The sequence below is a fragment of the Enterobacter mori LMG 25706 genome (assembly GCF_000211415.1).
GTDB lineage: Bacteria > Pseudomonadota > Gammaproteobacteria > Enterobacterales > Enterobacteriaceae > Enterobacter > Enterobacter mori.
The window spans coordinates 1-57,671 of record NZ_GL890775.1; the positions used below are offsets into that span (position 1 = coordinate 1).

42 protein-coding genes (1 of these 42 running past the window's edge) are annotated in these 57,671 nt (G+C 54.2%); 33 read left to right on the plus strand and 9 right to left on the minus strand.

The window, feature by feature from the left end:
- The first annotated feature begins 19 nt into the window (after positions 1-19).
- Entirely contained in the window at positions 20-8,440 is an 8,421-nt protein-coding gene (locus ENTMO_RS23850; RefSeq protein ID WP_237702311.1) for an Ig-like domain-containing protein, read from the plus strand.
- Positions 8,441-8,602: 162 nt separating this feature from the next.
- Positions 8,603-9,472, plus strand: a complete 870-nt coding sequence (locus tag ENTMO_RS0105130) for an OmpA family protein (protein ID WP_272941835.1) — start codon at positions 8,603-8,605, stop codon at positions 9,470-9,472.
- Positions 9,473-9,563: 91 nt separating this feature from the next.
- On the opposite strand, the gene ENTMO_RS0105135 is transcribed toward ENTMO_RS0105130, so the two are convergent.
- Positions 9,564-10,259: a helix-turn-helix transcriptional regulator gene (locus ENTMO_RS0105135; protein WP_029484980.1), complete on the minus strand. Its 696-nt coding sequence runs from the start codon at positions 10,257-10,259 to the stop codon at positions 9,564-9,566.
- A 488-nt stretch (positions 10,260-10,747) separates the two neighbouring features.
- On the opposite strand from ENTMO_RS0105135, the gene ENTMO_RS0105140 reads away from it, so the two are divergent.
- The 21 genes from ENTMO_RS0105140 to ENTMO_RS0105235 all read left to right on the plus strand — a co-directional run bounded on the left by ENTMO_RS0105140 (position 10,748) and on the right by ENTMO_RS0105235 (position 35,226).
- The gene (locus ENTMO_RS0105140; RefSeq protein WP_010427829.1) at positions 10,748-11,887 is read left to right on the plus strand and encodes a polysaccharide export protein; all 1,140 of its coding nucleotides are present in this window, start codon (positions 10,748-10,750) and stop codon (positions 11,885-11,887) included.
- 2 nt (positions 11,888-11,889) lie between these two features.
- A complete protein-coding gene (locus ENTMO_RS0105145) occupies positions 11,890-12,339 on the plus strand; it encodes an arsenate reductase/protein-tyrosine-phosphatase family protein (protein ID WP_029484981.1) in 450 nt (149 codons plus the stop codon).
- 17 nt (positions 12,340-12,356) lie between these two features.
- On the plus strand, positions 12,357-14,504 hold the full coding sequence (locus ENTMO_RS0105150) for a polysaccharide biosynthesis tyrosine autokinase (RefSeq protein WP_010427834.1): 2,148 nt from the start codon (positions 12,357-12,359) through the stop codon (positions 14,502-14,504).
- A 283-nt stretch (positions 14,505-14,787) separates the two neighbouring features.
- Positions 14,788-18,660: a two-partner secretion domain-containing protein gene (locus ENTMO_RS0105155; RefSeq protein WP_010427836.1), complete on the plus strand. Its 3,873-nt coding sequence runs from the start codon at positions 14,788-14,790 to the stop codon at positions 18,658-18,660.
- A gap of 90 nt (positions 18,661-18,750) precedes the next feature.
- Positions 18,751-20,031 (plus strand): ShlB/FhaC/HecB family hemolysin secretion/activation protein, encoded by a 1,281-nt coding sequence (locus ENTMO_RS23855; protein ID WP_272941836.1) that lies wholly within the window; start codon positions 18,751-18,753, stop codon positions 20,029-20,031.
- Positions 20,032-20,050: 19 nt separating this feature from the next.
- The gene (locus ENTMO_RS26820; RefSeq protein ID WP_272941837.1) at positions 20,051-20,371 is read left to right on the plus strand and encodes a ShlB/FhaC/HecB family hemolysin secretion/activation protein; all 321 of its coding nucleotides are present in this window, start codon (positions 20,051-20,053) and stop codon (positions 20,369-20,371) included.
- Positions 20,372-20,388: 17 nt separating this feature from the next.
- A complete protein-coding gene (gene acpS, locus ENTMO_RS0105165; protein WP_010427837.1) occupies positions 20,389-20,757 on the plus strand; it encodes a holo-ACP synthase in 369 nt (122 codons plus the stop codon).
- A gap of 20 nt (positions 20,758-20,777) precedes the next feature.
- A complete protein-coding gene (locus tag ENTMO_RS0105170) occupies positions 20,778-21,533 on the plus strand; it encodes an SDR family oxidoreductase (protein WP_010427839.1) in 756 nt (251 codons plus the stop codon).
- Positions 21,534-21,536: 3 nt separating this feature from the next.
- Positions 21,537-22,085 carry a 3-hydroxyacyl-ACP dehydratase FabZ family protein gene (locus ENTMO_RS0105175; protein ID WP_010427841.1) on the plus strand — a complete coding sequence of 183 codons (549 nt, stop codon included), beginning with the start codon at positions 21,537-21,539 and terminating at the stop codon, positions 22,083-22,085.
- A 21-nt stretch (positions 22,086-22,106) separates the two neighbouring features.
- The gene (locus ENTMO_RS0105180; protein WP_029484982.1) at positions 22,107-22,388 is read left to right on the plus strand and encodes an acyl carrier protein; all 282 of its coding nucleotides are present in this window, start codon (positions 22,107-22,109) and stop codon (positions 22,386-22,388) included.
- 29 nt (positions 22,389-22,417) lie between these two features.
- On the plus strand, positions 22,418-23,578 hold the full coding sequence (locus tag ENTMO_RS0105185) for an aminomethyltransferase family protein (RefSeq protein WP_010427844.1): 1,161 nt from the start codon (positions 22,418-22,420) through the stop codon (positions 23,576-23,578).
- 100 nt (positions 23,579-23,678) lie between these two features.
- Entirely contained in the window at positions 23,679-26,237 is a 2,559-nt protein-coding gene (locus tag ENTMO_RS0105190; RefSeq protein ID WP_010427846.1) for a beta-ketoacyl-[acyl-carrier-protein] synthase family protein, read from the plus strand.
- 4 nt (positions 26,238-26,241) lie between these two features.
- Entirely contained in the window at positions 26,242-27,459 is a 1,218-nt protein-coding gene (locus ENTMO_RS0105195) for a beta-ketoacyl synthase (RefSeq protein ID WP_010427848.1), read from the plus strand.
- 18 nt (positions 27,460-27,477) lie between these two features.
- Positions 27,478-28,428, plus strand: coding sequence for a hypothetical protein (locus tag ENTMO_RS0105200; RefSeq protein ID WP_010427851.1), 951 nt, complete (start codon positions 27,478-27,480; stop codon positions 28,426-28,428).
- A 10-nt stretch (positions 28,429-28,438) separates the two neighbouring features.
- Positions 28,439-29,146, plus strand: coding sequence for an ABC transporter ATP-binding protein (locus ENTMO_RS0105205; RefSeq protein ID WP_010427853.1), 708 nt, complete (start codon positions 28,439-28,441; stop codon positions 29,144-29,146).
- On the plus strand, positions 29,130-29,777 hold the full coding sequence (locus ENTMO_RS0105210) for a hypothetical protein (RefSeq protein WP_010427855.1): 648 nt from the start codon (positions 29,130-29,132) through the stop codon (positions 29,775-29,777). Before ENTMO_RS0105205 ends, ENTMO_RS0105210 begins: the two co-directional genes overlap by 17 nt.
- Positions 29,778-31,088: an ABC transporter permease gene (locus ENTMO_RS0105215; RefSeq protein ID WP_010427857.1), complete on the plus strand. Its 1,311-nt coding sequence runs from the start codon at positions 29,778-29,780 to the stop codon at positions 31,086-31,088.
- Between the two features lie 24 nt (positions 31,089-31,112).
- A complete protein-coding gene (locus tag ENTMO_RS0105220) occupies positions 31,113-31,886 on the plus strand; it encodes an outer membrane lipoprotein-sorting protein (RefSeq protein WP_237702318.1) in 774 nt (257 codons plus the stop codon).
- On the plus strand, positions 31,883-33,271 hold the full coding sequence (locus ENTMO_RS0105225; RefSeq protein WP_010427861.1) for a hypothetical protein: 1,389 nt from the start codon (positions 31,883-31,885) through the stop codon (positions 33,269-33,271). The genes ENTMO_RS0105220 and ENTMO_RS0105225 overlap by 4 nt, the downstream gene beginning before the upstream one ends.
- A gap of 10 nt (positions 33,272-33,281) precedes the next feature.
- Positions 33,282-34,214, plus strand: a complete 933-nt coding sequence (locus ENTMO_RS0105230; RefSeq protein WP_010427862.1) for an ACP S-malonyltransferase — start codon at positions 33,282-33,284, stop codon at positions 34,212-34,214.
- A gap of 10 nt (positions 34,215-34,224) precedes the next feature.
- Entirely contained in the window at positions 34,225-35,226 is a 1,002-nt protein-coding gene (locus ENTMO_RS0105235) for a hypothetical protein (protein WP_010427863.1), read from the plus strand.
- 72 nt (positions 35,227-35,298) lie between these two features.
- Here ENTMO_RS0105235 and ENTMO_RS0105240 read toward each other — a convergent pair whose 3' ends face one another.
- The 5 genes from ENTMO_RS0105240 to ENTMO_RS0105260 all read right to left on the minus strand — a co-directional run bounded on the left by ENTMO_RS0105240 (position 35,299) and on the right by ENTMO_RS0105260 (position 42,381).
- On the minus strand, positions 35,299-37,047 hold the full coding sequence (locus ENTMO_RS0105240; RefSeq protein WP_029484985.1) for a TolC family protein: 1,749 nt from the start codon (positions 37,045-37,047) through the stop codon (positions 35,299-35,301).
- Between the two features lie 4 nt (positions 37,048-37,051).
- Positions 37,052-38,401 carry an HlyD family type I secretion periplasmic adaptor subunit gene (locus ENTMO_RS0105245; RefSeq protein WP_010427865.1) on the minus strand — a complete coding sequence of 450 codons (1,350 nt, stop codon included), beginning with the start codon at positions 38,399-38,401 and terminating at the stop codon, positions 37,052-37,054.
- Positions 38,398-40,647 (minus strand): type I secretion system permease/ATPase, encoded by a 2,250-nt coding sequence (locus tag ENTMO_RS0105250; protein WP_010427866.1) that lies wholly within the window; start codon positions 40,645-40,647, stop codon positions 38,398-38,400. Before ENTMO_RS0105250 ends, ENTMO_RS0105245 begins: the two co-directional genes overlap by 4 nt.
- Positions 40,648-40,898: 251 nt before the next feature.
- Entirely contained in the window at positions 40,899-41,525 is a 627-nt protein-coding gene (locus ENTMO_RS0105255; RefSeq protein WP_010427868.1) for a hypothetical protein, read from the minus strand.
- Positions 41,526-41,718: 193 nt separating this feature from the next.
- The gene (locus ENTMO_RS0105260; RefSeq protein ID WP_108415648.1) at positions 41,719-42,381 is read right to left on the minus strand and encodes a helix-turn-helix transcriptional regulator; all 663 of its coding nucleotides are present in this window, start codon (positions 42,379-42,381) and stop codon (positions 41,719-41,721) included.
- 966 nt (positions 42,382-43,347) lie between these two features.
- Here ENTMO_RS0105260 and ENTMO_RS0105265 point away from each other — a divergent pair.
- From ENTMO_RS0105265 to ENTMO_RS0105295, 7 genes are read left to right on the plus strand one after another with little or no spacing between them, the layout of a single operon-like run.
- A complete protein-coding gene (locus ENTMO_RS0105265) occupies positions 43,348-44,067 on the plus strand; it encodes a FadR/GntR family transcriptional regulator (protein WP_010427872.1) in 720 nt (239 codons plus the stop codon).
- Entirely contained in the window at positions 44,064-45,077 is a 1,014-nt protein-coding gene (locus ENTMO_RS0105270; RefSeq protein ID WP_010427874.1) for an ABC transporter ATP-binding protein, read from the plus strand. Before ENTMO_RS0105265 ends, ENTMO_RS0105270 begins: the two co-directional genes overlap by 4 nt.
- Positions 45,074-46,156: an ABC transporter ATP-binding protein gene (locus ENTMO_RS0105275; protein WP_010427876.1), complete on the plus strand. Its 1,083-nt coding sequence runs from the start codon at positions 45,074-45,076 to the stop codon at positions 46,154-46,156. The genes ENTMO_RS0105270 and ENTMO_RS0105275 overlap by 4 nt, the downstream gene beginning before the upstream one ends.
- A 2-nt stretch (positions 46,157-46,158) precedes the next feature.
- Positions 46,159-47,673: an ABC transporter substrate-binding protein gene (locus tag ENTMO_RS0105280; protein ID WP_010427878.1), complete on the plus strand. Its 1,515-nt coding sequence runs from the start codon at positions 46,159-46,161 to the stop codon at positions 47,671-47,673.
- Between the two features lie 18 nt (positions 47,674-47,691).
- Positions 47,692-48,633, plus strand: coding sequence for an ABC transporter permease (locus ENTMO_RS0105285; RefSeq protein ID WP_008500268.1), 942 nt, complete (start codon positions 47,692-47,694; stop codon positions 48,631-48,633).
- Positions 48,634-48,635: 2 nt separating this feature from the next.
- Positions 48,636-49,511 (plus strand): ABC transporter permease, encoded by an 876-nt coding sequence (locus ENTMO_RS0105290; RefSeq protein WP_010427880.1) that lies wholly within the window; start codon positions 48,636-48,638, stop codon positions 49,509-49,511.
- A gap of 9 nt (positions 49,512-49,520) precedes the next feature.
- Positions 49,521-51,122: a gamma-glutamyltransferase family protein gene (locus ENTMO_RS0105295; protein ID WP_010427881.1), complete on the plus strand. Its 1,602-nt coding sequence runs from the start codon at positions 49,521-49,523 to the stop codon at positions 51,120-51,122.
- A 487-nt stretch (positions 51,123-51,609) separates the two neighbouring features.
- Here the strand turns inward: ENTMO_RS0105295 and ENTMO_RS0105300 are convergent, their stop codons facing one another.
- Together ENTMO_RS0105300 and fadE are read right to left on the minus strand one after the other, a co-directional pair.
- Complete coding sequence (locus ENTMO_RS0105300; protein WP_010427882.1) at positions 51,610-52,380, minus strand: amidohydrolase; 771 nt, start codon at positions 52,378-52,380, stop codon at positions 51,610-51,612.
- Between the two features lie 108 nt (positions 52,381-52,488).
- A complete protein-coding gene (fadE, locus tag ENTMO_RS0105305; protein WP_010427883.1) occupies positions 52,489-54,933 on the minus strand; it encodes an acyl-CoA dehydrogenase FadE in 2,445 nt (814 codons plus the stop codon).
- 239 nt (positions 54,934-55,172) lie between these two features.
- Between fadE and lpcA the strand changes: the two genes are divergently transcribed.
- Entirely contained in the window at positions 55,173-55,751 is a 579-nt protein-coding gene (gene lpcA / locus ENTMO_RS0105310) for a D-sedoheptulose 7-phosphate isomerase (RefSeq protein ID WP_010427884.1), read from the plus strand.
- 48 nt (positions 55,752-55,799) lie between these two features.
- Positions 55,800-56,567 (plus strand): class II glutamine amidotransferase, encoded by a 768-nt coding sequence (locus ENTMO_RS0105315; RefSeq protein WP_010427885.1) that lies wholly within the window; start codon positions 55,800-55,802, stop codon positions 56,565-56,567.
- Here ENTMO_RS0105315 and dpaA read toward each other — a convergent pair.
- Positions 56,538-57,278, minus strand: coding sequence for a peptidoglycan meso-diaminopimelic acid protein amidase (gene dpaA / locus ENTMO_RS0105320; RefSeq protein WP_010427887.1), 741 nt, complete (start codon positions 57,276-57,278; stop codon positions 56,538-56,540). The genes ENTMO_RS0105315 and dpaA overlap by 30 nt on opposite strands.
- A 299-nt stretch (positions 57,279-57,577) precedes the next feature.
- On the opposite strand from dpaA, the gene ENTMO_RS0105325 reads away from it, so the two are divergent.
- A protein-coding gene (locus tag ENTMO_RS0105325) for a Na(+)-translocating NADH-quinone reductase subunit A (RefSeq protein ID WP_010427889.1) crosses the window boundary here: on the plus strand, positions 57,578-57,671 show its 5' end (the start). The gene runs 1,250 nt beyond the window's last position; 94 of the gene's 1,344 nt are visible here — the first part of the coding sequence; its start codon is at positions 57,578-57,580; its stop codon lies beyond the right edge, outside the window.

The window sequence follows — 57,671 nt, forward strand, 5'->3', positions numbered from 1 at the left end:
CGATGCGGCGCTGGACGACGTGGGCACCGTACAGGGCACCCTGTCTAACGGCAGCAGCACCGACGACCCGACGCCCACCCTGAGCGGCAAGGCGGAAGCGGGCAGCACCGTGAAGATCTACGATCTGAACGGCCTGCTGGGCGAAGTGACGGCGAAAGCTGACGGCACCTGGAGCTTCTCACCGTTTGCGAAACTGCCGGAAGGCGAGCACCGCTTCCACGTGACGGCGACGGACAAGGCGGGCAACACCAGTGCAGATTCAGACGACTTCGTCCTGACCCTGGACTACACCGCCCCGGATGCGAGCAAGCTGGCTATTACCGAAGTCTACGACGACGTGAAAGCGTCAGGCGTGGTGGCTTCCGGCGGGGAAACCGACGATAACCGTCCGCTGATCAAGGGTACCGGCGCAGAGCCAGGCAACACCATCACCGTGTACAACGGCGACAAGGTGATTGGCACCGCGAAGGTACAGGCAGACGGCACCTGGTCCCTCGAACCGACCACCCCGCTGCCGGACGGCAAATACACCCTGACGGCGAAAGAGACCGACAGCGTGGGCAACGTCTCCGGCCCGTCCGCGGAATACGTCATCAACGTGGCCACCGTGCCGCCGCAGGCGCCGACGCTGGACACCGTGTATGACGACGTGGCACCGCACGCCGACTACCTGCAGAAGGGCGACGTCACCAACGACACCACCCCGACCCTGAGCGGCAGCAGCGGCGTGATCGGCGGCACCATCAGCATCTACGATAACGGTCGCCTGATTGGCACCGCCACCGTGGGCAGCAACGGCAGCTGGAGCTTCACGCCGGATACGGCGCTGGCTGACGGCAATCACAGCTTCACCGCCCCCGTCACCGACGGCGTGGGACGCACCAGTGAGCCAACCGGCGGCTTCGGTATCGTGGTGGATACAAAAGCACCGGACGCGGCCTCTGACCTGCTGGTCACCGACAACGTCGGCGCCTACCAGGGCCCGGTCGTGAGCGGCGACACCACCGATGACAACACCCCGACCCTGAGCGGCAAGGCCGAGCCGGGCAGCACGGTGAACATCATCGACAACGGCCAGGTTATCGGCTCCACGAAGGTGAACCCGGACGGTACCTGGAGCTTCACCCCGGATCAGGCGCTCTCCAACGGCGAGCATGACCTGACCACCACCGTGACCGATCCGTCAGGCAACACCGGACCGGAAGGGTCGCACGTGGTCATCACCGTTGACGTGGTCCCGGGCAAGGTGGAAATCACCGGCGTGACCGACGCCCTCGGCAGCGTGACCGGCAGCCTGTCCCAGAACGCGGTCACCGACGATACCCGTCCGCAGATCAGCGGCACGGCGAAGGCGGGCAGCACCGTAACCATCATGGACGGCAGCAACGTGCTGGGCACCACCACCGCGGGCGCGGACGGCACCTGGAGCTTCACGCCGAGCGTGGATCTGGGTCGCGGCGAGCACAGCTTCACCGCCACGGCGAAGGATCCGATGGGCAACGAGTCAAGCAGCAGCAGCTGGACCGTGACCATCGATACCGATGCGCCGGTGAAACCGACCATCGACGCGGCGCTGGACGACGTGGGCACCGTGCAGGGTAACCTGGCGAACGGCGGCAGCACCGACGACCCGACGCCAACCCTGAGCGGCAAGGCGGAAGCGGGCAGCACCGTGAAGATCTACGATCAGAACGGCCTGCTGGGCGAAGTGACGGCGAAAGCCGACGGCACCTGGAGCTTCTCACCGGTCGCGAAACTGCCGGAAGGCGAGCACCGCTTCCACGTGACGGCGACGGACAAGGCGGGTAATACCAGCGCAGCGTCCGACGATTTCGTGCTGACCCTGGACTACACCGCACCGGATGCAAGCAAAGTGAGCATCACTGACGTGGTGGATGACTTTGGTTCTGTGACCGGCTCCGTGACGTCAGGCGGTAAGACTGACGATAACACGCCGCTGATCAAAGGCACCGGCGCGGAAGCGGGCAACACCATCACCGTGTACAACGGCGACAAGGTGATTGGCACCGCCAAAGTGCAGGCAGACGGCACCTGGGAACTGCAGGTCACCAAGGCGCTGCCTGACGGCACCTATAACCTGACGGTTAAAGAGACCGACAGCGTGGGTAACACCACGGCGGCTTCACCGGAATACATTATTCAGATCGATGCAGGCGGTCAGCCGCTGCCACCGACCCTGAGCAGTGTCGAAGATGACGTCGCGCCGCATACAGGTCCATTGCAGAAGGATGCGACAACCAACGACAACACCCTGCTTCTGACAGGTACTGCGGAAGCCAACGTGACGGTTCGCATTTACGGCGGCCCGAACGGCACCACCTTACTGGGTGAAACGCAGGCTGATGCCCAGGGTAAATGGAGCTTCAACACGCCGAAACTGGCAGACGGTATCCATACGTTTGTGGCGGAAGCCATTAACGACATCGGACAGGTGAGCCCGCAAACCGGCGGATTCCCGGTCACGGTGGATACCAGCGCGCCGGGCGAAGTCACTGGCTTCATCGTTAGCGATAACGAAGGCCCGAAGACTGGCGTATTGTCCAATGGCGACACCACTGACGATGCGACGCCGACCATCAGCGGTAAAGCAGAGCCTGGCAGCGTTGTTCACGTCTACGTGAACGGTCAGGAAAACGGCGCCGCGGTGGCAGATGCTAACGGTAACTGGACCTACACCACCGGTTCACTGGCGGATGGGGAATACACCTTCACCGCGCGCGCTGAGGATTCAGCGGGCAACCTGGGTGCAGAAAATGCTGGCGTCACCGTCACGCTTGATACCTCCAGCGTACCGGTCACTATCGTTCGCGTGATGGACGATAAAGGCACCGTAACTGGCGAACTGAAGGCCAATGACGTGACTGACGATGCCCGTCCGGACATTATCGGTAAGGCAAAAGCAGGCAGCATCGTGACCATCAAAGATGGCAGCGTGGTGCTGGGCACCGTGACGGCAGATGCCAGCGGTAACTGGACATTCACCCCAACCAGCGATCTGGGCGATGGCGTACATAACATTACGGCGACCGCTAAAGATCTGACCGGTAAAGAGGATACCTCCAGCACCTTCAGCTTCGAAATTGACAGTAAAGCACCGAATCGTCCGAGCATTGATTACGCGGAAGATCAGGTGGGTACCGTTAAGGACGACCTGACCAGCAACGACGTGACTGACGATCCGCAGCCAATCCTGCACGGTACGGCCGAAGCGAACAGCACCGTCAACATCTACTCCGTTGATGGCACGCTGTTGGGTTCAGTCACCGCGAACAGCAGCGGCGCGTGGAACTTCAAGCCGGGCAGTAAGTTGCCAGAAGGGAAAAACACCTTCTATGTGACGGCGACGGATAAAGCCGGAAACGTCAGCGACAAGTCTGCGGACTTCGTGCTGACCACCGACTACACCGCGCCGGATGCGAGCAAAGTGACCATTGATTCCGTCACGGATAACGTGGGTAACGTTCAGGGGATTGTGGCGGATGGCGGCGTTCTGGACGATTCACGTCCGGTGATCCGCGGCTCTGGTGCTGAAGTGGGCAACGTCATTACGGTCTACACCACCGATAAAGACGGCAACACGAAGGTACTGGGTACCACCACGGTTGATCAGAACGGCAAATGGGAACTGACGCCATCTGAGTCCCTGTACGGTGACTCCATCAACAAACTAACCGTGACGGAAACCGATCGGGTTGGCAACGTGGCGAAACCGGCTGACAGCTATGATGTCATTATGTCCGATACCCCGGATGCACCAGCGATCGTTAACGTTCTGGACGATACCGGCACAACCGTTATCAACCTGGCCAACAATGCGTTGACCAAAGACGATACGCCGACCCTGAACGGGACTGCGGACGGTGCTGCGGGCGATACGATCACCCTCTACAACGGCAGTCAGGTTGTAGGTAAAACAACGCTGAACAGCGATGGCACCTGGAGCTTCACGCCATCTCCGGCACTGGCTGACGGTAGCTACACCTTTACGGTGACCAATACCAACAGCGCGGGTCAGGAGAGCGATCGCAGCGGTTCGTTCACGGTAACCATTGATTCAACAGCACCGAATCCGGTTTCCGGCCTGCAGGTGTCTGACGATCAGGGTGCCTGGAAAGGTCAGTTGACCGAGGGCATGACCACGGACGACAACAAACCGACCTTCACCGGTAAAGCGGAGCAGGGCAGTACGGTCACTATCTATGATAATGGCCAGGCGATCGGTTCAGTCATCGTCACCAACCCTGACGGTAGCTGGCAGTTCACCCCGTCCACGCCGCTGGTTGATGGCGAACACCAGTTCGCGACTCAGGTAACGGATCCGGCGGGTAACAGCAGTGCGATCGTTGACGATATCACCGTTAACGTCTCCACGGGCGCAAGCTATCTGCAGCTGCTGCAGGTGGTGGATGATGTCCAGGAAGCGGGTGGTTCTCGCGTGCTTCGCGATGGTGAAGTCACGAACGATAGCCAGGTACAGCTGGTCGGTAAGGCGACGGCAGGCAGCACCATTATCATCACCGACGTCGGTGGCGTTCAGCTGGGTACCGTGAAAGCGGATGCCAATGGTAACTGGGAATTCACACCGATGAGTAGCCTGAGCGATGGCGCGCATACCCTGCGCATCACCGGGACCGATCCGTCGAATAACCCGCTCACGCCGATCGACTTCGATCTGGTTGTGGACACGGTTGCGCCTGTCGCACCGGTTATTACCAACGTGCTGGACGATGTGGATCCGGTTCAGGGTTCCGTTGTTCACGGCAAGCCGACCAACGACACCGCGCCGGAAATTACCGGTACGGCAGAGAAGGGCAGCACGGTGAATGTGTACCATCAGGTGGATGCGACAACCCGCATTCTGCTGGGTACCGCCGTGGCCGATAGCACAACGGGTCAATGGACGCTGCAAATCAGCGACGCGAACAAGCTGGCTGAAGGCACCTGGAATCTGGTTGCAACCTCCACGGATGCAGCAGGCAACGTCAGTGCGCCGAGCAACACCTGGACGATTGTTGTCGATACCACCGTGTCTGACGCGGTTATCAATATCAGCTCGATCTCGGAAGACCGTGGCGCTTCAGACGCTGACTTCATCACCAACGATAACACGCTGTTGATTAACGGTGAGCTGAACAAAGCCCTGCAGGCGGATGAGTGGGTTGAGATTAGCCTCGACAACGGTGCAACCTGGATGCGTGCCTCAACGGTAACCGGCACCTCCTGGACTGTGGATATGCAGAGCACGCCGCTGAACGATGGTGCGTACACCATTCAGGCTCGCGTGGTGGATAACGCCGGTAACGTCGGCAGCACCGATTCTCAGGCGCTGCAGGTGGCATCGGGCGGCAGTGACATGAACGGTCTGTCTACGACAACCAAAGTGACGACCGATACCAGCCATGGTCTGACGACAGGGGATCACTTCAGTCATGCCGCAACGGCGACTAACGGCGACATGGTCACCCGTGACCGTACCGTCACCCTTAGCGGTAACCTGAGCGCGGCGCTGCAGGCTGGCGAACATCTGCAGATCTCTCTGGATAACGGGAAGACCTGGAAAACGCTGGCACTCAACGGCCCGAGCTGGAGCTATGAACTGCCGGAAGTGACGGCAAGCACCACCCACAGCTTCAAGCTGCAGGTGATTGACGTCGCGGGTAACCCGGGTACGAACACGCAGTTTGCGGATAGCTACAATGTGGTCATCGATCTGGATTCGCCTGATGCCATCACGATGGCGCCGGATGTGCCTCAGCACACCAGCACGGGAGATTCGTTCACCTTCTCCAGCGGTCAGTATGGTCGCGTTGAAGCGGGTGCGATTGTCTCTCTGGTGAGCGACGTCAACAGCAACGGCACCTATCAGGAAGGCCTGGATCAGATCATCGGCTTCGCGAAAGCAAACGCCGACGGCTCCTGGAGCCTGAATACGACCCTGCCTGCGGGCGCGCATAACCTGGCCTTTGTGGTCTGGGACGAGGCGGGCAACCGCTCAAGCATGAGCGCAAGCACCAGCACGGGCGTCACCGAAGGTGGTGGTAGTACGCTGATTGAACAGACCTGGGGAGGTACAACCGATGCGGACAGCCGCGGCCTGAACGCCGCTGCGGTCACCATCAGCCAGGACGGTTTGTGGTCATTCTTCCAGAGTGCCCGCGGCACGTCAGGAAGCACAACAGCTAACGCCGGACGTGTCTATGACTCCGTCACGCGTGAAGACTACGATTCGACGTACCTTGCGCAGCCGTCCACCGGAAACGGTGCGGGCTATAACGTTGATGACCCGTCTTACAGTCGCTATATCAACTCGGCAGCCTTTGCGGACATTAACCGTGATGGCTATGCCGACGTGATGTCGCAGGTCAGTAGCTATGGTAACGCGGGTCGCACCGCCTACTGGTTGCAGAACGCCGATGGTAGTTACTCTGCGAAGGCACTGGATCAAGGCACTCTGAACCACCTCGGTGGCGTGATTTCCTATGACCGTGAAGGTGATGGTTATCTGGACTTTGTGCTGGGTGACTCGGAAGCGGACTCCATCTCGTTCATCAAGAATGAGCAGGGTACGCTGAGTTACGAGGACAACGCCGGCTTCTCTGACGGACACCCAGGCGGGGCATTGCCAACGGCGTTGAGCGTGCTGCACGAAGTGGGCGCTGTGGATATCGATAATAACGGTACCGTAGATATTACGGCACATATCGACTACAACGGCGCAGGCACCTTAGTCGGTAATACCTCACGTGGCTTGGGTATTTTGTACAACCAGATGACGGGATCATCGAAGACTAACTTCGGTGAAGTGGGCTACTACGCGAACGTGTTCCGTAACGACGGTCATGAGGACTACGGAAACCTGTCTATCTCCATGACCTATGCGGATTACAACAACGATGGTTGGCTGGATCTGTTCCTGAGCCGTGGTTCGAAGGGCAGTTCTAACAGCGACGAGAGCCGTATCTATCTTAACGATGGTACCGGCAAGCTCAATGCAACCGACAGTCAGGCGCAGTGGTTTGGCGATAACGTTGATGGCGGTACGTCGCTGGCAGTGGACTGGAACCACGACGGTAAGATGGACATCATCGAAGTGCCGCGCTCTGGCGTGACAGGCTCGCCAATGCTGTATACCAATACCGGCAGCAACAACTGGGGGACCAATAAGGTTAGCCTGACGGGGAGCACGACGTTCAACAACATGACCGGTGCCGTGGCGCTTGACTACGACTGGGACGGTTCGATGGACCTGGTGCTGTACCGTTCGGGTGCGGACGCTGATGTGGTGGCAAGAGACGATGCGGGACGCACGATGCTGGTGAAAAACACCAATATCGCGGCGGACGGCACCAGCCTGCAGATCCGTATTGTTGACGGTAACGGCATCAATACCTTCTACAGCAACACCGTGAAGCTCTATAACTCGGCGGGCGAGCTTGTCGCTACCCAGCTGATTAACCCGCAGTCCTCCGGCTCCAGCAACAGTATGGGTCTGGTGAGCTTCTTCGGACTGGATCCGAACGAAGTTTACTCCGTGCAGATGCTGCGTATTACCGACGGTAAAGCGGATCACGTTGGCGCAACGGGCAGCATTGGCGGTTACACCAACGGTACGGTGAATGAGAACTGGAGCGGCCTGACAACAGGTAAAGCCCACGACTCCTACGTGCTGACGGCGGAAAGCGGCAGTGCCACGAACAACACCACTGGCAACAGCGGGATCGTGGGTACGGGCTATAACGACACCTTCTTCGGTTCGGCGGGTAACGACACCTACAACGGTGGCGGCGGCTGGAACCAGATTGTGAGCGGCAAGCCGGTCTGGAGTGAAACTGCAGGTATGGACGTTGTTGACTACAGCCGTTCTACCAGTGCGGTTAACGCCAACCTGTGGACAGGTACTGCAACCGGTAACGGCACCGATAAGCTCCTCAGTATTGAGGGACTGGTCGGGTCAAACCAGCAGGATACCTTCACGGATAACTCCGCGAACAACCTGTTCGAAGGTCGTGGTGGCAATGATGCCTTCTACCTGGTCAACGGCGGTAACGATACGCTGATGTACAAGGTGCTGGCAGGAATGTCTAACGACGGTAGTGGCGGCAACGGCCACGACACGATCCACGGCTTCAAGGTGGGTAATCTGGTGAAAGACAGTGATGCAGATCTGCTCGATATGAGCGAACTGCTTGACTACAAGGGCTCTGTCTCCTTCTTCGAGGACGATGGAAAACTGGAGCTGGATTATTCCTCTCGCGGCGTGCTTGATTACGTCAAGGTGGAGGTTGTCGGAAGCGATACCGTGATCAGTATCGACCGTGACGGTCAGGGCGGACAACACGGCTTCACGCAGGTTGTCACACTGGCTGACGTTCAAACCGATCTGGTTACGCTGCTGCAGAATAACCAAATAATGATGTAACCCAGTAAAGCCCGCCATCTTCGGATGGCGGGCTTTCTGCGCATATCTGAAGTTATACGATCAATCACTGGGTGAATCAGGAATTTGAAAATGAAAATAACCCCTCGGAATTTTAAAAAAATAAACCTGGCGTTCTGTGTCGCTGCTGCATTAAGTGCATTTATGGCCAACCCTGCTTATTCTGCTGAAAAAGTGGAAAAGGCCATCGATTTACCGGTAGTGATCAAACCGACGCCAAAAAATACGGCACCGCAACCTTATCGTCCGGTGGCGGGCGTGACGCCTGAGCTGGCACAGGTTGTCGTCTATTACCCGCAGGGCACGGTTCCTGCAATGATCTATGTGGACCGCGAGCTGCAGTCCGTGTTGTTACCAGGACAGTTTACCGTCCTGTGTGCGGCACCGGGCGCGCACACGGTGGAGTCATTCTTCAACGATTACCCGACGTATCAGGGCAAGCAAAACCCTCAGCAGCAGTTGAGCACCGAAAGCGCGCAGACCTATTTTATTCAGGTTAATCCGGGCACCGCGGGCAATACAGCGGCGCTGGAGGAACGTTCGCGTGCGGAAACGCTTCTGAAAAATATGCACAAGCAGAGCAAAATTATTAACCGTGCATCTCAGGTCAAACCCTGTGATTACGTTAATAACACCGGCGTAGTGCTCATTCAGGAACAGGTGTTGTTCCGCTTTGCGGCGAGCAACTCGGCGGGAATTTTTGCAGAATCTCGTCGCAAGCTGGATGACGTGGTGAAGTTTATCCGTCAGGCGAATAACGTACGCGAGATCCAGGTTGTGGGCTATACCGATGCGATTGGCAGCCGTGAGGCCAACCAGCGTCTGTCTGAAGCACGTGCGAATACCGTTCGTTCGTTGCTGATCGAGAAAGGGATCAAGCCAGAGATGATCAACAACACCGTTGGCCAGGGCGTGGCGCAGAGCGCTGAAGGCTGCGGTACAAATGCCAACCAGCAGGCAGCAGGCTGTAACGTTAACAGCCGTCGTGTGGAAATTTTAGTGAAAAGCCACTAAGCCGCGTGTATGACTAAAATACGGATCGCAGAGATGCTATCCGTATTTTTTTAGTGGTATATCAAAGAGAAAGGTTCTGAAAAACGAGGTGTCATGCAAACTGTGGTTCGTGGGTTTTGATCTTCGCATTGGTGTACTGCTTTTTCTTTTCTCTGATTATCTCATGCTCAATTGACGCTTTAATGATCTCTCCGCAGGAGTATATTTTCTTTAAAGAGTTAAAGCCCAGCTGTTTCATTATGTTGTTGGTGTACGTATAGGTGGTTTTGGGCTTAATGTTGTGCACGATACTGATATCATCAATGGAATAACCCGCAATCATCAGCTTTAACACACAGAACTCCATATGCGTCAGTTCGATGTATTTCTTGATAATCTTGTTTTTGCTTGGGTGACGCTGAGTATGCATTTTTTTTATGATCTCATCGTTCGTGAGATTGTTGATATTCACCAGACGATGCTTGTAATGAGAGCAAATGCAGGAAAACAGCTCCGGAAAAATATCCGAGTGATAAGCAATAATGATTTCTGAAATGGCTGCATTATTTGTTTTTCTACGTAGGGAAATCAACCAGTGGAAATAAACAATATTGCTGTATATGGAATCAGGTAAAACCAGGTACAACGTATAAAAAGACCCTCTCCTGATCTCCTTCGCCCAGGCAAACAAGTTTCTTTGGTCATCAAACGAGATAATTTTCTCTTTACTGAATGTACCGGATAGCAAGTGACTCAGGCCGATGTTACTGAAGTTACATCGGGATAAAATAACTCTGGAGGTATCCATGGGTATTCCTTTAGTGAACTATACCCGTCATACTTCAAGTTGCCTGTGCGTTGGCTTTTCTCGCTCACCCCAGTCACGTACTTATGTACGCTCCTGGGGATTCGCTGCGTCGCCGCCTTCATGCAACTCGAATTATTTAGGCTATAAAATGGCAAAAAGCCCATCTTCGTAATCTTTGCATACCGACAGACAGGTATTACGGTATGAATATATTTATATTCTACACGATATAAATAAACGCTTAATTGAGAAGACTCCCTCACTAAATGGGAATTGTTTACCTGTGTCGCACGGTTTTCCTTTTAGACATTAATGTAAGAATGCGAGGTTTTCAACCAGGAATATTCCACGTATGCAGGACAGATAAAACGGGGAGCGTTATAATTTCATCAGTTATGATTCACGTGTATTACTCCTCGTTAGCGACGTTTTGTGTGATGGAAAATTAAAAGGGAATGTCATTGTTCAGAGGTGACATTGAGAAAAGCATGAAGAAAATTTCAGTTCTGTTTATTTTAACCTCTATTATTTTGCTTGCAGGCTGCCAGATTGCACCGGGTAGCCATATTGATACGTCCGGGAAAAACATTGTTCAGGCACAGGATGATAAAACGCTCAACGACGTCGATATCAATGTTTATCCCGTTACGCCAGCCCTGATCGAGCGGCTGCGGGAAAACGTGGTGGTTGCGCAGGGTAATGCCGAGCTGAACAAGCGTCTGGACGCGTATGAGTACCGTATTGGCGTGGGCGATATCATTATGGTGACGGTGTGGGAACACCCGGAGCTCACCACGCCGTCAGGCCAGTATCGCAGCGCCAGCGACACCGGCAACTGGGTACATTCAGACGGGACCATTTTTTATCCTTACATCGGCAAAATTGCCGTGAAGGACAAAACGGTGACCGAAGTGAGGGAGATGATCACCGGGCATCTGGCTAAATATATTGAATCCCCGCAGGTCGATGTGGGGATCGCCGCATTCCGCTCGCAAAAGGTGACGGTCTCAGGCGAGGTGAATCAATCCGGCCAGCAACCTATCACCAACGTGCCGCTGACCATTATAGATGCGGTAAACCAGGCGGGCGGGCTGACCGAGAATGCAGACTGGGGCAATGTGGTATTAACCCAGGGCGGTAAGAAGTCGAAGGTCTCCCTGCAGGCGCTCATGCAATACGGGGATTTGCAGCAAAATAAGCTGCTCTATCCTGGCGATATTCTCTATATCCCGCGCAATGACGACTTAAAAGTCTTTGTGATGGGGGATGTCGTTAAGCAAACCACCATGAAAATGGATCGTTCCGGCATGACGCTGACAGAAGCGCTGGGGAATGCGGAAGGGATCAATCAAATGACAAGCGATGCCAGCGGCATATTTGTCATTCGCTCTGAGGCGAAACCTGATGCAGAAGCGGGGAAACAAGCGGCTATTTATCAGCTCGACGCGCGTGATGCCACCGCGCTGGTATTAGGCACGGAATTTAAGCTTAAGCCATACGATATTGTCTATGTCACGACGGCACCGGTTGCACGCTGGAACAGGGTGATTAACCAGTTAATGCCAACCATTAATGGTATCTACAGCCTGACGGAAACCACGCGCTTTGTCAGAAACTGGGGTAACTGATCGTGTATGGGCGATATACCTCCATCCTGGTCGTCTGCACCGGCAATATCTGTCGTTCCCCGGCGGGGGAACGGATTTTGCGTTCGCGCTTACCCGGTATGAGGGTGGACTCTGCCGGTATTTCAGCGTTAACAGGGGAACCGGCGGATCCCGTCATGCGGCAGTCGGCCAGCGACTATGGTTTTTCTTTAGAGGGCCATCTTGCCCGACAGCTTACGCCTGCTATGTGCCGCGAATACGATCTGATCCTGACCATGGATAAGCATCATATTGAAGCGGTTACGCAACTGGCGATGGAAGCCCGGGGTAAGACCTTTTTATTCGGATATTGGCTCCAGCAACTGGAAATTTCAGATCCTTATCGCCGGGGAGCAGAAATATCCGACATCATTTTCAAACAACTTTTTTCCGCTGCCGAAGAATGGGTCAAGGTTTTCCAGCAGGTTAAATAATCAAGGCTGATTAGAGTATGTATAACAAACACGTTAGCAATGCCCCTCCCGATCCCGTTCAGCGGGAAGAGGACATTGATATTGTTCAAATCCTTAAAGTGCTGTTTTACAGCAAAGTCTGGATAGCGGCGACGACCATTCTGTTTATCATTATGGGGATTATTATTGCTAACATCTCGACGCCTATTTACAGGAGTGATGCGTTAATTCAGGTTGAGAAGAATTCCTCATTAGGTATTTTAAACAAGCTGTCTACCATGCTCCCGGAAGGCTCCGGAGTCAGTTCTGAATCCGAAGTGTCGTTACTCAAATCACGGTTAGTGATGGGTAAAACGGTACGGGATTTGAAGCTGGATATTGTCGCAAGAGAAAAAACCTATCCTGTTGCGAATGCCACTCTGCAGCGTCTGCTGGGGCATGAGCTGGCGACGCTCGATATTGCCTATTTGTCCGTTCCGGAAAAATGGATTAACACCCCCCTGAATCTGGACATCGCGGTTTCTGGAGACTTCGCCCTGCACGTGGGGGATGCCGTCGTAAAAGGCAAAGTGGGTGTACCTGTTCAGGCCAGCGGTATTGAGCTTCTGATCGAGAAAGCCAGGCTCACGGAAAATACCGCGTTCAGTGTGACGAAGCGCAATGAGTATTCGGTCATTGAAGAGCTCAAAGAGCGCGTCTCCATTGATACCAAGTCGGGGGGGAATGGCATGCTGCACATGAGCATGATCGGCCCCGACCCGGTGACGATCAGCCAGATCCTGGACAGTATTGCTCAAAACTATCTGGCGCAGGACGTTGAGCGCAAATCAGCAGAGGCAAGCAAAAGCCTGGCGTTTTTAAATAAGCAGCTGTTGCAGATCAAAAGCAATCTGGTTAACGCCGAGAGTAAACTGAATGAATTCAGAAAGAATAATGAGTCCGTTGACCTGTCATTAGAGGCTAAATTCATTCTGGATAACGTCGTCTCTATTGATACGCAGCTCAATGAACTGACCTTTAAAGAGGCGGAAATTTCCAAGCTGTATAAGCGTACTCACCCGGCCTATAAAGCGTTGTCTGAGAAAAAAGCCATTCTGGTTGCAGAAAAAGAAAAGCTGAACCAGCGTATTAGCGCGATGCCCAGTACCCAGCAAGAAATTTTAAGCATGACCCGCGATGTCCAGATGGGTAATGATATTTATATGATTTTGCTGAATAAACAGCACGAGCTTAATATCAGTAAGGCCAGTACCCTGGGGAATGTGCGGATTATTGACCATGCGGTCACGCAGCAGAAACCGGTCAAACCGAAAAAAATATTGATTGTTCTCTTATCCGCCTTAATGGGGTTCCTCTTTTCCTCTGGGGTCATCCTTGTTCGCAACATGCTGATAAAAGGGATCCGGCAACCTGCTGAGCTGGAGAAACGTGGCATTCCTGTCCTGGCCGTTGTTCCCCTGGCGCCTGAGTTAACGAAGCGCAGACGGTGCCGCGCCATTCCGACTTACCAGTCTGACGAGCTGCTGGTGAAATCGACGCCAACGTCGCTGGCGGTCGAAGCGTTGAGGGGGCTGCGTACCAGCCTCCATTTTGCGATGCTGAAATCGGACAACAAAATATTAATGATCTCCGGGACGTCGCCCGGGGTCGGTAAATCTTTCGTGAGTTCTAACCTCGCCGTACTGATGGCGCAGGCGGGTACGCGGGTCTTGTTGATCGACTGCGATTTACGACGAGGGTATTTGCACCGTGTTTTCTCTGCGGCAGAAAATGGCGCAGGGCTTGCGGATTATTTATCTCAAGACGTTAATATTTCGACTGTTATTCAGCACACGGAATACCCGGAAGTGGATTTTATTGGTCGCGGACGAATGACCAATAATCCTGCTGAGCTTTTTATGTCTGAGAAATTCAAGACGCTGCTCACGTCGTGCTCAACGCAATATGACGTGATTATTATTGATACCCCGCCGATCCTGAGCGTGACGGATGCGGCCATTGTTGGCCGATATGCATCAACATCCCTGATGGTGGTGCGCTTTGAGCAGAACTCCCTGAAAGAGGTGGAGGCAGGGCTGCGCCGCTTCGATCAAAATGGCATCGCCATCCAGGGCACCATATTTAACGGCGTAGAGAAGCGCGCCGCTGAACCTTACACCTACGGCGACTATTCCTATCAGGAATAAAATCTAGTAACGGAACAGGTCAACACTATCCGGGATGTATAAAATTCCGAATATTGGATGACTTGTTCCTAATCAAAAGTTCCATATATGTGGTGCAGTCTGAATGCCAATTCAGATCAAAAATGACAGAATTAGCCTCAATTCTATGCTCTTAAATTCTAATTAATGAAATGGAAGGAAACCACAGGAGGTCAATCATCATAGGATGTGAAGTAATTATTTAGAGTGGCGAAGTTATATTTCTAAAAGAATGTAATGATTCCGTAATAAAGAGTAGGTAATAATGAAAAGTAAAAAGAATAATGTCTTTCAATTAGAGCTTAAGTGGCACCCTGTTGCCGTTTCGGTTCTGCTCGCTCTGCCATTTGTTGCGCACACAGCAGAGATCAGCATGAAGAACGGTATCGTTGCTTCTGCTGGAAACGTGCCTGTCATTAACATTAACAAAGCCAACGATAAGGGGCTTTCGCATAATGTGTATGACAAGTTAAACGTGGACAAGAACGGTCTGATCTTTAATAACAGTGCGGCAGGAGCGAATACCGTTCTGGCAGGCCAGATTCAGGGTAACAGTAACCTGACCTCCGGCTCAGCGAAAGTTATTCTGAACGAAGTAACCTCGAAAAATGCCTCTGCTATTAACGGCATGATGGAAGTCGCAGGTGATAAGGCAGATTTAATTATCGCCAACCCGAACGGTATTACCGTTAACGGTGGTGGTTCAATTAACACCAGTAAATTGACCCTGACGACCGGTACGCCGGATATTCAGAATGACCAGCTGGCGGGTTATTCCGTCAACGGTGGCACCATTACCCTGGGTAAACTGAATAACTCCAGCCCAACTGAAATTCTGTCTCGTAACGTCGTGGTGACGGATAAAGTCACCGCTAACGAGCTGAACGTTGTGGCGGGCAATAACTACGTTAACGCTGCTGGCCAGGTGACCGGGTCGGTAACCGCTGCCGGTACGCGTAATGCCAATAGCATTGACGTTGCTGCGCTTGGCGGCATGTACGCCAACAAGATCAACCTCGCCAGCACCGAAAGCGGTGTCGGCGTCCGTAACCAGGGCGTTATTGCGGGTGGTCTCAATGGGGTCAATATTGACGCCAACGGCCAGCTGCTGAATAACAATGCACGCATTGAGTCCTCTGGTCAGATCAATATCAAAACCAATGGCGCACTGAGCAACACCACCGGGGATATTACCTCCGTCGGTACCATCGCGCTGGACACCAACAAAAACAGCCTCAACAACAGCCGTTCGGGCAACATCTCGACGATGGCTGACCTCTATGTCAACAGCGGCGCTGTCGACAACACCAACGGCAAAATGGCGGCGGCGGGTATGCTGGCGGCCGACACCAACGGCAATACCTTAACCAACTACGGTAAAGGTAATGCGGTCGGGATTGAAGCCGGTATCGTGGCGTTGAAAACCGGTACGCTGAATAACAGCAACGGTCAGATTAAGGGCGGATACGTTGGCCTTGAGTCTGCCGCGGTGAACAACAACAGCGGTTTGGTTGACTCCCTGGGTGATGTGAACGTTGTCAGCGGCGGCAACGTCGACAACAACAGAGGTATGATCCGTTCTGCAGGTGGCTTCACGAAAATCGCAGCCAAAGGTGCGGTCAACAATGGATCGACCAAAACGGCCGATACCGCCAGCGATGACTCTTTAGGCATTATCGCCGAGAAGGGCGTACAGATTGCGGCGAACAGCATCAATAACAACGGTGGGCAGATGGCGTCGAATGGCGATATCTCCCTGGAAAGTGCCGGCGCTATTGATAACTACTCCGGCAAGCTGAACTCCACCAGCAAAGTGATCGCCAAAGCGGCCTCTATGCGTAACGACAACGGCGGCGTGGCGGGTAAAACCGGCGTTAGCGTTGCGGTGGGTGGCAACATCACTAACTACATCGGCGTTTACAGCTCTGAAGAGGGCGATGTTGCTCTGGCGTCCAACGCCCTGAACAACCGCGGCGGCTTCATTATGGGACAAAACGTTTCCATTAATGCCAACGCAGGCGTGAACAACAACACGGCGTTCATCGTTGCGAGCAAGGTACTGAGCGTCACTGCGGGCGATAACATCGAAAACCGCTACGGTACCGATTTTGGTTCTGCGTTCGGCACCTACTTCGGTATGCCGCAACAGAACGGCGGTATGGTCGGTAAAGAAGGCGTTTCGCTCTCCGGGAACTACATCTACAACAATCAGAGCCGTATTGTTGCTGAAGATGGCCCGCTGACCCTGCTGGCAAAAGGCAACGTGGATAACTCCCGCGCACTGCTGGTGAGCGGAGGGGATGCAAACATCAAGGTTGGCGGTACGTTGAACAACAACTACTCCACCCTTTACAGCATGGGCAACATGGCTATCGAGGCCAATAGCCTGAGCAACTACAGCGACGGCGCGCTCGAAGATAACAATGCAACGGGCGTAATTGCGGCGGATAAGAACCTGACCATGAATCTGAAGGGCAGCCTGACCAACTATGGTTGGATCAGCAGCCTGGGCGATGCCATCGTCAACATTCTGAACGGTTCTTTCACTAACCGTAATACCGTTTCTGCTGAGAAATCACTGACGGTGTCCGCGCTGACCGGTATCGAAAACCTGAAAGATATTGCCGCTGGCGAGAATCTGGTGGTGAATTCCCAGCGTGGCATGACCAACAGCTCCAACAGCAACATGGTTGGCGATAAGGTTACGATCTCCGCGGGCTATGACATCAATAACCGCGGGAATATCGTTGCTGACAGCAGCCTGGCATTGAGCGCGAAAGGCAATATCTATAACGATCTGAATATGATCAGCTATGGCGATGCAACCTTAAGTGCCAATACCATTGATAACAACTCGCGCAAAATCAAAGCGGTCGGTGATTTAACGCTGACTGCCGCCGGGAACGTGAACAACAGCCGCGGTGAAATCAGCTCTGAGACTGGCGACGTGACTATCACTGCAGGTGGAACGGTAGATAACTACTACGGTCAAATCCTGTCCGGTAGCGACATTGCCCTGAAAGCGAATCGACTGAATAACGATTACGGTCGGGTTGCAGCAAACGGCAATATCGATCTGGCGCTGACAGGTAATTTCGACAGCAACCGTGGTTCAGTTCTTTCGCAGGCGGGTGACATCAAACTGGCGGCTAACACCGTTGATAACAACAACGGTCTGATCGCAGGTAAGAACGTTACCGTCGATGCAAAAGGCACTGTGTACAACAACACCGCAATGATCGTGGCGGACAATAAGCTCTCCGTTAACGCGGCAGGGAACATTGAAAACCGTGACGGTAACAACTTTGTTCGTAATCATGGCGAAACCTTCGGCGTGACGGGCGATGTTGGCGGCATGATTGGTCGTGAAGGTGTGTCGCTTTCTGGTCAGAACGTCTACAACAACAACAGCAGCATCATCGCGGATGAAGGTGCGCTGAGCGTGCTGTCCAAAGGGACGCTGGATAACACCCGTGCGATGCTGGTAAGCGGTGCGGATGCTGTTATCAAAGCAGCCGGTACGTTCTATAACAACTATGCAACCACCTACAGCGCGGGCAACCTTGACGTGACCGCAGGTTCGCTGAGCAACTACAGCGATGGCAGCATGGAGAACAACACGGCGACCGGCGTTATCGCGTCAGACAAGAACGTTAATCTGACTGTCGATAACAGCGTCACCAACTACGGCTGGATCAGCGGTAAAGGCGATCTGAACTTCAATATCCTGAAAGGTGCACTGACTAACCGCAATGCCATCTCTTCAGGTAACGCACTGGCGATTAATGCCCTGAACGGTGTTGAGAACTATAAAGACATCGTGGGTGTGACCAGCGTTAAGATTGATACTCAGCGTCATTTAACCAATAACGCCAACAGCAATATCCTTGCGCAGAATATCGCGATTAATGCCGGTGCCGACATTAATAACCGCGGTAATATCGTGAGCGATTATACCCTGCTGGTGAAAACGGCAGGCAATATTTATAACTACCTGAATATGGTGAGTTACGGTGTTGCCGGTATCACGACCAACAATTTGACGAACAGCGGCAGCGATGCTGTATTCGGCGGTCTGTCTGGTATGGAACTTAATGCGAATAAAGTGACCAATACCGGCGCTATTGTCGGTCTGTAATGTGTAAAGTGTAATACAAGGCAGCAGCTATCGCCTGATAGCGCAAAGTCAGAACGAGACCCTGCTGCCTTTTTTTTTCTGAGAAAGTTAATGAAATCGCGATTTAAATTTTTACCTTTATTGTTGCTGTTAAGTTTTCATGCCTTCGCGGAAGAGGGTATTAATAACCTGATTAAGCAGCAGCAAAATGCCGATTTGAATACTTTCAAAGAACAAAAGGTGTACCGGCAGGACGTTTATTCCAGTACCGAACGTAAAGTATTCAGGCTGAATGATTTACCGCAAGAAGAGAACTGCTTCACGATTAGGTCTCTGGTTCTTGAAAATGATTTTCTTCAGCGTAAGACCGACAGGGCAATCAAAAAAGAGATCCTCGGCCGCTGTGTAGGCAGTATTGGCGTGGTGAAAATTGCCGCGGCGCTGCAAGATTTTTATATTGATGCGGGTTACATCACCACCCGTATTACGATCCCAACGCAAAACATTGCGTCCGGCACGCTGAAGCTTGCCGTGAGTGCAGGGAAAATTGAAAAGATTATTGTCGACAGTAACGACATTAATCCGCTGATGCTGCCTTTTGCGAAAGAAGACATCCTGAATATTCGCGATATTGAGCAGGGACTGGAAAACCTCCAGCAGGAGCCGGGTGTTGATGTCAAAATCAACATCGAACCGGGCACAAAGCAGGGATATAGCACGATTCACATCAACACGAACCGCGAAAAAAACTGGAGCGTGCGGGCGAGCTATAACAACTGGGGTGTGAAAGAAACGGGGCAGTATCTGACCTCTGCAGTGGGTTACCTGTACAACACTGCCCGCTTCAGCGACCTGTTTTATCTCGCGGGAACAAAAAGCACCAATGGCCGCTATGAAAGTGTGAGTGGTTACTACGCGCTGCCGGTAGGCTACTGGAACTATTCTCTGTTCTACAGCACCAGCAAGTCGCGTCAGACCCTTCCGCTTTTCTACACCACCGTGGACTATGCGGGGAAAAGTGATTACGCAAACCTCAAAGCATCACGCATGCTCTATCGGGATAAAACCCGCAAGGTGAGCGGCAGCGCCGAGCTGATACGCCGGAAATCTGGCTATACGGTGGAGGGGGAAGAGCTGGTCTTGCAGAAGCGCGATATGGATAACGTCAAGGTTGGCGTTAACTATAAGCAGCAGTTAGTGAATGCTCACTGGGATTCGTCGCTCTCCTGGCAGCGATTCCTGAGCTGGTTCGGGGCGGAACATACGCCCGATATGATCTATGGCAACGTCAGCCCTGTCAGCCAGCTTGTTAATGTTGAAAGCAACTATACCCGCCAGCTCGGCGGCAATGTGTATAACGCTTTTTTTTTGGCGCAATACGCGGCCGCGTGAGCTGACGCTGCAGGACCAAATGACGATGGGCGACCGCTGGAGCGTGCGCGGGTTTGAAAACAGCGTGGGTCTCACCGGGAACAGCGGATACTACCTGCAAAATACCGTTTATCGTCCGGTGCGGGGCATAGACGCTAACTACTATTTGGGTGTCGACGCAGGCCATATAAGACGGGACAGCCTCTACGGCGAAGAGATTATCATCGGCAGCACAATAGGTATTCAGGGCAACGTCACAAGCCTGGCGTACGATTCGTCAATCTCCATGCCGGTAAAATACCCGGGCAGCATGGACGTGAATAAATTTAATTTTAATCTGAATGTTTCTTATCAGCTCTGAACAGGGAAGTACGAAAAATGCGTATCGGCACGGACATCGTGGAAGTTTCGCGAATAGAGCGGGCGATAAAAAACTGGCAGACCGATTTTTTACATCGCGTCTTTACCCAGCAGGAAAATATAAAAATTAACCGCGAAGACCCGAATTATGAACGCGCCTCGGGATTCTGGGCGGCAAAAGAGGCGGTCGTCAAAGCGCTCGGCTGTGGATATCGCGACGGGATCACCTTTAAGGATATCGAAATTGGCCATGACGAATTGGGTTGCCCCCATTTTATTTTTTCCGGGCGAGTAAAAGAGATGCTTGTCGAAAAGCAGCTCGAGAATGCCTCGCTCAGTATTTCGCATTGTCAGAATTATGCGACTGCCGTTGTCATACTTTATTAACCTAACTATTTGTGAATATTATGTATCAATATAACGATCTTAAGGAAAAGACGGTTCTGGTCACCGGAGCGAGCGGAGATATTGGTCTGGCGATCTGCGCGAAGTTTCTCGATCAGGACTGCGATGTTTACGCGCTGTATAAATCAAATGCTACGCAGTTAACGGAGCTGAAAGAGACGCATCCGGCGGGTAGCAAGCTGTCTATTATTCAGTGCGACCTCGCCGATCCGCAGAGCGTTTCTGCGCTCTGTTCTCACCTGACGGAAGCCGTCGGCAAGCTGGATGTGCTGGTAAACAATGCCGGTATTGTGAAAGACAGCCTCTTTGCCTCAATGAGCTTTGATGATTTCAGCCAGGTGGTGGACACCAACCTGTTCAGTATTTTCCGCCTGACCAAAGAGGCGTTAATGCTGCTGCGTTCTTCAGAAAACCCGGCCATCATCAACGTCGCGTCCATTGCGGCCATTATCCCAAGCGTCGGGCAGGCGAACTACAGCGCGTCTAAAGGGGCGATTCTGGGCTTCACCCGCACGCTGGCTGCCGAGTTGGCACCGTACGGCGTGCGCGTCAACGCCATCGCGCCGGGGATGATTGAATCCAAAATGGTGAAAAAAGTCTCCCGCACGGTGGTGCGCGGCGTGACCGCCTCTATTCCGCTGCGTCGTCTGGGCAAATGTGACGAGGTGGCCAATACCGTCGTCTATTTGGGCTCGACTGCGTCCAGTTACATTGTGGGTCAAACCATCGTTATCGATGGCGGCCTGGTGATGCGGTGAGTTATGTCTAAATACGTTATCCCCTCGAAGATCTTTCTGGAAATGGGCGGCTGGCGTCAGCCGCTGCTGATGGTCGACAGAATTGATGACTTCAAATACGGCGAAAATGGCTTTGTGAAGGTGACGAAGCACATCACCTATAACGAGCCTTATCTGCTCGGGCACTTCCCGGACGATCCGATCATGCCCGGGGTGATTATTTCTGAAATCTTTGGTCAGGCCAGTGAGTACCTCTCGTTCCTCACCGATATCTGCGATATCTACAGCGAGACGTACGGCGGTGAACTCAAATCGTTACGCGATATCCATGCGCTCATCACGCGTGATGAGATGCGGGAGATCATCCGCACCCGCCGCGCTCAGGTGCGCGGCGTACTGGCTGCCCAGAATTTAAAATTTAAAGATATTGCCTACCCTGGCGACTCGATTGAAGTCACCAGCAAGCTGGCATTTTCTGATGCTCATGGCTTTAAGCACTATTCCGTGACGGCAAACGTCGGAAAGCGATTAATCAGCCACGGCACCATTATTAATTACCGCGAAAGTAAGTAAACCCCTGAGAGAGTTAATACCATGACAACAATGAAAAATGAAATTGACCAGCGCAAGGACGTGCTGATGACAATTAAAACCGAGATTATTCAGCGTTTAAATATTCAGCGCGATGAATCTCAAATTGATGATGATACAGCCCTGTTTGGCAATGGCTTAAAGCTGGATTCCGTCGATGCAACGGAAATCGTGGTCATGCTGGATAAAGTTTTCGATATTAAAGTTAACGAAAGCGACGACCCTTCTTATATGAGAAGTATCAATAATCTGGCGACGTTTATCATCCAGAAGAAAAAAGCTTAATTTATCTTTGCGAATAACAGGATCCCGTTATGAAGTCTCTTTATGATTTCCATTTGAAAAACAATGCGAAAATGGGCATTTACAACAATGCCAATGTTCCTTCTGCCTATCATGATCCGATGGTGGAATACAAAGCCGTACGTGAAAATGCCCTGCTGGTGGACTATTCACACATGTCCATCGTCAGCGTGATGGGTGATGACGCCTGGGCCCTGGTGAATAACCTGGTCTCTGCCGATGTCTCTATTATTCGTGACGAGCAGGGGATCTACTCTCTGGTGCTGAATGAAGACGGTACCGTCCGCGGCGACGTGTACGTGCTCTGCTCATCCGACGGCTATTACATCCTGTCTGAAAACATCCCGTCATCGGAGCTGATCGCGGGTCTGAATGCCCTTCTGGAAAAAGCCGACGAGCTGGATATCCAGGAAACCCCGGAAATTGCCGACATGCGTGAGCAGAGCTGGGGCGCAATCATGGTTGAAGGACCTTACTCCTGGGAGCTAATGTCCGAAATCCACGGTTTCGACGTCATCGGCCTGCCTTACTACGAGTACATGAATACCGATAACGAACTGATGGTATTCCGCTGCGGCAAACACGGCGAGTTCGCCTACATGGTTGTGGGCCAGCAGGAACAGCTGCTGGATCAGTGGCAGCAGCTGCTGGAGCACGGTAGCAAATACCAGCTGCAGACCGGCGGACTGGACTACCAGAAAATTGTGCGTATCGAAAACCCAGGCTGGGATGACGCGCTGTGGGCTGGCTACAACCTTAACCCGGTAGAGCTGCAGCTGCAGTGGGCCGTGCAGTACGACAAAGAAGGCTTTGTAGGTAAAGACGCCGTTGAAGAACTGTCTCACGGTGAAGGCGCGCGCAAGGTTATCGGCATGATCGTCGAAGGGGAATGCGCGGGCATTGCTCCAGGCGACAGCGTGCTGGTTGACGGTCAGGCTGTGGGTAACGTTGTGAAAGCGGTCTTCTCTCCGGCGCTGCAGTGCTTCATTGCCCTGGCACTGCTGGAAAATGAATACGCATGGTCAGATATCAGCGGTTTCTCTATTCAAACGAATACGGAAACTGTCGCGGCAAAAACCAAAGGTATGCCATTTATTTATAACCTGAGCATGCTGGTTAATCCGACTGAGCACAGCTTTATCGACGCGTCTAAAGCGAAAAGCGCGCTGTAATTCATTATTCATCTTTAACAGTGAGTGAGATATCCGTGGGCAATATCACGCCACGGATCCTTTCTCACTGTTTAGTGTCTGTACACGGTGGTACATAGTTATGAAGACAAACCGGAAACGCGTTGTTATTACCGGGATTGGGATCCTTTCCTCACTGGCAGAAAACCTTCAGGATTTTAGAGACGCATTATTAAATAAAAAAAATGGCGTCACCGACAGCGTGCGTTTTTCAAAATGGTTTGAACACGCCCGCGCGGCTGAAGTGTTACATGATATTGATTATTCAGAATTACCGGATGACGTTATTGCGTCACTGGATAATGCCGCACTCTGGGCCTATAAGGTCGGTAAAGACGCGCTGAATCAGGCGGGGCTGGCCGAGAACAAGACGCACCTGAAAGAGACGGGCCTGATTGTGGGCGTCTCCTCCGCGGGCACCGAGGCGTTCTTACCGCTGTTTGAACAACGCATGGAAGATTTCTCCCTGCGTAAAGCGCTGTTCTCCGGCGGTTTCTCTTCCTGCTGCTCCAGCGTCTCTACGCTGCTCGGACTGCAGGGCGGGGTTGAACTGGTTGCGACCGCCTGTACGGCCAGCCCTAATGCGGTCGGCATGGCGTTTGACTATATCCAGAACGGCAAAAGCAAAACGATGCTGGCCGTCGGGACAGAGCCGATCTACCTGCCAACCTTCGCCGGTTTTTATGCCCTGAACGTCATGCATCCGGAAGCCTGCACGCCGTTTTCCGGCAACTCCGGCATGTCGATTGGTGAAGGCGCGGGCGCCGTGGTGCTGGAAGAGTACGAGCACGCCGTCGCGCGCGGCGCCACCATTTACGGTGAAATCCTCTCCTACGCCACCTCCTGCGATGCGTTCCACGAAACCGGACCGGATCCGCGCGCCAGCGGTGCCGTACAGGTGATGCATAAGGCGATGGAAAACGCGGGCGTCACCCCGGAGCAGATTGAGTACGTCAACGCTCACGGTACCGGCACTGAAGCGAACGACCGCATCGAAACGCTGGCAATGAAAAAGGTGTTCGCCAACAACGAGAAGCTGTTGGTCAGCTCTACCAAGTCTTACTTTGGCCATAACATCGGTGCGGCGGGCATTGTCGAACTGATCGCGTGTCTGGTGACGCTGCCGGATAACCGCGTTCTGCCGACGCTGAATTTCAACAACGCGCGTCCAAACTGCGATCTGGACTACGTCCCAAACGACTTCCGCGACCAGAAAATCAACCTCTTCATGAAGAACAATTATGCCTTCGGCGGTAATAACTGCAGCATGATTATCAGCATGGAGCCGTGTTCTGTTCCGGTCAGCACCTACGACGAAAAACGCGTGGCAATCTCCGGCCTGGGGGCCGTCTCCGCGATTGGTCACACCGTTAACGAGATCCTCGATAACGTCTGGAAGCAGAACCATACCGTTGAACTGGGTGGCGTCACCTTCCCGGAAGACACGCTGGAAGAGGCGAAAGAGCTGCTGGATGTGCTCGAATCAACCCGTCAGTTTGAGACGCTGTTTGGTGAAGAGTTCAGCGTGCTGACGGCCACCCGTCCGGAAGCGAACGAACACTTTAAAACCTTCCAGGTCACCGGCCTTGAGCCGCGTAAGCATCTGCGTCGCTTTGACCCGCGTAAAGCCACCCGTGGCGGCACCTTCGCGCTGATTGCGCTGTCCGAAGCGCTGGAACAGGCGAAGCGTAAAATTAAACGCGATGGCGATGCGTTAGGCATGGTGATGGGGATGTCCAGCGGCCCGCAGGAAACCACCTACAAATACCTGCAAAGCCTGAAGCCAGACCCGCGCAAGGTCAGAACCTCTGAGTTCCCGGGCTCGCTGATGAACTCAATCCCTACGTTCTGCGGTATTTCCGAAGGGATCAAGGGCTACACCACCACCCTGGCGACCGGGGAGAATGCGGCATTAGGCGCATTAACCTATGGCTACGAAATCGTGCGTCAGGATCTGCAGCCGCAGGTGCTGGTGGGCGGTGCGGACGAGTATTTCCCGTCGATGTCACTTTATATGGATGCCGTCACCCGCAAGCTCCATATGACCTCTGACGCTCGCGACTACCACATCTACGGTAACGATTCGAAGGGCTACATTCCCGGCGAAGGTGCCTGCATGCTGCTGCTGGAAGATCCGCAGCGCGCCGCAGAGCGTGGTGCTGAGGTGCTGGCAGAAGTGGTCGGTTACGGTAAAGCCTGTAGCAACAGCTATTTCGATGCCTCTCAGCAGGACGAGAAATCCGCCTCCATGGCGCTGGCGATTACCCGTGCGCTGAAGGATGCCGGCGTCACGGCGCAGGAGATCGATCTGGTCTGCGGCACCAGCAACGGTAGCGATGAAAGCTCACGCATTGAAATCGATGCCATCGTTGAAGCCTTCGCTCAGGCCAAATCGGACGTGCCGGTCGTGAACTATAACGCCTGCTTTGGCTTTGTCGCGTCTGCTGCCGGGCTGCTTAACCTGGCCGTCATCATTGACTGTATTAAGAAGCAGGCGGTTCCCGCCATTCCTCATACCGTTGAGTTCTTCGATAAGCGAATCAACTTCGTTCGTGAACCGTTGAAGCTCGCCCTGAAGCACGTGCTGCTGGTGGGCGCGACGGAAGGCGGCAACTACTACGCGTTTGTGATTAAAGGATAATATTGTGGATAATGCCGCTATCATTTCGGGGTTCAGTTCCTGTCTGCCGTTTGCCGAAGACAGTATTCAGCTTATTCAAAATCTGAAGCTGGGCAAACGTGTTGAAAGAAAGCCCTGGTTTAAATCCGACGACGAGGCAATTAAGTGTGGGTTCGATGGCAATAAGCATATTGCCACGCTGGATCATACGGATGATAGCGCATTAGATCTGCTTTATCGTCTGATTGACGATGCACTCGCCCAGGCCGGATTAGATGTTCAATGGCTGGCCGGGTGCAACGCCCGCGTTTATTTAACCGGCATCGGCCCTCGGGTCGATGGCATGGCCTTCAAGAGTTTCTATAACAAAAATGATATTGAAGATATTCATCTGACAAAATCATTAATGACCCTGCACGTCGATAATATGTCGCAGGATCGTATTGCCGGAAATCTTGCGCGTAAATATCACCTGCAGTATTTACCGCCCAATATGAACTGCACCAGTAATTCAGCGATGACGGCGGTGCATTTAGGTTGCCAGGCAATTGAGCATGGCGGCGTTGATATTGTGCTGGTGGTGAACTGCTCAAAAATTAAAACCCAGGATATCTGGTTCCTCGATACCCAGTCGATGCTGGATACGCACCTGGTCCAGCCGTTCGGTGAAAACAGTAAAGGCGTTCTTTTTGCTGAGGGATACAGCGCGATCCTGCTGGAAAATGCGCGCCACCGACGCGCCAGAAAAGCAGGGCATGGGATACGACTGCAAACCACCTACACGCAGATCAGTGCCGGAAGAAGCAATGACAGTTCCTGGCTCAGCACCAATGTATTAAAGGTGATGCAGGCCGCGATGAAAAAAGCGGACCTCAGCACGGAAGATCTGTGCGCGATTATTCCGCACGGCAACGGCTCATCCATCAGTGATAAAGCGGAAGCAAAAGCGATAGAGGTCTTTGCTGAGGGAAATACCCTTCCGGTTCTGGCCTATAAAGGCCAGATTGGCTATACCGCCACCGGCTCAGGCATCGTCGATTTAATTATTGGCCACCATACGTTATCGCAGAAAGAGCTGATTTCACCCGTGGGCAACGACGCCATTATAGATAGCGTTGCGCAGCATGTTGTTATTGACCGCGGCATCATTGGGCACCACAAAAACCATCTGCTTAAGGTAGGGGTTGGCGTGGATGGTTCAATTATCGGTGCCGTGATGTCTGATATTCATCGAGGCCTTTGAACGATTATGGAGAGCCCTATGTATTTATCCTCATTTTCGCTTATTGAGCCGGAAGATAAATTTTATTTCTATCAACCCAGCTGGTTAAACGCCTGGGAAGCACACTTATACAATAAGGCGATGAAATCCACCCACGCTCATGGCTGGGGATTAAAACGTTTTGGTACGCAGCCGGATCTCTATCCCGGTGAAATGATCCGTAACCCGCAATATCAAAAATACCTTGAGGCGATGGAGCAGGCGGCGGATGACGCGCTTATGGCGCTGCCCACAAAAGAGCGGATGCGGTTATTGAAGCAGCGCACGGCATTTATTTATGTCGACGCCTGGGGGGAATCCGGGCCGTTTGAGAATATTTCCAGCGCGCTGCATATCTCAACGATCGACACGCTGCCCAAAAATCTGGTCAAGAAATTCTCGGTTAACGCTCCCACCTGCAAGCTCCGCGGTGAGAAGCAATCCTTCGTGCAGGCCGTCAGCATGGCGAACGACTACCTGAGCTGGGATGTGTTTGATTTTGTCGTGATCTGCACGGCGTACCGGGCGATCCCGATCCTGGTGTTTTCGGATGAAGACATTGCCCTCAAGTGGGGAGAGAAGCGCAAAGGTAAGGCTGAAGACGTCAATTTAACGGTTGAACGCGCCGGGTGTTTCATCTTCAGCCAGCAGGAAAGCGCTATCCGGGTGAAGGGTGGGCAGTACGTCATGGCCGATGCCATCGAGCACACCCAGGTTCCTGAACAGATTGCGTTTTCGGGCCTGCGCAAAGACCTGCTGTCTCGCTCGACGCTGCCCGCGAAGAACACGCTGGATCTGGTTGATCTCTACGGTGCCAGCGGCTGCCTGACTCCAGCGTTAAGTTTCGCCTGGCTCAAACAACATGCTGATTTTTCGGGGCGATTAAGAACCATCGTTCCCGACAAGCAGTTTGGTTACAGCTATTTCGACATTGAATATTGCAAGGAATAACGACATCTCCATGAGCGGAATAATTAAAGAACTCCCAACGATATCGCTGAACAATATCTATAAGAGTTATGGCTCGGGCGAAGGCAAAGTCGATGCCCTGAAAAATATCAATCTGGAAATAGAAAAAGGCGAATTTCTGGCGCTCTGCGGGCCTTCCGGCAGCGGCAAAAGTACGTTGTTAAATATCCTGTCGGGACTTGATAAACCCACCGTTGGTTCGGTGATGTTTCTGAAAAAATTACTGAATCATCTGCCGGAAGACCAATTATCGGCGATCCGCGGCAAGCATTTGGGTTTTATTTTTCAGTTTTTCAATCTGATACCGGTACTGAGCGTTTTCGATAACGTGTTTTTCCCGCTGGTGTTAAACGGCCACGTCGGGAAAAAAGAGGCCAAAGAGCGGGCGCTGCACTTCATCGACAGCGTCGGGCTTGCGGGATTCACCGAGCGTAAACCGGGCCAGCTTTCGGGCGGCCAGCAGCAGCGCGTGGCCATCGCCCGGGCGCTGGCGCACGACCCGCAGGTGGTCATTGCCGATGAGCCGACCGGAAACCTCGATCTGGTCACCGGGGAGGCCATTCTGGATCTTCTGCTGAAAATTAATCAGGAGACGCGCACCACTTTTATTATTTCCACGCATTCAAGCCAGCTTAAAGAGCGTGCGCGGCGCGTGGTTGAAATTAAGGACGGAGTTTTAGTTCATGATTCACAATCGTAATTTTTTCCTTCTTTGCTGGTTTTTGCTGTGCCTGGCCTATGTCGGGAACATTAAAGCCGCACCGGCGCCCGTCGCCGAGCATGTCATTAAGAGCGGTTTTCCGCAGGAAGCGGACATGCTTGCAGAGATGACGCAGTCGCTCTTTAAAGAATACAAAGCCAACGACAATCCTCTTTCGCTGGTTTTCTATGCCTACGGAACGTTGCGTCAGGCCGATCGCGCTCTCCAGACCAACGATTTTATTCGCGCATCTGAGTACGGGAAAACGGGCTTTTTCTATCTGGACGAGGCGGTTGATCTGTATGAAGACAACATGCTGGTGCGCTATATGCGTGCCCGGGTCGATGCCTGGTTGCCTGCGTCAATCGGGCGCTGCGTGGTGACGTTAAAAGATACGGAACAGATGCTGAATACGCCTGACGTATTCAATGCGGGTCTGGTGGAACACATCAACGAAATGCGTTATCGCGCGCTGTTGAGTTGCAAACACAAGCGGCAGGCAGACGCGTTACTGGCAGAGATTGAACTGCGTAATGCGAATACGGCATCGTCTCTGGCATCGGGCAGTGCGCCAGAGTGGGATATCAACGAAGTGACAGAAGTATTGTTGCCGCTGGCGAAAGGGAAATAAATGTCCGGGGAAATGGTGTTAGCGAATAGCGTTGTGTTGTTGATCCTGCTTTTTGTCCTCTGGTGTGTCGTATTCCGATCGCGGGACGTGAAGTTTGCTTTTTTAAATCTGTTTCGCCACAAAAGGCGATCGTTTTCGACCATGGCGGCCATCATGCTGGGCGGCGTGTCGATTTTCCTGTACGGCGGGTTTATTGATTACTCTTTCTGGATTTTGAAAGAGCAAACGATTCGAACCAATATTGGTCATGTGCAAATTTATAACAAAAATTATTTTGAGACCTCCAATAAAAACAAAAGCCTGATCGACGATTATCCGGCATTAAAGAAAGCGATTCTCAACGATCCGGCTCTGGCTGAGGATATCTCGACGCTCTCCGGTCAGCTGGAGTTCACCGGTGTTATTTCACAGTATGAGAGTGAAACCTCCAGCTATTTTTCCGCGCTGGGCGTTGAACCACTACCGGCACTGAAGCTGGGCTCGTTTGATAAATTAATCACCGGCAGCGATCTGTCCCGCATCCGCACGGACGAAATCACGCTGGGAAGCGGCCTGGCGAAAACGCTGAATGCGCATTACGACGACTGGCTGGACGTGCTGGTGGTCAATACGCAAGGCGGGCAGGGCGCGCTCTCCATGAAGCTACGCGGCATCTTTGAATCCGGGATCAAAGACTACGATGACGTGGCGATGAAAATTCCGCTGGGTACGGCTCAACGTATTATGGGCACCAACAGCGTGAGTAAAGTGCTGATCCTGCTGAAAGAAGACGATACTGCCGCGTTCACGGCGAAACTGCGTGGCTTTATTGCCGAGCATAACTTACCGCTGATCGTAAAAGACTGGAAAGACGCCTCGATATTTTATCAGCAGGTGGAAGGGCTGTTATCCGGGATCTATTTCTTTATTAAGCTCATTGTCGGTCTGATTGTCATCTTCATGATCGGTAATTCGATGACGATGAATATTATCGAACGCACCCGTGAAATTACGACGCTCAGAGCCATCGGCCTCAAACCGCTGCATGTGACCCGCCTGTTTTTACTGGAAGGGATTTTCATCGGCATTATCGGCGCGATTGGCAGTCTGGCGATAGGTTACGCCATTGCCAGCGTCATTAATCTGTACGGTATCGCGATGCCACCGTCGCCGGGGCAATCGCAGGGCTATACCGCATTTATTAAAACCGACAGCGTCGCGCTTAACTGGATAACCCTGGTATTGCCGATCCTGACCGCCACGGGGGCGTCGGTATTACCCGCATTACGTGCTTCACGGCTCAATATTTCGGACGCATTTAAATTCTCGTAAGGAAGCGATATGAAACGCAGTGTTATGGCCTCACTCCTTTTGGGTGCCTGTCTGTTGTCGGCAGGGGCGTATTCCGCCTCTGCCGATGACAAAGCGGTGGATATTATTCGTCGTGCGGATGAAGTCCGTTCGCCAAATAAACCCTTTCGCTACACCCTCACCATCCATGAATTTAAAACGGGTGCTACGCAGCCCGACAATAAACAGGTGCTGGATATTTCCATGCGCTTTATGAAGCCAGAAGGTGAGATGAAAGCGGATGCCCGCTCCCTGGCGCGCTTTATTTATCCGCCGCGCGACAAGGGAAAGGTGCTGCTCTCTGACTGGTACGACTTATGGTTCTACACGCCAGAACTCCGCCGTCCTGTTCCCGTCTCTCGCCAGCAGCGTCTGATTGGGCAAATTTCCAATGGCGACGTCATTGTCACCAACTTTGAATATGCCTACGACGCCACGCTGAAGGGTGAAGAGCCTTGCGGCGAAACGCAGTGCTATAAGCTGGAACTGGTGCGTAAATCGGCTGAAGTGACCTGGCCGAAGGTGGATTATTACGTTGAAAAAGAGGGGGATAACCGTCCTTATAAAGCTGCCTATTTCTCGCTGGACAATAAGTTAATCAAAGAAGTGCTTTATCAGGATTTCCAGATGGTATTAGGCAAAATGCGCCCGATGAAAATCGTGGTGAAAGAGGCGCGCCACGGCAAGAGCTATTCCGTCATGACCTACAGCGATGTGCGTTATGAATCGTTACCTGAATCGGCGTTCACCCGCGAGTCTATTCAGCGAGGCGCGAAATGAAGCGTACATTAACAGGCTTGACCCTGATGCTCGCCGCGCTGCCCGTCAGCGTATTCGCGGATTGTCTGTCCGGCAGTGACGTTGCAAAGAACACGTCTGTCACGCTGTATGAGCAGGTGTCTGTCGTTAAAAAACAGATTTCGGAGTGGCGAATCAATGGCCGAAACCCGTACACCCGACACAATATCTACAACGATGCCGGGGTGAATGTCGCAAGCCGCTGTTCGCTGATTGAGGATACGCTGGACCTGGATTTATCCCTCTATGGGCTAACCTGGTATTCCCCGCGTAAGCTCGGTGCGTTTGAAGAAGATGACCGCCGTTCACGTCTGTTAATTGAGCGCCTTAAGCTGGTCTACACCCTGTCGGACAGCCTGCAGCTTGAGGTCGGGAAGCTTTCGTCCAGGCCGGGGCTCTTCTTCCTGCGCTCGCCTTCGGATCTCACGCCGCATTATTACGATGGTGCAAAACCGACGCGGCTTTACGATCCTCAGCTCCGCTCGGCTTATCAGTCTTCCTCCTGGGCTGCAACGCTGACGATGGATAACCGGGACGAGTCGCTTTCGCTGACGATGATCCCGAAGCTGGCGACGGTGGATGAATACTACCTGACCTCCGGGAACTGGTCTGCGAATCAGCGTGGCAACAGCAGTGAGTCCTGGCTGCTGAGCTATACCTCCCATGTCTTCCGTGACCATACGCCGGGGATGCGCGTCCTGATGGGCGACTCGCTGTCGGTCGCGCTTTCAGACAGTTACAACTACACCCCTCAGCTCACGCTCAATGCCGACGTGGCGTGGCATGCGGAGCAGCGCTGGCGTCATCTGTCTGAAGAGAAAAGCGCGGAGCTGGAGCGGTATCAGTTCCCCACCTCGCTGTATGAAACAAAAGAGAAACAGGGCGTTGAGCTGGCCGTGGGCGGGCAATATACCTCCGATACCTTCAACGTTTTCGGCCTGGAATACTATTACCAGAGCGAAGGCTATTCGCGATCAGAATGGCGCAAGCAGCGCGATCTGATGACCTTTTTGAACACCGGCACAGGCTATGCACCGCTCGACAGGGCATATGATTCCTATAAATACCTGATGGCCTCCGAGATAAGCAATACGGGGAACAAAGGTATGCTGCAGGGAAAACATTATCTCAACGCCTGGTCCAGCGTGCAGTTCACGCATCAGATTACCGCACAGCCCTATTTCATCCTCAACCTGATGGATAAAAGCTCCATGGCGGGGCTGCACCTCAGCGCACCGCTGACCTTTATTGATGACCAGCTGGAAGCGTATACCGGCGTCTATTCCGCACTGGGTAGCGCAAATTCTGAGTTTGCATTCTTCGGTGATGCCGCCGGTGGTTATGTTGGCTTTAAGTATTATTTATAAGGAAATGACTATGACGCTTGATAATGCATCGCAGCCTGTCGTGCTGCTGTTTTCCGGGCAAGGGAACCCGGTAATCGGGATGGGCAGCGATCTGTGGGATCTGAATTCGACGACGAAACAGATCTGGGATTGCGCCAGCGATATTTCTGGCCTCGATCTTCGCCGACTCTGCCTCAAGGGGCCGATGAACAGATTGATCCAGACCACGGTACAGCAGCTGGCCGTCACGGCGATCAACGTATCGCTCTATAGCCTTTGCCGTGAGCGTTTCCCCAACCTTCGGGTGACGGGGGCCTGCGGCCACAGCGTCGGGGAATACAGTGCGCTCTATGCGGCGGGGGCAGTCTCTCTGGAGACCTTATTCCGCACCCTGCATTTCCGTGCCAGCACCATGGATGCGGTGAGCAAAAAGCAGAAAGGGGCAATGATCGCGCTGAAAGGGGCGGATTTTGCCACCCTGAGCGACATCATCACCCGTTCCGGGATTGCGCTGGATATCAGCTGTGACAACACGCCGCGCCAGCAGGTTATCGGCGGGACACCGGCGGCACTGAGCGACTTCGCCCAGGTGCTGGCGGATGAGGGCTATGAGCCGATCAAACTCGGCGTCAGCGGTGCCTGGCACACGCGTTTAATGGAAGAGGGCGTCCAGCTGATGCGGGATTTCCTCGCTGGACAACCTTTCACCTCACCCGCGTATGATGTGCTGATGAACGTGACGGGCAGAATGGAAATCGTGCCGGAAAACATCAAAGAAAATCTGTCGTTGCACCTGACCCACACGGTGAAATGGAACGATTCTGTCGCCAGATTTATCAACCATTCAGAGCGTCCGCTGTTCCTGGAGATGAGTAACAAACCTTATCTCGGTCAAATGCTGAATGATTTTGCCGGTTTTAATGCCGAACGCGTTCTGCACTGCAGAAAAGCATTAGAGATGTAATGGTCGAGATATGATTCCAGATTATTTAACGTTCATTCGCTTTCAGGATAAAAGGAACCTTCTTTTTATCTCTATCGTGACCTTGATCCTGATGGGTTTTTACTGGAAAAACGCCGGGTTTTCCTTTACCCGGCAGGATGCCTGGCTGGCGAGCGGTATTTTTGCGCTGATTCTGTATAGCTTCATTGCCGATCTCAAGGCGTTCTGGGCCTATAAGTGCGTGGTCAAAAATGTCGATTTATCTGTGTTTCTGCAGAAAGAGAATAAGCCGGTGAATGCGATGATTGTCGAACCTGTGATGGTGCTCGCGATCGCCACGCTGGTTTTCGCAGGCATTATTGCGCTGATGCTCACCCTGGCTCAGCCGGGGATCGTGCTGCTGACGCTGGCCATCGTCGCGCCGTTCATCGTCTGGGGAATGTTCGCAGCGATGCGTTCGATCTACATCCGACAGGTCATCGCCTCGGCGCGGGACAAAGGGAAATATAAACGTCTGTCCCATTATGTCGCCATTGCTGTCGTCATGTCCGTCGTCATGAACCTGCTGACGATTAGCCCCTTACGGAACAGTGAACAGTTCGATCGCTATGGCCGTTACTTCACCCTCGAGTCCATCATTACCATGCTGGTGCTCTGCGCGGTGGTGCTGGCCATTAATCTGCTGTTCTTACGGTTCACGAAGCGGTATATCTTCCTGGGGCATCTTTTCCTCAACGAGATCCCCCTGTTTTTCTCCCCGACAATCCCCTGGCGCAGCCTGTCCGGGAAACCTTTGTGGCTGAGGCTGGTGATGCTAGTGGGTGTGGAGTTTGTCTGGTCGGCCGTGGTGGGATTGCTGCTCACGCTGCTGGGGTGGAAGGTGTGGTTTGAGGTGTACTTCCTGCTGAGCTACCTGCCTTGTCTGGCCTATTACACCCTCCACGCCTGGTGGAAATGGCATAACGATTTCATGATGTCGAGCGACATGTATTTGCGCTGGGCGGAGATCGATAAAGAAAACGCCCTCTGGTAAGACGCGAAGGGCAATAAAAAAGCCAGACCCTCAGCAATGAGGGTCTGGCTTTTTTTATCAGGTCGATACGGCTCAGGCTATCCGCATCCAGGTGAGCATCATCGCGGCGCTGGCAATGACGTTCACGTTGGAAATGTACCCGTCATAACGATTATTGATGGCGGAAAGTTGGTTGTTAAAGTGGTCGTTTTCAGCGGTCAGCACATCAAGCAACGTGCGTTTTCCCAGGTGATACCACTGCTGGTAGAACATCTGGCGCACGCGGTCAGATTCGCCTGAGAGACGTTCGTAATCATCTGCACGCAGGAATGATGAGTCGCGTACCTGCACCTGATAGTTAATCTGATACTCCAGATCGCGGTAGCTCACTTCATATTGCTGCTGCGCCACGTTGGCTTTTGCGCGGGCCGTCATCTGAGCGGCGCGCTGAGAGCCGCCGCTAAACGCCTCCCACTCCACGTTCAGGCCGGTATACCAGCCCGCTTCGTTACCGTTACTGTCCTTGGCGGTGCTTTTGGAGACCACCCAGTTTACCTGCGGCAGCGCAGCCGATTTAATGCTTTCTGCTTCCGATTCCGCCGCGCGGACTTTGGACTGCAGGTTAAGCATCATCGGGTTCTTGTCCAGCGAGCCGATGGCGACCGATGCCGGGATAATCGTATCCTGCCAGCTCAAATTCTCTGGCAGCACAGGCTCTGCACCAAGCAGGCGCACAAGCTTGATTTTACTGGCGCTCAGCTGATGCTCGATGTTGTCGAGACTCGCCTGAGCGGACATCAGTTTCGCTTTCGCCTGCACCAGTTCGCTTTCTCTGCCGCGGTCCGCCTGGGTGATTTGTGACAGCATGTTGACCAGCTCTTTCATGCGGCCAACATAGTTCTTCGCCACCTGTTTACTTTGCTGGTACCGACTCATGTTCATCAGCTCGGACACGGTGTTATAGGCCAGCTGCTCGCGAGAATACTCTTTGGAATAGCGGGCCGCTTTTGCCGTTTCCAGCGAGTTATCGACCTGATGGCTGATTCGTCCCCAGTCGATCACCGGGGTGTTGACGGATACCGTCCCGCTGGAGTCGCTGATATGCGTATTGTTGGACGACTGGCGGTCTCCCCCCACGGTTGTCAGCGGCGACGTTACGCCCAGCCGCACCTGCGGCATACGCTGGCCTTTGACCTGATCCACCATGTAGTCCGAGGCCAGAACCTCAGAGGAGGCCGCACGCAGCTCAGGGCTGTACGCCAGCGCTCTTGCCACCATGCTGCGCAGGAATTCCCGCGAATCATTGGTGCTGGCACCGTTGAAATAGCCGTGCGACATGCCGCTGGTGGCGCGGGGGCTTGCCGATGCGCCCTGTTGGCGAACGTTCGCGTAGGCCGGTTCGGGCTTATAGTATTCTTTAACGGGCGGGAAGAAATCGTAATTCGTTTTCAGTGCCGCTTTGTTACTCGTACTGTTCTCGAGCTTCGGCTCAGGTGCCACAGTTTGCTGCGTCGCGGCGTAGCTTGCCGGTCGCGATGCGGGGTACGTTTGCGTAGGTACGGTTTTATGCGTACTGGCGTACTGCGACTGCGTGCGCATCGAGGGCAGCGAAGTCCGTTGAACCGTCCCCGGCGTGCTCACGCGTACCGCAGGCTGCGCTGGCGTCTGCGCGGCGCGGGTTAACTGTGACTGTGTGCGCATCGGCGGCAGCGAGGACAGGTCTTTTTTAACCTGCGCCATGTCAGCCGCGTGGAGCGGAATGACAAAAGAAGAGCAGGGCAAACAGAGTGCAACCGCAGTGGCTACCCTGGCCCAACGACGCTCTTTACGTGCCTTAAACATAAAATTATCTCTCTCTGAATGCTTCGCGCGCTTTCAGTATCGGTTTGAGGATGTAAGACAAAATGGTCTTCTCCCCGGTTCTGATTTCAACGTTCGCCACCATGCCTGGTATGATTGGGAACTCCTTGTCTTTAACCTGCAGTGCCGCCCGATTGGTGCGGACGAAGACCCGGTAATAGGTCGAATCGCCACGTCCCTGACGCGCTTTTTCCTCATCAATCAGGGTGTCGGAACTCAGGTGCTCGACGACGCCAGTTAACCCGCCGTAAATGGCGTAGTCGTAGGCGGTAATTTTTACCGTGGCGGGCAGCCCCGGATGGATAAAGGCCACATCGGACGGTTTGATTTTGGCTTCGACCAGCAGATTATCTTCGAGCGGGATGATGGTCATGATTTCCGCCCCTTGCTGGATAACGCCGCCGCGCGTGGTCACGCGTATGTTGTTGACGGTGCCGCGTACCGGCGCAACCACTGTGGTTCGGTTCATCACATCCTGACGCCCGCGCAGGATCTCTTCCGCCTGCGCCAGTTCAGATTCCAGCCGGTTAAGCTCGCTGTTGGCGTCGGAGCGGAAGCGGTTGGTCCGCTCTGCGATCTGCAGGCTGAACTCGTTGGCCTGACGCTTCAGGCGCAGGATCTCCACATCTGACATCAGCCCTTTGCGGGCCAGCGGCTCTGACAGGCTGACCTCGTTTTGCGCCAGGGACAGGCTGCGCTGTAAGGCCTGAACGCTCTCGTTCAGGGTTTTGAGGCGCGCGTTATAGGCCTGGGTTTCATCACGCACGATAGACTCAATTCCGGCGATATCGGGCGGGAAGGACAACGGCGTGTCGTAAGCTTCCGCGCGGAGACGGGCAATGCTGCCCTTAAGCCCCTGCACTTTAGAGAGGGATTCACCGTAGCTGGCCCCGGCGCGGGTCGGGTCAATTTTCAGCAGAATTTGCCCTTTCTCGACGATATCCCCCTCCTGAACGTTCAGCTCCTCAAGAATGCCCCCTTCCAGGCTCTGAATGAGCTGCTCGCGGCTGGCCGGGATCACTTTGCCATCGCCACGGGTGATCTCCTCAACCCGGGCGAAATGCGCCCACACCAGCGACACCACCACCACCAGGGCGATGGTGTAGAGCATGATCATGCTGAACGGGGTTTTCTGTGCGATCAGCGCGCCCTGCAGGTCATTCATGAATTTCAAATCGTCTGCTTTGACCTTTCCTGTGGCCTGCGGTTTTTGCACTGCCAGCTGCGTTTTCCCGCCGTTGCTGTCTACCTTTCTCAACGCCGTGGAGGATGCATCCGTCCCGGAGTCGGCCTCTCCCTTTGAGGCGTTATGATTCACTTCGTCCTCGTTCATCATCCATTTACACCTTGTTTCTGTTGCTTCTCTTCAACCGAATGCATCGCTTGTTTTTTCTTCATCACATTCTCATTCAGGCTGGCCATCACCTGATCTTTTGGCCCGTCTTTCACGACATGCCCGTCTTCCAGCACAATCAGACGCTCAACCAGGCTTAGTACCGACATGCGATGGGTCACAATGATCAGCGTTTGCCCTTGCGTCGCCTCTTTGAGCCGACGCAGGAACAGCGTTTCGGTCATGGCATCCATTGAGCTGGTGGGTTCATCCATCAGCAGGACCTTTGGGCGCAGCAGCAGGCAGCGGGCCAGGGCGACAAGCTGTTTTTGTCCACCGGAAAGGCAGTTGCCCATTTCGCCAATTGGCATGTCAAAACCCAGCGGATGTCTGGCGGCCACGTGATCCAGCCCGGTCAGACGCACGACGCGCAGGAACTCCTCCGTGCTTACGCCGGGGTTGCCAATAATGATGTTGTAGCGCAGCGTGCCGAAAAAGAGACGGCAATCCTGGCCGACATAGCCCACTGCGGCTCGCCAGTCCGCCGGGTCAATCTGCGTGGCATCTACGCCGTCAATGAACATCTGGCCGCTGCTTTGTTGATACAGGCGGGCCATCACGCGCAACAGCGTCGATTTTCCGCTGCCGATTTTGCCCAGCACGGCGATTTGCTCACCGGCTTCAACATTGATGTTGATGTTGTCGAGGATGCGCGGCGCAACCATCATGCCCGGCACCGGATAGGTAAAGCCCACCTTGTGGAGGCGCATGCTGCCGGTGAAATTCGGCGTCGGCAGATAATTGAGTAAGGCATCGCGGTCTGTCGGTGTTTCCATCAGCTGGTTCAGCGATTTCAGCGCGGTTTTGGCATGCTGATAGCGCAGCGCTAACCCGACAACCGACGCCAGCGGTGCAAGCGAGCGGCTGGAAAGGATCACCACCCCAATCATCGCCCCCATCGACAGCTCGCCGGCGTGAATGAGATACACGCCAAGAACGACGATGCAGACCGTCGTGATTTGCTGCACGAAAGAGACAAAGTTGGTCGTCAGCATCGAGAGATAACGCGTTTTCATCGACGACGCGGCGGCCAGAGCGCTGAAATCATCCCAGCGTTTTTGCATCACCCCTTCACCTTGTGCCGCTTTCAGCGCTTCCAGCCCTTCAATGCTCTCAATCAGCAAACCCTGCTTCAGTGAGATTTCGCGGACGTTCTCTTCCATGTAGCGGCCCAGCGCCCACTGGATGATGATGCTGACAATCAAAATCAGCGGCATCGCGACTAACGGCACGATCGCCAGCGGGCCGCCAATCAGGTAGATGACGAACATGAAGAGGGCGCAAAACGGCAGGTCGGACAACGTTGCAAGCGTTGCTGAGGTAATAAAGTCGCGCACGGCCTCAAAATCACGCAGCTGGTTGGCAAAGGTGCCCGAGGACTGTGGCTTGTATTCCATTCGCATCGACATCACCTGACGGAACAGTTTTGCCCCGAGTATCAGGTCCGCTTTTTTCCCGGCGATGTCGATCAGGTAGGCTCGAATTTGTCGGCTACAAAATTCAAATACAATGGCAATTACCACGCCAATCGCCAGCGACCACAGCGTCACGTAGGCCTGCGTGGGAATGACGCGATCATAGACGTTCATGGTAAAGAAGGTGCCTGCCAGCGTGAGAATGTTCGCCAGCAGAGCGGCCAGCGCCGCGCTGTAGAAGTAGTGGCGGTAGCGCCATAGCGTCGAATAGAGCCAATGCCCTTCCGCCTGAGCCTGCGGCAACAGCTGGTCGTCTGCACGCTCGTCCAGCGTCGGCTTGCGCGTCGTGACGAGGGCATAACCGCCGTAGACGTCGTTTAACTCCGCCTCCGTCACGACAACGGTTCCTTCGTTTTCCGGTACCACAATCTTATAAGTATGTTCTCCGCGCTTTCCGTTACGCGCGGTAAGAATGCAATAGGTCCCGTCTTTACGTGCTATCAGTAAAGGAAATAGCCAGGAGGAGAGGGTGCTCAGATCGCGCTTTACCCAACCGGCAGATATTCCCATCTGGTCAAGCATGCGCAATGCCATTTCTGGCTCAAGCTTGTCGCTTTTTGGCAGGCCAGCATAGAGGACTTCTTTGCTGGCAAACTTAGCATGATGTGTACAAAGCCATTCAACACCCCACAGAAGGGAATCTTTTCGGGGATCTTCAATATTATTGAAGTCGTGCTCTGAATTAATTTCAACGGTGGAAAGATGCGTGCTCATTATCGAATCCAGACCTGTAGTGACGTTCCTCACTTAGCATTAAAAAAGTAAAGAATGTGCGATTTAAAAAACGACCAGAAACATCCATGAATACGATGAGTGGTAGCGGATTGTTTATGCTGAAAATACAAGCGCTGGCAATATCTTAGTGTATGAGTTAAGCATCAGGCACACAATAAGGATAAGTAACCACTCGCTTAGGAATAATTTACATCCCGGCAGGTAAATGTCTGTTTCCTGCGTATTACTATTCAACTGGCAAGTCTTGAAATGGGAACGCCAAGTTTATTCTCTATACGTATTTTCATGGCATAGATATTTTTTACGTTAGTCGCATTTTTCATGGCAATTTTTTTCGGCAGTTGTCCCTTATACAATTCAGCAAAAAGTGCATATTCATTTGCACTTAACTTTGCCTTTTTCTCCGAGGGGCGTGTGATCTTGCCCATAAAAGATTGGTTAATCTTGGTTTTGATATCTTCTGTCACATCATCATGAAAAATGACCGCGCTGATGACCGTTTCGCTCGTGTCGTTGTAAAACCAGTAGTGCGCGATAGCGGCCATTTTTTTATCCGTGATTAAAATCAATCTGGAGTTTTTGAACTGACTTAACCAGTTGTTTGTTAAGAAGTAATTTATGTTTTTATAGTTAAAGTCAATAACCACAATAGGCTGTGAAATTACTTTTGAATTAATATTGCTAAAATACTGCAGCAGTCCCTCAATCAGGAATGAGTTATTCTCTGGCCAAATGTAAAATTCTACACCGGTACACTCTACATTCTTTTTTGTTTGTACAGATGTATAGTCGCATTTATTCACGCATCCATAGCAGCGCATTGCGTTGTCGTGGTGTTCAATATTATTAATAATCACTCTATCCATTAAGTTAAACGCAGTGCGTCCATATTATAAATATTAAATTTGATATAATATATCAACATTCATCTTAAAATTGCATTACGGATGAAAACGGGTAGCAGTAAGATTACTCGCGGTCGTACCAGGAATTTTCGACAGCGAGTATTTTACTGCATGATGCCATGCCAGCCGTTTTTTTCAGTATACGTCAGCTTGCGAGTCGCGTAATTGACACACCCAGCTTGCGTTCGATTCTGTTTTTCATCGCATAGGTGTTCTTGACACTGGTTCCGTTTCGGTAGGCGATTTTCTTGGGCGTCCATCCGTTGAAAAGAAACGCAAACAGACTGTATTCATTCTGGCTCAGTTTTGGCCTGCTGCCTGCGGGCTTAATCGTTTTCGCGAGGAAGGTTTTCTGCAGTTTTGTTGCCACCTCCTCGGCCGTGTCGTCGTAAAAGATCACCGAGCTTATCGTCGTGTCGGACGTGTCGTTGTAAAACCAGTAATGGGCAATGGCGGTCATCTTCTTATCGGTGACAAGAATCAGTCTCATGTTCTTGAACTGATCCAGCCAGTTGTCTGACAGGAAGTAATTGATGTTTTTATGGCTAAAATCAATAATCACCACAGGCTGAGTAATGTATTTATCATTTACGTCAGTGAAATAATGACGAATGCCTTCAACAAGAAAGCTATTATTGTCAGGCCAGATGTAATACTCAAGACCCGTGCACTCTTTAATTTCATGCAGTGCGGAATTGTCAAAATGACATTTTTTATCACAACCATAGCAATGCATAGATGGCGTATGACAGACGGGCAGTCTATCAGTGGAAGATAAATAGATTGGGTTGTTAGTCGCACTGTACATATTTTACCTCACACGCACTGAATCGATACATTAATAATGAGAAGATGTTTGGCGAAATTGCTTTCGTTCTTTAGGAATAATCATACAGACCACCAGGTAAAATTCTTAATTAAATAATATGAATTGTCACGCTGGCACTCTTATTAAGAATTAAATGATTAAAAAACAGTTGCTTGCAAGATTTCTTAAATGAAAATGTGACATGTGAAATGTTTATTTGGCGTTGTGGTTGTTGTCGTTTTGTTGATTTTTGATGATGCGCTCTTTACGTCGTGGAATGTATATTGAGATATCGGGAATATCGACCGTTACGTCCCCGGACTTTATTAACTAAAGTAATCAGAGTTAATCGTTTAAATATCTAAAATGGTCTGTTGGCAAAAATAAAAAAATAGAATAATGACAAGCGTATTTTAATGGTCGGGATCGGCGAAAGAAGATTGTGAAGATATCAATAATGAGAACGCTCGCCCCCAGGTTTGAGGGATCCCCACAAAATAATGCCGGCAAAGACGACTCCCTCTCCCTTGAGGGAGAGGGCTGGGGTGAGGGGGAACATACGGCTGTGGGGTTATTCTGTTCACTTTAAGTTCCTCGCTACTAAAAATTACTGGGGATCCCTCAACCCCCAGGGGGCACAGTTGCGCATATGACATAATCATTGGTTAACATATCAAAAACAATTTAGGTGCATAATATTAACAATTGATCGTTTTTGGTGCATGTATCGCACTATTATTGTGCATTTCCTGGCATGTACGTGTGTTGGCGTGTGTCTGTGCCCGACCGAATAGATTAAAATAATATATTAAAAATCATCGCCTTAATTTTACCCCTGTCATTTATATTTGAACCAATGGCGAATTGGTTCGTTTATTGCTTAATCATTAGCACGATAAGTAGCACGTCATATCAATAACTTATCGTTAATAAAAATAAAGTCATGATGAAAGCGAGCGAACCAATATGGAAAAACCGTCACGGTTTCTGGCCAATTCCAGCACCGCGCTTGAGCAACTGCGCGGGCTAATCAACCAGCACGAGTCAACACCAGGCATTCCGCTGCCCACGGAACGTGAGCTGTCGGATACTCTCGGCGTAGGGCGACGTGAAGTCCGTCGTGCGCTGGACGTGCTGGAAGAAGAGGGGCGTATCTGGCGAAAGCAGGGGAAAGGGACCTTTATTGGCCCGGCAGCCCCTGTTGAACCGCTGGCCCTTCAGGGATTGGTTCAGCAGACTAACCTGCTGGAAGTGATGGAAGCTCGTCTACAGCTTGAACCCGGCTTAGCCCGGCTTGCGGCACTGCGTGCCACCAGGGAAAACCTCGCGCTCATGCAGCGCATGCTGGAACGCATTGATAAGGTCAGCCCGGATGACCGCGATCTCAACGAACTGTGGGATAGCGCCTTTCATCGCGCCATTGCCGAAGCCGCAGGCAACCGCCTGATGCTCGGGCTTTTTGATGCGATTGATGCCGTCCGCCGGGAACCCGGCTGGCAGCATCTGCGTGAACTTGCCCGTACGCCTGAACGTGTCGACAGCTACAACGACCACCATCACAAGATCATGTCCGCGATTATCCATCGTCAGCCTAATGAAGCAGCCGCCGCGATGCGCGAGCACCTGCTCAGCCTGCAGGCCGCGCTGATTCAGGCGATCCACCTTGAGGACGATTTCACGCTATGACGACCATACCCTTTAAGGACGCCACGCCCGTATTGCGGCTGAATAATCTCAACGTCAGGTTTTCCGGCTCGCCGGTGAGCGTGCTTGACGGCATTTCCCTGACGGTCAAAGCGGGCGAAACGCTGGCGCTGGTGGGGGAGTCCGGCTGCGGAAAAAGTATCACCTCATTAGCGCTGATGGGGTTACTGCCCGCCAGCGCGCAGATTGTCAGCGGTGAGATGCAGTTTCGCCGTCATGACCTGCGCAAGCTCTCGCCGCGGGAATATGCCGATCTGCGCGGCAGCGAGCTGGCGATGATTTTCCAGGAGCCCATGACCTCGCTCAATCCGGCGTTTACGCTGGGCGATCAGCTCAGCGAAGCGGTCATACGCCACCAGAACGTTTCGCGCGCCGAGGCGATGAAGGTCGCGCTGCAGATCCTCGAGAAGGTGCAGATCCCGGCGGCAGAGATGCGCCTCAGAGCCTATCCGCATCAGCTCTCCGGCGGCATGCGCCAGCGGGTGATGATTGCGATGGCGCTGATCAACCACCCTAAACTGCTGATTGCTGATGAGCCCACCACCGCGCTCGACGTCACCATTCAGGCGCAAATCCTCGCCTTGCTCAACACCCTGAAAGCGGAAACCGGCACGGCGGTGTTGATGATCACCCACGATTTAGGCGTGGTGGCGGAAGTCGCCCAGCAGGTCGCGGTGATGTATGCCGGCCAGGTGGTGGAGCAGGGCAGCGTCGAGGCAATATTCGCCGACCCGCAGCATCCGTACACCATCGGCCTGATGGGCTCGATTCCTTCTCTCGGGGCGCGTAAAGGGCAACTCTCCACCATTCCCGGCGCGGTACCGCTGCCGGAATCCATGCCTGAAGGCTGCCGTTTCGCAACGCGCTGCCCGTTTGCTCAGACGCGCTGCCACGCTGAAAAACCGCAGCTTACTACGCTCGGCGCGGGCCATCAGGTTGCCTGCTTCCGCGTGCCGCTCGAACAGCACATTGCCCTGGGAGAAATCGCATGACCATCCCCATTCTTGAAGCCCGCGACCTGAGTAAACGCTTCCCCGGTCCGAAAAAGCTCTTTACCCCGGCACGCTTTGTCACGGCGGTCGATCGCGTCTCACTTTCGGTGATGCCGGGCGAAACGCTGGCGATTGTCGGCGAGTCCGGCTCCGGGAAATCTACCCTCGGACGTCTGCTGCTGCGCCTGCTGGCCGCCAGCGAAGGGCGCGTGTTTTATCAGGGGGAAGAGATCACCGACGCCTCCGGTGCCCGTCTTAACCAGCTCCGGCGCGAGCTGCAGATTATCTTTCAGGATCCCTTCGCCTCGCTGAACCCGCGCATGACGGTGGAGCAGATTGTCGGTGAGCCGCTGTGGCTGCATCAGAACATGAAAAAAGCGGACCGCCAGTACCGCGTCGCCGAACTGCTTAAAACCGTTGGTCTGCCTGCCGCCTGGGCCGGGCGTTACCCGCACGAGTTTTCCGGCGGCCAGCGCCAGCGCATCGGCATTGCGCGTGCGCTGGCCTCGGGACCGAAGCTGCTGCTGGGCGATGAGCCGGTATCCGCGCTGGACGTCTCCGTTCAGGCGCAGGTGGTCAACCTGCTGGAAAGCCTGAAGCACCAGCTGGGGCTGACGATGGTGATTGTCGCCCACGGTCTGGCGGTGATCCGCCATATGAGCGATCGCGTGGCGGTCATGTACCTTGGGCAAATCGTTGAGCTTGCCACCGTCGATGAGATTTTTGACGCACCGCTGCACCCCTATACCCAGGCGCTGATTGCCTCTGCACCGCAGATGCAGCCGGGCGTTGAGCGCGATGCGCCGCTGCTGCAGGGGGATCTGCCCAACCCGGCCAGTCCGCCGTCCGGCTGCCGTTTCCACGCCCGCTGCCCGTACGTTACCGATGAATGCCGCCAGGTCGAGCCGATTAATCAGGTACTCGACGGCGGACGTCAGGTTGCCTGCCACCGCTGGCAGGAAATTAACCGCGATCGCAGCGTTATCCAGATTGCTCCGCCATCCGCCGCTTTCCTGCGCCGCCGCGCGCTGTTTGAACACGCGGCCACTCACTCGTCCCTTCCTTCAAGGAACTCATGATAATGACAATGCGTAATTCTCTTTTGACCGTACTGGGAAGTGTTATGTTGCTTGGCGCGGCGCTGCCCGCCCATTCTGAAAGCGTGCTGCGAATCGGTCTGGGCGCTGACCCGGACATGCTCGACCCGCATCTGGCGCGCACCTACTATGGCCGCTTCGTCTTTGCCTCTCTCTGCGACAGGCTGGTGGACGTGGATGAAAACCTGAAGGTTGTCCCCGGTCTGGCTAAAGACTGGGCGTGGAGCGAGGACGGTAAAACCCTGACGCTCAATCTGCGCGACGGCGTGACCTTCCACGACGGTGAGAAATTCGATGCCGCCGCCGCAAAATACAATCTCGACCGCGCCCTGACCCTGAAAGGCTCCCTGCGTAAAAGCGAGATCTCCTCCGTTGAATCGGTCGAGGTCACCGGCCCGATGCAGATTGCGCTGCACCTGAAAACGCCGGATGCCGCGCTGCTGATGCAGCTCACCGACCGCGCCGGGGCAATGATGGCACCTGAAGCGGCGAAAAAGCCTGACTTTGCCGCCCACCCGGTCTGCTCCGGCCCGTATAAATTCGACAGCCGTGTGTCCCAGGACCGCATCGTTCTGACCCGCTTCGACAACTACTGGAACAAAGGCGTTTACCACTTCGACAAAATTATCTATCTGCCGATCCCGGATGCCTCCGTGCGCCTCGCGAACCTCCGCGCGGGCGATCTTGATCTGACCGAAGGCATCGCCGCCAGCGACGTTAAAACCGTCGAAGCCGACAGCAAGCTGGCGCTGGCGAAGGTGACCGGTCTGGGCTATCAGGGCATCACCTTCAATATCAACAACGGCAAGGTACCGGCGAACGATCCGTTCAAGGACGCTCGCGTGCGCGAGGCGTTTTCTCAGGCCATCGACCGCGCTGCGTTAAACCAGGTGGTCTTTGAGGGGCTCTACACCCCGGCCAACCAGGCGTTTTCACCGGTCAGCCCGTATCACGTTAACCTGCCGGTCCCGCCGCGTGACGTCGACAAAGCCAAAGCGCTGCTGAAAGCGGCAGGCATCACCGCGCCGCTGACCGTCAACCTGCTGGTGCCAAACAACCCAACCTCGCAGCAGGTGGGTCAGGTATTGCAGGCGATGGTCGCCGAGGCCGGTTTCACCCTGAACCTGCAGATGACCGAATTTGCCACGCTGCTGGATCGCCAGCAGAGCGGTGACTATCAGCTGAGCTTCTCCGGCTGGTCGGGACGCCCGGATCCGGACGGCAGCATCTACGGCTTTATCAACAGCAAAGGCACGCTTAACGACGGCCGCTACAGCAACGCGCAGGTTGATGAATGGCTGACCCAGGCGCGCCAGAGCCCCGACCAGGCCGCACGCCAGCCGCTGTACGACAAGGTGGTGAAGCAGCTCCAGACTGATATGCCGATTGCCTACCTCTACTTCGAGCCGCGCATTTTTGGCCTGAACAAAAGCGTGCAGGGCTTTAAGCCGTACCCGGACGGCATCGTGCGTCTGGCCGGTTTGACGCTGGCGAAATAAACGTCCTGAGGAGAACCCATGCTGGAACTGATTTGCAAACGTCTGCTGCTGGCCGTCCCGACGCTATTGCTGGTGAGCATGATGGTGTTCGGGCTGCAAAAGCTGCTGCCCGGCGACCCGCTGATCGCCATGGCCGGGGAGGAGCGCGATCCGGCCGTCATCGCCCAGCTGCGCGCGGAGCTGAACCTCGATGCGCCGATCCCCGTGCAGTATTTCCACTGGCTGACGCGGGCGCTGCAGGGCGATCTGGGCGTCTCCTTACGCACGCACGAACCGGTGACGCAGCTGATCGCCAGCAAGCTGCCGGTTACGCTAGAGCTGTCGCTGCTGGCGATGATTATCGCGCTGGTGTTTGGCATCAGCATGGGGATCCTTGCGGCGGTGAACAAAAACAGCTGGGTCGATCACGGGGCGAACTTCGTGGCGATCTCGGGGATCTCGATCCCGCACTTCTGGCTGGGGATCCTGCTGATTCTGGTCTTTTCGGTGAACCTGCAGTGGCTGCCTGCCTCCGGCTATGTGCCGTTCAGTGAAGATCCGCTCCAGAACCTGCGCACGCTGCTGCTGCCCGCGTCCGTGCTCGGAACGGGGCTCGCGGCAACGCTGATGCGCCACACCCGCGCCTCGATGATTGCGGTACTGAAGGCGGACTACATTCGCACCGCGCGGGCGAAAGGGCTGCTGCCGAAGGCGGTGATCCTGAAGCACGCGTTCCGCAACGCGCTGGTGCCGGTGATCACCCTCACCACGCTGCTGTTCGGCGAGCTGCTGGGCGGCGCGGTGCTGACCGAGCAGGTCTTCACCATTCCGGGCTTCGGCAAGATGATCGTCGACTCGGTATTTAACCGTGACTACGCGGTGGTGCAGGGCGTGGTGTTGATCGTGGCGATTGGCTTCCTGATGCTCAACCTGCTGGCCGACGTGCTCTACGTCCTTATCAACCCGAAAATGCGAGGTTAACCATGGCGGAACTGACAACGCAAACCGTTGCCCCCGCGCTGCCGCGCGCGCAGAACCGGGTGCTGAAGAAATTCCTCGGCAATAAAAGCGCGGTGATTGGCGCGGTGGTAGTGGGGTTCTTTGTGCTGGTGGCGCTGCTGGCACCGTGGATCGCCCCGTTCGACCCGGTTAAAGCCAACTTCCTGGCGGTGCGCAAAGCGCCGTCGGCGATGTACTGGTTCGGCACCGACGAGCTGGGGCGCGACATTTTATCCCGCATTATCTGGGGGGCGCGCACCTCGCTGATGGCGGGCTGTATGTCGGTGGTGATTGCGGTGGTTATCGGCGTGCCGCTGGGGCTGGTGGCGGGCTACTTCCAGAAGATGTGGGACGGGGTGATCTCGCGCTTTATCGAGGCGCTGCTGGCCTGTCCGTTCCTGATCATGGCGATCGCGCTGGGGGCATTTTTGGGCCCGAGCCTGACCAACGCGATGATCGCCATCGGTCTTTCGGCGATGCCGATCTTCGCCCGCCTGACGCGCGGCCAGGTGATCGCCATTCGCAACGAAGAGTACATCGACGGCGCGCGGGCGATTGGCCTGCCGGATCGCTGGATCATCATTAAATACGTCCTGCCAAACGTGATGTCACCGATCCTGGTGCAGGCCACGCTGGCGATTGCCACGGCGATTATCGCCGAAGCCAGCCTGTCGTTTTTAGGACTGGGACAGCAGCCGCCCAATCCGTCCTGGGGGTCCATGCTCAACACCGCGAAAGGGTTTCTTGAGCAGGCGCCGTGGATGTCCGTGTTCCCCGGCGTGGCGATTTTCCTTGCCGTGCAGGGCTTTAATTTACTCGGCGACGGGCTGCGCGATGCGCTCGATCCGCGCCACGACTAAGGAGTCATGATGACCAAAGCGCTTGATTTTACGTCCAGTTACGCTTCACGACGCCCGCCGATGCTGGGCCATAACGCGGTTGCGACATCGCAGCCGCTGGCGGCACAGGCAGGCATGAAGATGCTGCAGCTGGGCGGGAATGCCGTCGATGCGGCCATTGCCACCGCGATGGCGCTGACGGTGGTTGAGCCGACCGGCAACGGGATCGGCAGCGACGCCTTTGCCATCGTCTGGGACGGTGAAAAGCTGCACGGTCTGAACGCGTCCGGTCGTTCGCCTGCGAGCTGGCATGCGGATCTGTTTGCCGGTAAAACCGCGGTGCCGGAAATCGGCTGGGACGCGGTGACCGTGCCGGGTGCGGTATCCGGCTGGGTCGCACTGGCGGAACGCTTCGGCACGCTGCCGCTGACCACGCTGGCGCAGCCCGCCATTGACTATGCGCGCAACGGTTTCCCGGTCTCCCCGCTGATTGGTCATCTCTGGCAGCGCGGCTATAACAAGCTGAAAGATCAGCCGGGCTTCAGCGCCTGCTTCGCGCCGGAAGGCCGCGCCCCGCGCGTGGGGGAAATCTTCCGTAACCCGGCGCAGGCGAACTCGCTGGAGCTGATTGCTAAAACCAACGGCGACGCCTTTTACCGCGGCGAGCTGGCGCAGAAAATCGCCGCCTTTGCTAAAGAACACGGCGCGCATCTGACCGAAGAGGACCTGGCAAACCATCGCGTGGACTGGGTTGAGCTGCTGTCGCGCGACTTCGCGGGCGGTTCGGTGCAGGAGCTGCCGCCAAACGGCCAGGGGATCGCCACGCTGATTGCGCTCGGCATTCTTGAGCAGTGCGGCATTGAGAAGCATCATCCGGATTCCGTGCAGTCTCTTCATCTCTCCATCGAGGCGATGAAGCTGGCGCTGGCGGATCTCGACCGCTACGTGGCGGATGAAGAACACATGGCGTTCGCGGCGAAAGAGCTGCTGAGCGACCATTATCTGAAGTCGCGCGCCGCGCTTATCGACCACGATAAAGCCTCTGATTTTGTCTACGGCTCCCCGACGCAGAGCGGCACGGTCTACATCAGCACTGCCGACGCCAGCGGGATGATGGTCTCGTTTATTCAGTCCAACTATATGGGCTTTGGATCAGGCATTGTGGTGCCGGACACAGGGATCAGCCTGCAAAACCGGGGCTGCGGGTTTGTGCTGGATCCACATCACCCGAACGCGCTGGCGGGCAGCAAGCGCCCGTTCCACACCATCATTCCAGGCTTTGCGATGGACGGCAACGGCCAGCCGCTGATGTCCTTTGGCGTGATGGGCGGCCCTATGCAGGCGCAGGGGCACATGCAGATGGCGCTGCGCATTATGCTGCACGGACAAAACCCGCAGGCGGCGATTGACGCCCCGCGCTGGCGCGTGGTGCAGGGCAGGGAGGTGATCGTTGAATCAACGTTCGATCGCAATACGATTGCCGCGCTGCGCGAACGCGGGCATCAGATCGTGGTGGAAGATCCGCTGCAGGATTACAACTTTGGCGGGGCGCAGGTGATCTATCGCCTGCCGGAAGGGCACTACGTGGCCGCGACGGAAAGCCGTAAAGACGGGCAGGCGTTGGTGAGTTAATGTTTTATCCTCCCTCTCCCTTTGGGGTGAGAGTTCCCCACAAAATAATGCCTGCACGGACGACCCCCTCTCCCTTGAGGGAGAGGGCTGGGGTGAGGGGGAACATACGGCTGTGGTGGTCATTCCGTTCACTTTATGTTCCTTGCTACTCTGTAACGACATGACCGGTGAACGTGCCAGGGTGGCTCAATCGCCACCACCCTGGCTACCCGGGCTCCCGGCGGTAAATCGCCGCTTCGCGGTTCCCTCAGCTTATTCCTTCAGGCTATCGGGTCGGGCATGAGCCTGCATCCCTGCAGGCCACGCCCTCTCGGCGCATCCCTGCGCCTCGCCCCGGCCTTACGGAAACGCCTCGGCGATTTACAGCCGGACCAGGGCATCGCTGTAAGCTATCCATTTTCCTGAAGCAACATTCACCGCTTCCGGTTAAAAAAATTACCGGGGATCCCTCAACCCTTTGGGAGAGGGGCGGGGTGAGGGGAAAATTTCAACCAATGCTAAACGGATCCGCATCCTGCCATGCCGGAAACTTCTCCCGGTACTCCTTCAGCGCCGTCAACGACAGCTCCGCATCAATACGCGTCGCCTGGTGCGGCTCGGCGGTAGCGATAATCTCACCCTGCGGATTCACCACCCGGCTGTCGCCGCGGTAGTGATGCCCGTTGCCGTCCGTTCCCACGCGGTTACAGCCCACCACGTACGCCTGGTTCTCAATCGCGCGCGCCGCCAGCAGTGTCTGCCAGTGCAGGGAGCGGGGCGCAGGCCAGTTGGCGACATACAGCGCCAGGTCGTAATCGTTACGGTTGCGCGACCACACCGGGAAGCGCAGGTCGTAGCAGACCAGCGGCAAAATACGCCAGCCGCGCCACTCGAACACCACGCGTTCGTTACCCGCTTCATAGTGATGGTGCTCATCCGCCATACGGAACAGGTGGCGTTTGTCATAAAAATGCACTTTCCCTTCCGGCTCAACCAGCAGGAAGCGGTTCACCGGTCCGCGTTCGGTTTGTAGCGCGGCGCTACCGGCAATGAGCGCGTTGGTCTCCTGCGCTTTGGTCTGCATCCAGGCGACCACCTCGTCCTGCGGCATCGACTGTTTCGCCGCTTCCATGGCAAAACCCGTAGTGAACATCTCCGGCAGGACAATCACATCACGCCCGGTAATCTCTTCCAGTTGACGATCAAAGTGGCGCAGGTTGGCGGGGCCATCCATCCACACTAAAGGTTGCTGCAAAATCGAAATCTTCAAACCAGGCACGATACAGACTCCTCAAAAGACCGCTTTTTGACACTGTAGCACGTCATTACGAGAAAATGTGGCAATAAAAAACCCCGCGCGAGGCGGGGTTTATACAAGCGAAACGCGTTATGCCGCTTCAGGTTTGCGGTGCTTCTCCGGGAGCTTTACCGGCTGCGTCGCCAGCTCGTCCGGTTCGAAATCATCCACGTTAATACTGCGCAGACGGCTCTCTTCGGCTTTTACCAGCAGAGCGGCTTCATCTTTATTGATAATGCCACCGGCAAGCGCCTGTTTTGCCAGTTCGTCCAGACGGGTAAACGGCAGGTTTTTGCCCAGCTGTTTACAGATCTTCTGGTGAATCGGATCGGCGGCCATCACGTCCCGCAGCGCCTCTTCCAGCAGTCCCACCGGGTTATGCGGCGTCGGCTCAAGATACTGACCACGACCGATACGGGAGCGGGTTGCGCTCGGTACCTGCAGGATCTTCGCCACCTTGTGGTCCAGCTTGTCGGACGGTGCCAGATGGTGACGACCGGTCGGGAAGATCACCGCGCGCAGGGCACCCGCCACGAAGCGGTTCGGGAAGTTCGCCAGCAGGTCGTCAATCGCCTGTTCAGCCTGATACATCGCATCCTGCACGCCCCAGTGCACCAGCGGCAGATCTGCTTCCTGACGGCCTTCGTCGTCGTAGCGCTTCAGGACCGCCGAGGCCAGGAAGATCTGGCTCAGCACATCACCCAGACGGGCGGAGATACGTTCGCGACGCTTCAGGCTTCCGCCCAGCACCGCCATGGAGACGTCAGACAGCAGAGCCAGGTTGGCACTCAGTCGGTTCAGATGCTGGTAGTAACGTTTGGTCGCATCGCCGGTCGGCGTCGCGCTGGTGAGGCCGCGCGTCAGGCCCAGCCAGAAGCTGCGCACCTTGTTGCTGCCCACGTGACCGATATGTTTGAACAGCAGCTTATCGAAGGCATCCACGTCGTTGTTCTGCGCAGCGGCCATCTCTTCCAGCACGTACGGATGGCAGCGAATTGCGCCCTGACCGAAGATCATCATGCTGCGGGTCAGGATGTTTGCCCCTTCCACGGTAATGGCAATCGGTGCGCCCTGATAGCCGCGCGCCAGGAAGTTGCCTTCGCCGAGCATAATGCCTTTACCGCCTGCAATATCCATCGCGTCAATGATCGACTGCTGCGCGCGGTGGGTACAGTGGTACTTCACAACCGCGGACAGCACGGCCGGTTTTTCCCCCAGCATAATGCCGTAGGTAATCAGAGAAGCAGCGGCATCCATCACGTAGGCATTGCCCGCGATACGCGCCAGCGGTTCTTCGATACCTTCCATCTTGCCGATGGAGATTTTGAACTGACGGCGGATGTGCGCGTACGCACCAATCCCCATCGCGACCGACTTCAGACCGCCGGTTGAGTTCGACGGCAGGGTAATGCCGCGGCCCACTGACAGACATCCCACCAGCATACGCCAGCCCTGACCGGCCATTTTCGGACCGCCGATGATGTAGTCAATCGGTACGAAGATATCCTGGCCGCGGGTTGGACCGTTCTGGAACGGCACGTTCAGCGGGAAGTGACGACGACCAATTTCAACGCCTGGGGTAGAGGTTGGGATCAGCGCACAGGTAATGCCCAGATCTTCATCGCCGCCCAGCAGTTTTTCCGGGTCAGAGAGCTTAAAGGCCAGACCCAGTACGGTGGCGATAGGCGCCAGGGTGATATAACGCTTGTTCCAGGTCAGGCGCATGCCCAGCACCTGTTCGCCCTGCCATTCGCCCATGCAGACCACGCCGGTATCCGGGATCGCGCCTGCATCGGAGCCCGCTTCCGGGCTGGTCAGCGCGAAGCAAGGGATTTCCTGACCGCGTGCCAGACGCGGCAGGTAGTGATCTTTCTGCTCTTCAGTACCGTAGTGCTGCAGCAGTTCGCCCGGGCCTAAGGAGTTAGGCACGCCAACGGTAATCGCCAGGATCCCGGAAACGCCCGCCAGCTTTTGCAGGACGCGAGCCTGAGCGTAAGCGGAGAACTCCAGACCGCCGTACTCTTTCTTGATGATCATCGCGAAGAAGCGATGTTCTTTCAGATATGCCCACAGCTCTGGCGGCAGATCGGCCATTTCATGGGTGATGGCAAAATCGTTTGCCATGCGGCACGCTTCTTCCACCGGGCCGTCAATAAAGGCCTGCTCTTCAGCGGTCAGACGCGGCTGCGGATAGTTGTGCAGCTTTTTCCAGTCCGGGTTGCCCTGGAACAGATCGCCTTCCCACCAGGTGGTGCCCGCATCAATCGCTTCTTTCTCAGTGCGTGACATTGGCGGCATCACTTTGCGGAAGCCTTTAAACACCGGCGCGGAGATCATCGACTTACGCATCGGTGCCAGGTTAAACGGCAGAAGAATGATGGCGAGAGGGACTAAAAGCCAGATATTCCAGAGACCTGCGACGCCAAGCGCAGCCGTCCAGGCCAGAAGAATCAGGCTGCTCAGGAATAAACTTACGCGGTGATAGAACAGCACACCGAGCAGTACAACGGTTGCGAGAATGCTCAAAATCATCATAAAGAAAAGCTCCCTTGCTTGTAGGAGGTCTGACCACTTGTGATGATATGGTTGTAGTTGATGTAAATTCCTTTAGCAATGTGTTTACAAAATAATTACAACCTGGTTCACATTGTTCGCGTTTTCGTCGGCACGAAAAAACAAAACGCCGGACGATTCGCATGGCTTTAGCTTCTCGCTTTTGACGCTATCCGGTACACTCCACTGTGTTATTTCATCAATACTGAAGGATTATCCTCATGTACCAGGATCTTATTCGTAACGAACTGAACGAAGCGGCGGAAACGCTGGCGAACTTTCTGAAAGATGATGCCAATATTCACGCTATTCAGCGCGCAGCGGTCCTGCTGGCCGACAGCTTCAAAGCCGGTGGCAAAGTGCTCTCCTGCGGTAACGGTGGCTCCCACTGTGACGCCATGCACTTCGCCGAAGAGCTGACCGGACGCTATCGCGAAAACCGTCCGGGCTATCCGGCGATTGCGATTTCCGACGTGAGCCACATCTCCTGCGTAGGCAACGACTTCGGTTACGACCACATCTTCTCCCGCTACGTTGAAGCGGTAGGCCGTGAAGGCGACGTGCTGCTGGGGATTTCGACCTCTGGCAACTCCGGCAACGTGATCAAAGCGATCGCCGCCGCGCGTGAAAAAGGGATGAAAGTCATCACCCTGACAGGTAAAGATGGCGGTAAGATGGACGGTACAGCGGACGTTGAAATCCGCGTTCCGCACTTCGGTTATGCTGACCGTATTCAGGAAATTCACATCAAAGTGATCCATATCCTGATTCAACTGATCGAAAAAGAGATGGTTAAGTAAGACTTCGCTGGGGGGCACCGGTGCCCCCCGCTGTTGTGGGGGTGTTGTATGTGCGAACTGCTCGGGATGAGCGCTAATGTGCCAACCGATATCTGCTTTAGTTTCACCGGGCTGGTTCAGCGCGGTGGAGGAACCGGGCCGCATAAAGACGGCTGGGGCATCACCTTCTACGAAGGCAAAGGGTGTCGCACGTTCAAAGATCCACAGCCCAGCTTCAACTCACCGATTGCCAAACTGGTGCAGGACTACCCCATCAAGTCCCGCTCGGTGATCGCCCACATCCGTCAGGCAAACCGCGGCGAAGTGGCGCTGGAAAATACCCATCCGTTTACCCGTGAACTGTGGGGCCGTAACTGGACCTACGCGCACAACGGGCAGCTTACGGGATATAAGTCGCTGGAGACGGGCAACTTCCGCCCGGTCGGCGAAACGGACAGCGAAAAAGCCTTCTGCTGGCTGCTGCACAAGCTGACGGAGCGCTATCCGCGCACGCCCGGCAACATGGCCGCCGTGTTCAAATATATCGCGACGCTGGCGTCTGAACTGCGTGAAAAAGGCGTGTTCAACATGCTGCTTTCTGACGGGCGCTACGTGATGGCATTCTGCTCAACGAATCTGTTCTGGATCACCCGCCGCGCGCCGTTTGGCGTTGCGACGCTGCTCGATCAGGATGTGGAGATAGACTTTCAGAAGGAGACCACACCGAACGATGTGGTCACCGTCATTGCTACGCAGCCGCTAACGGGCAACGAAACCTGGCAAAAGATTATGCCAGGCGAGTGGGTACTATTTTGTCTCGGGGACCGTGTAATTTGACGCCAGCTGCGGGTGGACGACTTCGTGGCTCAGCGGCTTGCTGACCACGTAACGGCCATCGACGATAGAGACCACCGGTGGCTTGCGGGTCTGCTCAAAGTAGTCGTAACCTGGCTTCAGCTGTTTCCAGAAATCCGCGTAGTAGGAGTACTTGTGACGCGCCATGTTGGCGTCCGTCATGCGGAACGGATAGATGCTGACCTGTACGTTAGGCTGCCCAAAGACCAGCGCGCCCGTGACGAACTGGAAAATCTCATCAATGCCGGAGTCGGTCATCGCATAACAGCCGACAGACACGCAGGCACCGTGGATCATCAGGTATTTACCTTCATAACCGTGTGCACGGTCATAGGCATTCGGGAAGCCGATGTTAATGGCCTTATAGAAGCGGCTGTCAGGTTTTAGCTGATTACGCTGAACGTTGTAAAACCCTTCCGGACTTTTGAAATCGCCCTGACGCTGTTTTGGCCCCAGACCGCCGGAGTAGTTACAAATTTTGTAACTATCAAGCAGCTGATATGTCTCGCCCATTTTCACAAACAGATCGAGAGTGCGTTCTTCCTTGAAGATTTGAATATAAACCGGGGATCCCATCAGCTGTTGTTTATATTCTTTGCTAACCGGTGTCGTTGAGCTATTACTGCTGAGCAGTCCGGCAAACGACATGCACGGCATCAGAAGCATCGCAATGAACAATGCGATTTTACGCATACTACTAGTTCCTTGATAAAACCATGACCAAATTGCCAGGACGGCAAAAGAGACCCGAAATCAGATTAATCTGGACAGGAGCGCTCACATTAGCACCGATAAAGATTTTCGCAAGAGCCAACCTTTGTGTTTACAAATTAGTTTTACTTTATAACCCATTCAAATCGCCCTGACTCCAGGAACTTTGCGTAATAGCTCGCATTTTGGCGCGTCAGGAGGCGGATCCTCTGCCCCCTTTAGGACGAAAATGGTACACTTTACCCCCTCTGGATTGTTGTTCATGGATACCTGCTAACTACATGTTTAGAATAAGAAAAGGACTTGATCTGCCTATTTCCGGTGTGCCCGATCAGCACGTTGCGCAAGGGGCCAGCATTCGTCATGTCGCGATTT

Excerpts from the sequence above, each read along its gene's own strand:
- fadE (WP_010427883.1), bottom strand. The coding sequence starts at position 54,933 with ATGATGATTTTGAGCATTCTCGCAACCGTTGTACTGCTCGGTGTGCTG.
- ENTMO_RS0105175 (WP_010427841.1), top strand. The coding sequence starts at position 21,537 with ATGTCTAAATACGTTATCCCCTCGAAGATCTTTCTGGAAATGGGCGGC.
- ENTMO_RS0105130 (WP_272941835.1), top strand. The coding sequence starts at position 8,603 with ATGGCCAACCCTGCTTATTCTGCTGAAAAAGTGGAAAAGGCCATCGAT.
- ENTMO_RS0105215 (WP_010427857.1), top strand. The coding sequence starts at position 29,778 with ATGTCCGGGGAAATGGTGTTAGCGAATAGCGTTGTGTTGTTGATCCTG.
- ENTMO_RS0105190 (WP_010427846.1), top strand. The coding sequence starts at position 23,679 with ATGAAGACAAACCGGAAACGCGTTGTTATTACCGGGATTGGGATCCTT.
- ENTMO_RS0105210 (WP_010427855.1), top strand. The coding sequence starts at position 29,130 with ATGATTCACAATCGTAATTTTTTCCTTCTTTGCTGGTTTTTGCTGTGC.
- acpS (WP_010427837.1), top strand. The coding sequence starts at position 20,389 with ATGCGTATCGGCACGGACATCGTGGAAGTTTCGCGAATAGAGCGGGCG.
- ENTMO_RS0105170 (WP_010427839.1), top strand. The coding sequence starts at position 20,778 with ATGTATCAATATAACGATCTTAAGGAAAAGACGGTTCTGGTCACCGGA.
- ENTMO_RS0105225 (WP_010427861.1), top strand. The coding sequence starts at position 31,883 with ATGAAGCGTACATTAACAGGCTTGACCCTGATGCTCGCCGCGCTGCCC.
- ENTMO_RS0105185 (WP_010427844.1), top strand. The coding sequence starts at position 22,418 with ATGAAGTCTCTTTATGATTTCCATTTGAAAAACAATGCGAAAATGGGC.
- dpaA (WP_010427887.1), bottom strand. The coding sequence starts at position 57,278 with ATGCGTAAAATCGCATTGTTCATTGCGATGCTTCTGATGCCGTGCATG.
- ENTMO_RS0105285 (WP_008500268.1), top strand. The coding sequence starts at position 47,692 with ATGCTGGAACTGATTTGCAAACGTCTGCTGCTGGCCGTCCCGACGCTA.
- ENTMO_RS0105135 (WP_029484980.1), bottom strand. The coding sequence starts at position 10,259 with ATGGATACCTCCAGAGTTATTTTATCCCGATGTAACTTCAGTAACATC.
- ENTMO_RS0105155 (WP_010427836.1), top strand. The coding sequence starts at position 14,788 with ATGAAAAGTAAAAAGAATAATGTCTTTCAATTAGAGCTTAAGTGGCAC.
- ENTMO_RS0105275 (WP_010427876.1), top strand. The coding sequence starts at position 45,074 with ATGACCATCCCCATTCTTGAAGCCCGCGACCTGAGTAAACGCTTCCCC.
- ENTMO_RS0105235 (WP_010427863.1), top strand. The coding sequence starts at position 34,225 with ATGATTCCAGATTATTTAACGTTCATTCGCTTTCAGGATAAAAGGAAC.
- ENTMO_RS0105205 (WP_010427853.1), top strand. The coding sequence starts at position 28,439 with ATGAGCGGAATAATTAAAGAACTCCCAACGATATCGCTGAACAATATC.
- ENTMO_RS0105240 (WP_029484985.1), bottom strand. The coding sequence starts at position 37,047 with ATGTTTAAGGCACGTAAAGAGCGTCGTTGGGCCAGGGTAGCCACTGCG.
- ENTMO_RS0105315 (WP_010427885.1), top strand. The coding sequence starts at position 55,800 with ATGTGCGAACTGCTCGGGATGAGCGCTAATGTGCCAACCGATATCTGC.
- ENTMO_RS0105260 (WP_108415648.1), bottom strand. The coding sequence starts at position 42,381 with ATGTACAGTGCGACTAACAACCCAATCTATTTATCTTCCACTGATAGA.
- ENTMO_RS0105150 (WP_010427834.1), top strand. The coding sequence starts at position 12,357 with ATGTATAACAAACACGTTAGCAATGCCCCTCCCGATCCCGTTCAGCGG.
- ENTMO_RS0105220 (WP_237702318.1), top strand. The coding sequence starts at position 31,113 with ATGGCCTCACTCCTTTTGGGTGCCTGTCTGTTGTCGGCAGGGGCGTAT.
- ENTMO_RS0105250 (WP_010427866.1), bottom strand. The coding sequence starts at position 40,647 with ATGAGCACGCATCTTTCCACCGTTGAAATTAATTCAGAGCACGACTTC.
- ENTMO_RS0105230 (WP_010427862.1), top strand. The coding sequence starts at position 33,282 with ATGACGCTTGATAATGCATCGCAGCCTGTCGTGCTGCTGTTTTCCGGG.
- ENTMO_RS26820 (WP_272941837.1), top strand. The coding sequence starts at position 20,051 with ATGACGATGGGCGACCGCTGGAGCGTGCGCGGGTTTGAAAACAGCGTG.
- ENTMO_RS0105290 (WP_010427880.1), top strand. The coding sequence starts at position 48,636 with ATGGCGGAACTGACAACGCAAACCGTTGCCCCCGCGCTGCCGCGCGCG.
- lpcA (WP_010427884.1), top strand. The coding sequence starts at position 55,173 with ATGTACCAGGATCTTATTCGTAACGAACTGAACGAAGCGGCGGAAACG.
- ENTMO_RS0105180 (WP_029484982.1), top strand. The coding sequence starts at position 22,107 with ATGACAACAATGAAAAATGAAATTGACCAGCGCAAGGACGTGCTGATG.
- ENTMO_RS23855 (WP_272941836.1), top strand. The coding sequence starts at position 18,751 with ATGAAATCGCGATTTAAATTTTTACCTTTATTGTTGCTGTTAAGTTTT.
- ENTMO_RS0105280 (WP_010427878.1), top strand. The coding sequence starts at position 46,159 with ATGACAATGCGTAATTCTCTTTTGACCGTACTGGGAAGTGTTATGTTG.
- ENTMO_RS0105140 (WP_010427829.1), top strand. The coding sequence starts at position 10,748 with ATGAAGAAAATTTCAGTTCTGTTTATTTTAACCTCTATTATTTTGCTT.
- ENTMO_RS0105200 (WP_010427851.1), top strand. The coding sequence starts at position 27,478 with ATGTATTTATCCTCATTTTCGCTTATTGAGCCGGAAGATAAATTTTAT.
- ENTMO_RS0105295 (WP_010427881.1), top strand. The coding sequence starts at position 49,521 with ATGACCAAAGCGCTTGATTTTACGTCCAGTTACGCTTCACGACGCCCG.
- ENTMO_RS0105245 (WP_010427865.1), bottom strand. The coding sequence starts at position 38,401 with ATGATGAACGAGGACGAAGTGAATCATAACGCCTCAAAGGGAGAGGCC.
- ENTMO_RS0105270 (WP_010427874.1), top strand. The coding sequence starts at position 44,064 with ATGACGACCATACCCTTTAAGGACGCCACGCCCGTATTGCGGCTGAAT.
- ENTMO_RS0105265 (WP_010427872.1), top strand. The coding sequence starts at position 43,348 with ATGGAAAAACCGTCACGGTTTCTGGCCAATTCCAGCACCGCGCTTGAG.